This window comes from Halofilum ochraceum (assembly GCF_001614315.2).
In the GTDB taxonomy this organism is placed as follows: Bacteria; Pseudomonadota; Gammaproteobacteria; order XJ16; family Halofilaceae; genus Halofilum; species Halofilum ochraceum.
This window is the reverse complement of record NZ_LVEG02000001.1, coordinates 397367-455037: the sequence shown is the minus strand read 5'-3', so window position 1 is coordinate 455037 and position 57671 is coordinate 397367. Positions and strand designations below refer to the sequence as shown.

Below are 57671 nucleotides of genomic sequence, written 5' to 3'. Positions count from 1 at the left end.
GGTCAGCATAACCGTGGCTTCAGTATTGACCGCAAGGTCATCTACGGCCTTTCCCAGCATCCGCTGGTGATTCTGGTCTAGTTCATTGCCCGCGGTGAGCGCAAGAGCGGGATCGAGGCCGACGAACACCGTATTGCCGAGTCCGTCGATCATCTCGCGCAACTGGTCGTAGCGGCCAGTGCGGTCCAGGGTCCGTCCATCCGGCATATCCAGCAGGCGGAAGTCCTCGCCCGCCAATGGCAATACGTGGAGGTGTTGATTGATCTGCTCAAGCTCCGCCTCGGTAACGCCAAGTGCGCGACACATGGGATACAGTGTCTCGTGGAGGTCGCGTCGCGTGTCCTCGGTCAGTACCAGGATCGATGATCCCGTGGACGCGACGGTCCAGTTCCACGGCAGACGCCCAATGACACCAGCAATCCCAAAGTGGTAGAGAGCGCGGGTCTTGCTCGAGCCACCGAGTCCGTTCAACAGGGCACCACGGCCCAGCTCTACGATTTGGTCGATGAACCACGGACGGCCCGGCGGTTCGTGGGCCAGAATATCCGCCAGGTCAGCCCGCAAGCTCCAGAGATGAGTGGCCGCTCCCCGGTCGGGACTCGATACCGGTGCGCCCGCTCGCCGCTCGCTGCGGTCTGTATTCACGAACTCTTCCATCATCGCGCCTCCCTTGCCGTTGCGTCGTCAATTGCTAGTGTCAGCTCGTCCATCTCGTCGGTCAGACGCCCGATGTGCTCGATATCCCGATCGATCAGCTTCGGTTTGCTGCGGGAGAGACACAGCAGGCCGAAAGCCGACCGGGAATCTCCGTCGGCCGCGATCCGGCGTAGGATCGCTTCACGCGACGAATCGGTATCGTGGAGATCGAGCACTTCGCCGTGCTCTTGTCCGCGCCGGGCGTTGGGGCCGATCTTGTGACTTTTCGGGAAACTCATTGCTTTACACCCCCTGTCGTGTGATCTCGGGATGTATCTTGCTGACGCTACAAACAGGCCGACAGGACAAAAATCGGCACGCCCCGGATTTTTTGTCCGGCGGTGCGTATTGGAAGGGGACCTGAGCTGGTCTAATTTCCGTGGACACCTCGTTAGGTGGGACGATATTCCCCCGGATGAGGAGAACGACCATGACACGCAAGCACCGCCACTTTACGGCGGATTACAAGCACCGGATTGCCCGTATGGTGGTGGACGACGGCCTGAAGGTGGCCGATGTCTGCCGGGACCAGAATCTCGGGGAGACGGCGCACGCCGCTGGGTCGATCAGCTCAAGGCCGAACGCGGCGGCGGGCCGGGCGAAGGCCAGCCGCTGACGGCGGAGGAGCAGCGGATCCGCCAGCTTGAACAGCAGAACCGGCAGCTGAAGGAGGACAAGGAAATCCTAAAAAATGTATGGACCGCCGCCGTGATGCAAGCACCGACCGTCGATCGGAGGGAGCCGGCTACGCCAATGTATTCGGCCTCGAATTGCAGGCGTTTCGCCTCTGGCCAGGATGGAGCATCGCGCACGCCCGGGCCAAATAGCTTAGAGGCTTCCGATGGAGCCGCTTTTTTTTTGCCGGCCTTGGGGTGTGCCGAACCGCCGGTCGCCGCCATCTCGATCAGCGCTTGCGCTCACTCGGTGATGTCACCTCATTGACTTGACTGACGCGGATTGAACGTCGCTTTGCCGGTCGTGACCTCCGGCTTCAGTTCACCAACGCCGCGGCGCGGAACGGCTCTTGGCGATGGAGCAGCACGCAGACCGCCCGCGCGAGTTTGTTGGTGAGCGTGTTACTTGGAACTGTCAAAGTTGGGTCTGGGCCGACGAGTGGAAGCGCTCTATTCGAATCCCGGCTTGCTCCAGGCGATCGAGTGGGAGGGAGTCTGGCTGCGATCGATCGTGAGGCCACACTCGCGGCGCTCGGCCGCGAGATCCAAGGGCGACTGTCGACCGCGGTCGACCTGTCCGCGGCCGCCGGCGAGCCGATCGACCGGGGCGCACTGCATCGCGCGATTGCTGAGCTCGTGCGCTACGTCGCGTACACCCGCGACGATCCACCGCGGCCGGGCGCCGGCCTCGATGTGCTGCGGGCCGCGCCCGAGCGCGAGGGCGTTTTTGGGATACGGCGGCGAAAGCGGCCGCGATGAGTGCTGCCGAGCGGATCATGGGCTCGGACGAGATGGGCCCCCGGCCGGCCTGATCTCAGCGCCAGCGCCGGTTCCGTACTGCCTTTGCGGGGGTCCACTTGAACCCCACAATATCACTCGGTTTCCCTACCAACTCACGCGCTCGGCCTCGTCCCCGGGTTGTTCCAACCGCTTGATCTCCCATTTGCTTAGAGCGCCGCGCGAGCCTCCGGTCGATCCGTCAACTCTAGTCCAGTCTTGTATCGTACCCTGGTCCGGCCGCCCGCCAGATCTCAAGGGTAGTTTCAGGGTATTGGACGATCCGTACATCGCCCGCATCTTAGTTACACCCAATCATTATCGGCCAATTTCGATTCTGGATTAGAAGTCCAACAGAGGCGGAACTGCCGCAGACCCGGGTTCTTGGGGCTCGTCGCGACGTTCGAGATAGCGGGCAACATGTTTGCGAGCCGTTTCTTCGTCAACCTGTTGTTCCGGCGGCAGCTCCAGAGCGACGTTCGTGATCGCGGCGAGAACTCGAAACGGTATTTTGACTCCGAACCTACCCACGTCCTCATAGAGCGTGCAATTGAAGTGCTGCGGCCTTAACGTTCTGAAAGATTGCTGAAATGGCGTACTCGAAGCCAGATTGCGGCCCCAGAAATCATCCTTATGGGTCCATGCGACTACACCATGAAGTTGATTGGTAAGACAGGACTCGGGGTAATCCCAAGGCAGCTCGAAAAGACGGCCATCGCCTCGCGCAAAGTAAGACAGGACAAGATCGTAACCTCGCAACTCGGCAAACCGTGCCGTACCAGTAACGTTATCACCTATACGTTTCTCGATTTCTGGATCGTCGGTGTCTAACTCTGTGCCCTCATCCCAGGAGCAGTCGTAGCGAGTATCCTCTAGTAGTTCCAGCAATTCTTCGGCGTGCCGCCGCACTTTCTGGAGGTACTCATCTCGCTGCTTTTGAGCCATGTTTCCTGGTTTCCAAGGAATCTGCATGGCTCGCTCGCAACGGAGAACAAAATCCATGGGACTGCCGTCTTCCCAGCGCCCCAAATCCGCCTTAATCGTGTCGAACCACTCCCAGACCTCGCGCATTCGTTCATCACTGGCAAGGCGCCGGTAATAGGCGACTTGCTCTTGTGGAAACTTACCTTCTATCGCGTTGAGCCAGGCCGACAACTCGGCTGGGGTCCAGTCAGGAAAGGCGTTGTTGCTCAAGTCTGCGCCTCCTTGGTCGGCGTCACCGTGCCCGTTGCCTTCGGTTCGCGTAGAAACTTCGCCCAATCGGCCATCAGGTTCGTGCGCTGCGCCAGCAATTCGCCGCGGGCATATGCGGCGCGCGTGGCGTCGGAATTGACGTGCGCCAGGGCCAACTCAGGCACCTCATCCGCGTAGGCCGAGCGGTCGCGCGCCCAATCCTTGAAACTCGACCGGAACCCGTACGGCGTGGCATCGATTCCGATGCGCTTGCATACATTGATTAACGCCACATCCGACAGCGGCTCTGCGGTCCCATACGCTACACATGCGGCGCGAGCAGCGGGCCGAGCTACGGGCGAACCTGTTCCGCGGCGCACTGGACCCAACGCGGCACCTCGAAATTCTGATCTGGAATGGCGGCCCCGGGATTGCGGAGAACCTCGGAGCTCGACTTCTCGAGAATCCGGCCGGGTTGGTCGCGCAGCCAGGTGCCGAGGCGATCGACAAGACAATCGGACTACGGAAAGATGACGCTTCCTCGCTGGAGGCTGGCAGCTACACGAGGGCCCACGTTCCGACTCAGAAGAATGTCTCGTAATGGCTGGCGGTAGAGCTGACATGGGATGAACAAGGCGGCCCAGGTCCGATCCGCCAGCGCCTCCCCCTGTGGCTCGGTGGCCGGAATTGCCAGAGGCGGCGGCGGGTTTTGGTAATGTACGCAGGATACCCCTGACCTTGCCACTGCGGCGAGATCGCTGGTCACTGCCCCGCGCACGCCGGGAGACCCTGACGAGAAAACCCCGCCAGTCGGACTGTTCGGCGCTGCACGTTCCCCTGTCGGCTGACCCCGGACTCGCGTCGGGGCTGTGCCATGACGTTCGACGTGACGGATGCAGATACTAGCCGCGCAGCTACCCGGTGCATCCCCTGACGTAGAAAGCCCCGCACGGGCGAACCGTGGCGGGGCTTCGATAACCCCCCGTACGGAACAGGGCGGAAGGGACGATCAATTTCCGTACCCGTTCCGTACGATGGGCTTTTGGGATCAGGGAGTTTCGTAACTCCCTGATTTATATGGCGTCCCCAAGGGGATTCGAACCCCTATTACTGCCGTGAAAGGGCAGTGTCCTAACCGTTAGACGATGGGGACCTGTTTTTTCGTTTCGGGCTGGCGTGGGGCGAAAGGGCTCGACCCCGGCCTTGCGCGAACCGCGCGAAATGTACGTAAGCCGATCGCGTCTGTCAACGCAACCGCGGTTCAGATTTCGCCGTCCCTGCGCTGGCGGGTCTTTTCCGGGTCGACGAGGCCGTCTTCGTCGATCAGCGCGAAATCATAGGTGTAGCGGATATTTTCCTCGAGATACTGGCCCATCGATTTCGCGTTCATCAGGCCATCGACGACCTCCTGCGGCACCGGCGAATACACGGTCCTCAGCCCCGGCAGGGAGTCGTAGAACTGGATCACGAGCTGCTGCGTCTCGGGGTTGTAGCCGAGGCGGCGGATGCTGCGGGACTTCACGTCCTGCATATGGACTTCGACCTGCTCGGGCCGGGTATGCTTTTCGTGGACGATCGGGCTGTTCATGACGGTTCTATTCCCTGGGATTACCCCTGTGTGGATTGCACGGCGAACGCGGCCCGAAGCTGCCCGGGAACCGGCACGGATATGCGGCGGCATCGGGGCAGGCCAGCCTCAAAGGCGGCCGGAGGATGGTACATGGTGGGCACGCGCCCTCCGGTCAACGGGCGCCGCTTGGACGCCGATCGGATTCCAGTCGATTGTATCACGCGGCCCCGGCCTATACAGGCTTGCCGGCCTCGCTCGCCCTCGATCGCTTTATCGCCCCGCCACGCGCCGGCGGCGCCGTAACGAGCCGTCATCGCGGAGCTTGCGTGCCCGTTTCGGGGCGGCCCGTGGGCGGTATGGTCTGCTAGAATTCCCGGTCGCTTACCGGGCCGCGTCGCCATGGATCCCGATCAGTACTGCCAACAGAAGGCCGCCGCGAGCGGGTCGAGCTTCTACTACAGCTTCCTGTTCCTGCCCGAACAGCGGCGCCGCGCGATTACGGCGCTGTACGCGTTCTGCCGGGAAGTGGATGACGTCGTCGACGAAGTCTCGGAGACCGAGGCGGCGCGCATGAAAATGGCCTGGTGGCGCGCGGAGGTCGAGCGGCTGTTCGCCGGTCAGGCCAACCACCCGGTGGGCCGGGCACTTGCCCCGATGGTCGAAGCGTTCGACCTGCCACGCGAGCACTTCCACGAGATCATCAACGGCATGGAGATGGACATCGACCATGCCGGCTACGCGACCTTCGCCGATCTCGAGACCTACTGCTGGCGCGTGGCCTCGGTGGTCGGCCTGCTCTCGGCCGAGATCTTCGGCTATGAAGACGCGGGCACCCGGGAGTACGCCCGCGACCTCGGCATGGCCTTCCAGCTCACCAACATCCTGCGCGACGTGCGCGAGGACGCGATGCGCGGGCGCATCTACATCCCGGGAGAGGAACTCGACGCCTACGGCGTCAAACCGGGTGAACTGCTGCAGCCATCGACGCCCGAGCACGTTCGCCGACTGTTCGAGGCACAGGCCCAGCGCGCGCGGACGTACTATGACCGGGCGTTCGCGGCCCTGCCCTCCGGTGATCGCCACGCCCAGCGCAGCGGGATCATCATGGCGCGTATCTACCTGACGCTGCTGGACGAGATCGAACGTGACGGCTACCGGGTTCTGGAACACCGCGTCGCTCTGACACCGCTGCGCAAGCTCTGGATCGCCTGGCGGACCGCGCGCGCGGAAGCGCGCCATCGGCGACGGAATAAGCGCGCGGCATGAGTGCAGGTGGCCGGCGGGTCGCCATCATCGGCGGCGGCTGGTCCGGTCTGACCACCGCCGTGGATCTGACCCGGCACGGATTTACGGTCAGCCTCTTCGAGGCCGGTGCGGAACCGGGCGGACGCGCGCGGCGCCTCGCGCTCGACGGGCACACGCTCGACAACGGCCAGCACCTCCTGCTTGGCGCGTATCACGCGACACTCGACGCGATGCGGACCGTAGGCGTGGATCCCGAGCGTGTACTGCGGCGCGAGCCGCTTGCACTGCGGCTCGAGGCCGCGGACGCGGTGTTCGAGGTGCGGACTCCGCGGCATGGCGGACGCGCCGCGCTGGCCTGGGCGCTGGCGACCATGCGGGGCGTGCGCGCAGCCGACCGGCTGCGGGCCCTGGCCTGCGCGCCCGCGCTGCGTCGCCTCCCGGTCCAGGACCAGCCGGCAGCGGAGTGGCTGGCCGCCTGCGGTCAACCGCGCGCCGTGATCGAACGCCTCTGGGGGCCGCTGTGCCTGGCGGCCCTGAATGCCGCGCCCGAACACGCGTCGGCACGGCTGCTCGCGCGCGTCCTGCAGGAGGCGTTCCAGAGCCGGCCCGCCAGCGATCTGCTGTTCCCGACCGTCGACCTGGGCGCCCTCTTCCCGCGTCCCGCCCGGGACTGGCTGATCGAACGGGGCCAACGGGTGCATACGGGCACCCGGGTCCGCGCGCTGGTGCCCGAGACGCACGGCTGGCGGCTCGACTGCGCGAACACGATTTTCGACGACGTAGTGCTGGCGACGGACCCGACGGCGGCAGCGCGACTGCTGCCCGGGGACGCCGAAAGCGCGGACCATGCCCGCCGCCTGCAGGCGCTCGGTGCTGCGCCGATCGCCACCGTGTACCTCGACTACGGCCCCGACCCTGCCCGTGGTCGACTACCCGGCCTGCCCATGACCGGGCGTCTGGACGCGCCGGGTCAATGGTTGTTCGACCGACGCCTTACGGGCTCGCCCGGTGTGCTGGCGGTGGTGGTCAGTGGCCAGGGACCGCATGAGCGGATGAGCCGGGACGAACTGGCCCGTGCCGTGATCGAGCAACTGGCAGCGGATGCCGATGCGCATACGGGGCCGGCACCGCGCATACTCGGAGTGGTCCGCGATAAACGCGCCACTTTTGATCCCCGACCCGGGATCGAGTCGCTGCGGGTCGACACCACCGGGCCCCGACCGGGTCTGTGGTATGCCGGCGACCACGTGGACACGGGCCTGCCGGCCACCATCGAGGGCGCGGTCCGGGCCGGCCGGCTTTGCGCCGAGGCCATCAACGACGGGAGCGACAGACAGTGAGCGACGCCATGACACCGCAGACGCCCGACCTGCAGGGGCGCACCATCCTTATCACCGGTGCGGGTGACGGCCTCGGCGCCGCCCTCGCCCGGACAGCCGGGAGGGCCGGAGCGGAGGTCATTCTGCTCGGGCGCACCGTCCACAAGCTCGAGACCGTATACGACGCGATCGTCGCCGACGGTGGCCCGCAGCCGGCGATCTACCCGCTTGATCTCGAGGGCGCGACGCCCGCCGACTACGCGGAACTCGCGGACCGGGTCGGTGAGCAATGCGGGCATCTCGACGCGGTCATCCACAATGCCGCGATGCTCGGCTCACAGACGCCGCTGGAACACTACGAGCCCCTCGAATGGGCCCGCGTGCTGCAGGTGAATCTGACCGCGCCGATGCTGCTGACCCAGGCCGTCATACCGCTGCTGCGGAAAAGCCTGGATCCGATCGTGCTGTTCCTCGGCGAACAGCGCCAGAGCGCCTATTGGGGCGCCTACGGCGTATCCAAGGCCGGCGTGAACGCGCTCGCGGACATCTTCCGCGATGAACTCGAAGGCAATGCGCGCATCCGGGTCGAATACTGCGATCCCGGCCCCATGCGCACGCCGATGCGCCGCCAGGCGTTTCCGGGCGCGCTGCCCGAGGAGATGCCGGTGCCCGAAGCCGCCGTGCCGGGAATCCTGTCCCGGCTTGTCAGCGACTGATGCGGAATTGATACGGGAGCGGATTCATGGTGTGCGGGTGTAGGCCGAGGCAAGGAGGTCCCCCACGCGCACTTCGCAGCCGCCGAAATACACCCGCTCGTGCGGTTCGACGTAGCCCTCGGAGAACCGCTCGGTACGTCCGTCCCGTTGACGCCAGGTGCCGTTCCGCGACCCCAGATCGGTCAGATAATAGGTGCCGGACAGCACCAGCAACTCGGCATGGCGCTGGCTGACCGTGGGATGATCGAGTGCCAGGAAGTTGGTGCCCGCGGAGGCGGTCCCCGTCGCGCGCCCGATCAGCCACGTTCCATCCAGTTTCATGCCCGCCTCCATGTCATGACAATGGTCGCCATTCCAGCACAGATCGCCCTGAAGGTCATGCTGTTCACCCCGTCAGCCGCTGCGTCCGTCCGCGCTGAAATCGTGACCGCGCAGTGCGTCGGCCTCGATCACGAACACACCCTCGCCACCATGATCGAATTCCAGCCAGGTCAACGGCAACCGGGGCCAGCGTGCGGTCAGTGCCGCGCCGGCACGACCCGTTTCCACGACGAGGAGCCCGTCCTCGACCAGCCAGTCACCAGCGGCCATCAACAGGGGGGCGATCACGTCCAGCCCATCCTCCCCCGCGCCCAGTGCGGATCCGGGTTCATGGCGGTATTCGGCCGGCAGGGCGGCCATCGCGGCACGGTCCACATAAGGCGGATTGCTCACGATGAGGTCGTAACGCCTCCGTGGAAGGCCATCGAAAAGATCCGCCCTGTGCAGAGCGACTCGATCATCCAGCCCGAGTTCGGCCAGATTCGTCGCGGCCAGGGCGAGGGCCCCGTCGTCGATATCGGTTGCGTCCACGCGGGCCTCCGGAAATGCGTGTGCGCAGGCGGCGGCGATACATCCGCAGCCGGTCCCGATCTCGAGGATCCGTTCCAGCGGCCGCTCGCCGATCCACGGAGCGAACCGCTCAGCGATCGGCTCCGCCAGTGGCGAACGCGGTACGAGGACATGCTCGTTGACCCGGAACGGCAACCCGGCGAACCATGCACGCCCGGTCAGGTACGCGGTCGGCAAGCGTTCTTCGATCCTTCGCTGAACCCACCCTCCGATCGTCTCAACCGCGGCGGCATCGACGGCGGTGTCAGGATCGATCGCCGGATCATCCGGTGCGAAGCCGGCCCCCGCGAGCACCAGCCACGCCGCTTCATCGCGGGGATTATCGGTCCCGTGACCGTAGGCCAAAGGCGCCGTCGCGAGGCGTTGCTCGGCCCAGTCGACCAGTTCGAGCAACGTCGCCGGCGGCTGCGGTATCTTCATGGGCTTGCCTGCAATCGGGTCAGAGGGAATGATGTCGGTTCCGTGCGCGTGGACCGGAGGCGGGTCCGGCGCGCATGGGGATTATACGGCCCGTGCGATCCGGGACTCACTCCCCCTCGTCAGCCACCCCGACTGGAGACACAGAACGTGCCCTGCAATGCGCTCCTCAGGCCCGCGTCCTTCATCGAATCGCGCCGACTGCAATGATATGACGAACGGATCGCGCCCATCTCTGTCGCTCCTCGATCGCCTCCGGGTGCTGCTGCTCGGCTGCCTGCCGCAGCATGCGGTATCGCGGCTCACCCTGCGTCTCACGCGTCTGAGGACCCGCCTCAAGGATCCCGTCGTACGTTGGTTCATACGGGCTTTCGGCGCCGATATGGACGAGGCCGCCGACCCCGACCCCGCCGCGTACCCGTCGTTCAACGCGTTCTTCACGCGCCCGCTGCGGCCCGGAGCCCGCCCCATCGGCGGCGATGAGGGCATGCCGGTCAGTCCCGTGGACGGCCGCGTCTCGCAGGCCGGCAGGATCGAGGCGGGCCGGCTCTACCAGGCGAAGGGTATCGACTACGGCCTCGTCGACCTCCTGGGCGGCGATCCGCGCGACGCGGAACCGTTCACGGATGGCAGCTTCGCGACCCTGTACCTGGCGCCTGGCGACTATCACCGGATCCACATGCCGCTCACCGGAACGCTGCGCCGGATGTGCCATGTCCCTGGACGTCTCTGGTCCGTCGCCCCGTGGACCGTACGCAGCATCCCCGGCCTGTTCGCCCGCAACGAGCGCGTGGTGGCACTGTTCGACACGGACCATGGCCCGCTCGGTCTCGTCCTCGTCGGAGCAATCAACGTGGCCGCCATCGAGACCGTCTGGTCCGGGTTGGTGACGCCGCCGCGCGGGCGCAGCGTGATCCACACCGAATATGGCGACCACGGACCAACGATCAAACGCGGGAGCGAAATGGGCCGGTTCAACATGGGATCGACGGTGATCGTGCTCACGCCGCCGGCTCTGCCGCTCGATAATGTGCCGCCGCCCGGGGAGCGCGTACGGGTCGGCATGGAATTGGCCCGGACAAGCCGCACGGGCGCGGAGCCACGGTCGATGGCATAGTGTCATCCGGGGACGGTCGTGGGCTGCATCGCCGGGCACCACCACGGGCTGTCGGGGGGATATAGGGAATGAGCCGAGTCGAATCAAACACCCCGCCTCGCCGCAAAGCCGGGACGGACCTCACCGTGGCGGACGTCATGTCGGCCGACATGCTGGCATGCACGCCGGACACCCCTGTCGCCGAGGCCGCACGGCGCATGAGCGCGGCCCGCTGTTCCTCCATCATCGTTCGCGAGGGCGACGATGTCCTTGGCATCTGGACCGAACGCGATGCCCTGTCCGAAGACTGCGTAACCGCCGACGGCACCGCGATACCGATCCGGGATGTCATGAACGCCCCCGTGCTGACGCTGCCCGGGGGCACCACGATCGGCGACGCCGCCACCCGTTTCAAGCAGCGTGGCATCCGGCATTTCCTCGTCGTCGACGCCCGCAAGCGGCCGATCGGCATCATTTCCCAGAGCGACGTGGTGCTGAACCACGGCGTTGAATGGTTCATGCGCCTGCAGCGGGTATCGAGTGTGCTGGGCGACCCGCCCCCCATGGTTGCCCCGCACGATCCGCTGTCCGCCGCAACGGCCGTGATGCGCCGCGACGGCCGGGACGCCGTCGCCATGGAAACCGGTGCCGGCGACTTCGCGATCCTGACCGAGCGCGACGTCCTGCGCCAGGTCGCCACTGCCGGGATGGACGCCTCCTGCCTCCACGCGGCCACCCGGCCCATGCAGACGGTGAGCGAGGAGGACAGCCTCTTCAACGCTCGCAACCATATGCTGGCCGGATCGTTCCGCCACATCGGGGTGGTCGACCGGGCCGGGCGGCTGACCGGCCTGATCGGGTTCGGCGAGATCATGCAGACGATCGAGCACGGCTATGTCGAGGAGCTGGAAGTCGCCCTGCGTGAGCGCGACTCCGCCCTGCGGGCGAGCGAGGAACGCTATCGATCGCTGGTGGAGGCGTCGCCGGACGCGATCGCGGTCCATCGCGACCGGAGAATCCTGTTCATCAATCCCGCCGGCGCGCGGCTGCTCGGCGCCGAGTCGGCCAGCGAAGTGCTGGGCGCCTCATTCGACGATTTCCTGGCCGACGCGGACATGGACACCGCGAGCGAACGCCTCATCGTCCTGGAGCGCGAGGTGCGCAGCCAGCCGACGGAGGAACGATTCGTGCGCCTGGACGGCCTCGGGATGGACGTCGAACTGCGGGCGATGCCGATCACATACAACGATGAGCCGGCCTGGCAGATCGTGATGAGCGACATTACCCGTCGCAAGGAGATCGAGGCCGAACTGCGGCGACTGGCCAGCACCGACCAATTGACCGGCATCCACAACCGCCCCCATTTCGAGCAGCATCTCGACCACGAACTGCGTGAAGCCTCGCGTTTCGATCAGCCGGTCAGCCTGATCATGTTCGATCTCAACGGTTTCAAGCGGATCAACGACTCCCTCGGGCATGATGCCGGTGACCGCGCCCTGCAGACCGTGGCCAACACGATCGCGTCCTATCTCCGCGACACTGACCTGTTCGCGCGCTGGGGCGGCGACGAATTCATGATCCTGGCGCCACGGACCGATCCCGAAGGTGCCTGGCGGCTGTGCACGAAACTGGCCCACGGCCTTGCGACCACCATGGCATCACCGCTCGGCCCGGTCGGGGCCGCGTTCGCATTGACCGGTTTTGAACCGGACGAGCAGCGTCGCTCCCTGCTCAAACGGCTCGATCTCGGCGTCTATCGGGCCAAGGAACTGGATCACGACGGTCTGAATGGGATCGCGCGGGTGTGATACGGCCCACTGCCCGGTCGTCCCGGCGGCGCCGTTCGACCGATCAGTCCGCTGCCGGCTCCGCTCCCTGGTAGCCGTCGAGATACGCCGGCCAGTGCCCACCGAGCGCACGTACGCGCTCCAGGTCTTCCGGCTCATCGACATCCCATACCACCGGACGTTCATCGACGCGCCAGCCGAGCGTCCGCAGCCGCGCATGCGTTGCCGCCAATACGCGATCCGTCCCCCAGTCGATGCCGGTGAACAGCTCGGCCGGCGCCGCGTGCGCGCCGAGCAGGACATAGCCACCATCAAGTGCCGGCACAAGGACCGCATCGTGGCGCGCGAGGCTCTCACCCGCCTGCTCGATGCGCGCGGGCGTCAGTCCGGGCGCATCGGTGCCGATCACCAGGGCCGGCGTGCCGTCGGCGGTCGCGCAGGCCAGCGCATGCTGCATGCGCGCGCCGAGATCGCCGTCGCACTGGTCTCGAAGCGATGCACCGTGCCGGGCCGCGGCGGCCGGCAAGCAACCCTGCGGGTCGTCTCCGGTGCCCCAGAGCTCGAGTCCAGCGGGCCCGGCGGCCCGGGCGCGCTGGAGGGCATCCTCCAGCAGCGCGGCCTGCAGCCGCGCCGCGCCCTCAGGGCCGAGCGCCGGTATCAGGCGGGTCTTGGCCCGTCCCGGCACCGGCGCCTTCGCGAACACGACGATGCGCACGTTCACGCCGGGTCCCCGCCGCGGTAGCGCTGCGCCAGCGATGCCGGGTCGGTCCCGCGCCAATAGGCAAAACGAAGCGACCACATCAACCAGATCGTGCGCCAGGCGCCACGCTGTTCCCAGCGCCGGCTGGACGTGGTGATCCGTACCGGCAGGCATGCGGGCCGCGTGTGTGAGCGCAGCAGCCGCGAAAGCGCGATGTCTTCCATCAGCGGCTGCTCAGGATAGCCCCCGACCGACTCGAACAGGGCGCGTTCCATGGCGATCCCCTGGTCCCCCGTGGCGATCCCCGTCAGGCAGGAGCGCGCATTCATGAAGAACGCGATGGTACGGAACAGGAAACGATCCCCCGAGAGGCGGACGCCGAAGCGCGCCCAGCGGCGTCGCGACCGTTCGGCGGTGGCCTCGAGGTCCGTGACGGCGGCCGCATCGATGCGGGAATCGGCATGCACGAACCAGAGCCAGTCGCCGCGGGACGCGGCCGCACCGGCATTCATCTGTACCGCTCGTCCCGGGGTGGAGTCGATCACGCGATCCACGAATGGCCGCGCCTGCGCGACGGTGTCATCGACGCTGCCGCCATCAACGAGGATGATCTCGCCACCCCGCGCGCGCACCGGCGCGAGCGTGCGCAGGGCCGCGGCGATCCCGGCGCCCTCATCCAGGGCCGGCACGATGACGGACAGCTGCATGGCAGGCCCGGGGTTCCGCCCGCTCAGGCGAGCGCGCCGCCGCAGGAGGACCCCTGTCCGGCGGTGCAGCCATAGCAGTGACCGCAGACGCTGATCGGTTCGCCGGCCAGCGCCTCGGCATTGAGATCGGTGATATGGCGTTTCGGCTGATCGTGGCCGCCCAGCGGCAGATCCAGCATCTGATTGAAATCGCAGTCGTAGACGTAACCGCGCCAGTCCACGCTGATCAGATCGCGGCACATGACCTGGTCCAGATTTTCGTCCTTGTGGGCGGATTTGAGCAGTTCCATATAGTCGTCGAACTGACGCCGCGAGATCAGCGTGCTGCCGAAGCGGTGGATGGGCAGATTGGCCATGCAGAACAGGTCGGTGAATTCGATCCCGAAATCCGCCCACAGGCGCTCGCGGTAGTCCGCGCACAGCGCCTCCTGATCCGGCGGCAGGGCCGGGCCGATCGGATTGAACACCAGATGCAGCGGCAGCGTGCCATCGGCTTTTCCGTAGCCGAGCGCATTCAGGCGCTGCAGGCCCTGGATCGAGGCGTCGAAAACGCCGCTGCCGCGCTGCTTGTCGACATTCTCGCTCGAGTAGCACGGCAGCGAGGCCACAATCTCCACTTGGTTCTCCGCGAGGAACTCGGCCAGCCCTTTCATCTCCGGAAGCTCGAGCACGGTCAGGTTACAGCGATCCATCACGTGGATCCCGCGGCGGCGCGCCTCCGTGACCAGGAACCGGAACTCGCCGTGGAGTTCGGGCGCGCCCCCGGTGATGTCGAGGGTGCCCACATCGCTCGCATCGAGGAAGTCCACCACCTGGCACGCGGTCTCGTGATCCATCATCTCCTTGCGCGTGGGCCCCGCGTTCACGTGGCAGTGGAGGCAGGCCTGATTGCAGTAGTAGCCGATGTTCACCTGCAGCGTGCTGACCGAACGCCGGGTCAGCGCCGGGAAGTGATGCGTATTCAGATGCGGGAGCGTTGCATGCATTGATCGTTCTCCGTAACCACGCCCCCCGGCCTCGAGGACCCGGACGACGGGGGCTGCTTGTTCACCCATGCCGGCGATCGCGGGCGCTTAAGCGCCACGGATGCCCGGGGCGGTGGATCGATTGGATGGCTGAGCACGGTTACCGCACGTAACCGGCCACACGATGTATTGCGCGGTCAGTGGCCCAGTGCCAGCGACCGCCGTACGCTGCGTTCGATCGCGGAATCGCGCATGAGTTCCCGTAACGATCGCATCCGTGTATCGTCCCGGCGCCGGCCGCTACAATAACGGCCGGCGCCGCAGCCGGAGACTCTCGACGGGATGCCCCATGCAATGTTTCGTGTACCGTAGCACACGGCGTGACGACACCTACCTGCTCACCGACCGCGGTGAGACCTTCGAGCACATCCCGGGCGAGCTGCTGCAGCATCTGGGGCGCCTCGAGTTCGCATTCGAGTTCGCGCTGACCCCGGAGCGCAGCCTCGCGCGCACCGACGGGCGCACCGTAATCGACCACATCGAGCGCAACGGTTACTACCTGCAGATGCCCGACCGGGACTACGAGTCCACGTGAGCCCTGCGGCCCGCCTCTGGTCGGCGGTCACGGCGCTCCTGCTGCTGTCGGCCCTGCTGCAGGTCAGTGGTCTGACACCACTGCTGCGCTATTCCCGCGACGCCATTGCCGCCGGCGAGTTATGGCGCGTCATAACCGGTCACCTGCTGCATCTCGGAGCGGCCCATTTCGTACTCAACGCCATCGGCACCGCGCTTGCGGCCGCGTTGGTGGGCACGCAGCTGCGGCCGCTCGCATGGGGCGGGGTATGGCTCGCCTGCGCGCTCAGCGTGAGTGGCGGCCTCTGGTTCCTGCAGCCGGGTATCGGGTGGTATGTCGGGCTGTCGGGTGTGCTGCATGGACTCATCGTGGCCGGGGCCATCGCCGGGCTCGGCGATTACCGGGAGCGGCTCTTTGCCGCGGCGGTACTGGTGGCGATCGCCGCCAAACTCGGCTGGGAATACTGGAGCGGCGCCATGCCCGGCACCGCCGCGCTCGCGGGCGGGTCGGTCGTCACCGAAGCCCATCTGTACGGCGCGATCGGCGGGCTGCTTGCGGGTCTCGCCGTGCTCGCCTCGCGTCGGCTGCACGGCGCGCGGAGCCATGATCAGGATGGCCGCGATCTGAAGTGATGCCGGACGCCATCCGCGCGGCGTCCACTCGGAGTCGATGATCGCGAGCAAGCTCGCTCCTACATGAATCCTGCAATCCGGTGCGAGTACACCTGTAGGAGCGAGCTTGCTCGCGATCGCCTGACGATCCCCTGCGCCCGGTTCCGGGCACAAAAAAACCCGCGAGGACGGGACTTCTCGTCCCGCCCTCACGGGCGTCTTCATCGACGGCGATCCGCTGTCAGGCGGTGCCAGTCCGCTGGTCGCCCTCGTCCTCGGCGCTGGCCTCGGAACCGCTCTCGGGGTCAGCCGCGGCCGCCGCTTCCGGCCACGACACGAGCAGATCGTTCAGGCGATTGACGAAGGCCGCCGGGTCGCCCAGCTGACCACCCTCGGCAAGGACCGCCTGGTCGAACAGCACCCGGCTCCACTCCCCGAACCGCTCGCCGTCCTCGAGACCGGCCATGCGCTTGAGCAGCGGATGGCCCGGATTGATCTCCAGTGTCGGCTGACTGTCCGGGACGTGATGGCCCGCCTGACGCAGGAGATGCTGCATATGCAGCGCCAGATCGCCCTCGCCCAGCACGAGACAGGCGGGCGAACTGGTCAGGCGCCGCGACACGCGCACCTCGCCGACCTGATCGCCGAGGGCCTTGCCGATCCGCCCGGCCAGATCATCGGCACCCTCCGTTTCGGTCTCGTCTTCCGTTTCGGGCTCGAAATCCAGCTCGCCCTTGGCAACGGAGGCGAACTTCATGCCTTTGTACTCGGCCACCTGCGACATCAGCCACTCATCGACGCGGTCGTGCAGCAGCAGCACCTCGATGCCCTTCTTGCGGAAGACCTCGAGATGCGGGCTCTTCTGCGCCGCCGCGAAGCTGTCGGCCGTGACATACCAGATCTTCTCCTGGCCCTCGGCCATGCGTTCGATGTACTGGTCGAGGCTGACCTTCTGCTCCGGCGTGTCTTCATGCGTGGAGGCGAAACGCAGCAGCCCGAGCAGGCGCTCGCGGTTGGCGAAGTCCTCGACCGGGCCTTCCTTGAGTACCTGGCCGAACTCGCTCCAGAACTGGGCGTAGAGCTCCGGATCGTTCTGCGCCTTGTCCTCGAGCAGGTCGAGGATTTTCTTCACGGAGGCGCTGCGGATGTGGTCGATCACCCGGTTCGACTGCAGGATCTCGCGCGAGACGTTGAGCGGCAGGTCGTTGGAATCGACCAGCCCGCGCACGAAGCGCAGATAGTTCGGCATCAGGTGCTCGGCGTCATCCATGATGAACACGCGCTGGACATAGAGCTTGATGCCCTGCTTCGCCCGCTCACGATCGAACAGATCGAACGGTGCCCGCTTCGGGATATAGAACAGCGTCGTGTATTCGTACTTGCCCTCGGTCTGGGAGTGCGTCCAGGCGAGCGGATCCTCGAAGTCGTGCGCGATGTGCTTGTAGAACTCCTTGTACTCCTCTTCGGAGATATCCTTGCGGGCCCGCTTCCACAGGGCCGAGGCGCTGTTGACCGTCTCGAAATCTTCCGTGCGATTGCCCTCTTCGTCCTGCTTGGGCATCCGGATCGGGAACGAGATGTGATCGGAATACTTGCGGATGATCGAGCGCAGCCGCCCCTGATCGGCGAACTCGGCGCAGTCCTCGTTGAGGTGCAGGATGACGTCCGTTCCGGGTTCATCACGGGTCGTCGACTCGAGGGTGAACGTGCCGCTGCCGTCCGACGACCAGCGTACCGCCGCCTCGGCACCCTCACGGGCATGGCGGCTTACCAGATCCACCCGATCGGCGACCACGAACGAGGAGTAGAAACCGACGCCGAACTGACCGATCAACTGGGCGTCTTTCTTCTGGTCGCCCGTGAGCTGGTCGAGGAACTGCTGCGTGCCGGACTTCGCGATCGTACCGATGTTGTTGATCACATCGTCACGGGTCATCCCGATGCCATTGTCACTGACGGTGACGGTCCGGGCATCGGCGTCGTAATCGACCGTGATGTTCAGGTCGGCGCTGTGCTCCGAAATCGAGTCGTCGGTGAGCGCCTCGAAGCGCAGCTTGTCCAGCGCGTCAGAGGCGTTGGACACCAGTTCGCGCAGGAAAATGTCGCGGTTCGAATACAGCGAATGGATCACCAGCTTAAGGAGCTGATTGACCTCCGCCTGGAATTGATACGTCTCGGTCTGGGCTTCGCCGGTGGACATGCGGTCCCTCTCCCTTGTGGTTGATCGACGGCCCTCATGTGGGGCCGGCCCGGCGATTTTCAACCCCCCCGGTGTCGGTATCCGCCTGGCCCGGAACGTCAAAGGCGGCCTCACGCAGAGCCGCAGAGGGCGCCAAGGAAAGTCAAAATCCTTAAAGAGTGGCTTGCGCGGTCATGCACAACTGATGCGGCGGTGTATGGGTCCCTGACTGTCCTGTCGCTCCCGCGATAAGCGCCATGCAGGCCATACCTGCATTCTTTATGGCCCTTCCTGCAGACTCCGTATCCTGATAAATCTCGCCTTTGACTTCCCTTGGCGTGCTCTGCGGCTCTGCGTGAGGCCGCCTTTGACTTTCCCGACGATTCAACCTCCCCCGCCGACCATTTCCCGTTCCCGGTCCAGCAGCCAGCGTTTGAACTCGACCGCGGAACCACCCTCGGGATCGCGGCCGTAGCCGCCGATGCCATTGGCGGCGACCACCCGGTGGCAGGGCACCACGATCGCGATCGGGTTCGCCCCACAGGCATTGCCGACCGCCCGGGGCGCGGATGCGAGCTGGCGCGCGAGTTCGCCGTAGGTGACGACCGCGCCTACCGGGACGGCGCAAAGAGCCGCACGGAAACGCCGCTGGAAAGGGGTCGGTGCGGGCGCCAGCGGCAGGTCGAAGCGATGTCGGGGGTCATCGCTCCAGGCACTCAGCTGGCGGACGGTCTCGGCGGCAAGCGGGTGTTCCGGCGGGCGTTCCGGCCCCGGTTCGAGGCGATCGATCCGGGTAATGAAATCATCCCCGATCGCGATGCCGAAACGGCCGAGCGCGCCCGACCAGATCGCATCGTGCTCAACCATCGATATCCCCCGGCAACGGCAGATCGTCCGTCCCCGGCTCGCGCAGGCCGAGCTTCTGCAGCCGTCGGCGCAGGGTCGAGCGCCGATCGGCGTCGCTGGTTGCGCGCAGCAGCTGCGTGTAGATCCGACGGGCATCGCTGACGAGGCCGGCCTCGGCCAGCATGCCGGCGGCCTGGTAGCGCGCGGTCTGGCCCCAGGGATCACCGCCGCGGCCATCGAGCAGCGTGGCGGAGCGCAGATAGAGTTCGGCCGCCCGGCGCGGGTTTCCGAGCGCGTCCTGCGATTCCGCGCGCCAATACAGCATTTCCCTTCGACGTTGCCCGGGCAGTTCGCGCTCGCCGAGCCGCCGCAGCAGGCCGAGGGCGATGTCGTGGGCCTGGGCACTCTGCAGATCGAATACCACCTGGAGGAAACGGTCGATGCCCCTCTCGCCGAGATCCGGGTAATCCTCCAGAATCGCGTGCAGTGCCTCGACACCGGCGTCGCGACGACCACCGAGCACGAGGACACGGGCCCGCAACAGGCGCCAGGCATACTCCCTGACATCGGCCGGCGCCGCGGGCAGTTTCTCCAGCAGGCGCGTGGCGAGATCCAGATCATCGCGTGCGAGGGCGTCATCGACCAGCCGATAGCGGACGATCTCGGGCACCTGTTCCAGGGAGGGGAAGCGGCTGCTGTGCAGGTACGCCTGGCGGGCAACGACAAGCCCGGGACCGTCGTCGGCCAGCAGATCCAGCAGCCGCCGATGCGCTGCCCGGGCCGCCTCATCGGCGCCGCGGAGTGCCACGACCGCAAGCAGACTGCGCGCGCGCACCGGATAATCCGGCAACGACTCGGCGGCCGCCCGGAACCACGCCTCATCGTCGCCGATCAGGAGTTGCCGCTCGTTGCCCCAGGTGAGGGCGCGATCGAGCCATGCCCCCCACAGCGCATCGCCCCGGACCCGGAACACGGTATCGCTGCGCGGAAGTGCCCCGGCGCGCGCCGCCGCCTGTTCCATCGCGAGGGCGCGTACGCCCTGTGCCGATCGTCCCGCCGCGGCCTCCGCCACCACATACCAGAAGCGGGCTGCATCGGCCGGCCCGGTCGAGTCGGCGGTCGCCGTTTCGCGAGCGCGCTCGCCGACGGCGACAGGCTCCATGGTTTCCGCGCGAAGATTCGCCAGCAGGCCCAGTGCGTCCAATTCACCGTCGGGGTCTTCCGGGAGGCGGTCTACGGCCTCTCCGGCCCTTCCGGAACGCAACAGAACACGGGTCCGGAGGATGGCCCAGGCAGTCGAATCGTCGTCGTAGTCCTGGTCGAACCGGCGCAGCGCGGTCACCGCGTCATCGACCCGGCCACCGACCAGATAGGAACGGACCACCAGCCGGCGCCAGGCGCGGAGTTCGTCCGTCGTTGCCCCGGCTCCGGCACTCCACAGCAGTTCCCGTGCGAGTGCACGGGACTGCTCGGCCTCGCCGAGATCGAGGTGGAGGTCACTGCGTCGGGCGAGCGCCCAGCGCCGGAACGGTTCCGGTGCGGCCGCCGGGAGGTCCTTGAGGCGGGCGATGGCGTGGCGCCGTGCACCAGCATCCACCAGGATATCGATACGCGAACGCTCCCAGCGCGCCCAGATCTCCGGAACCTGAGCGGCATCGGGCTGGGCCGCGTCGAGACGCACGAGCGCGAGCCCGGGGGCTCCGGCAGCCGCCATTTCCCGCAGGGCACCCAGTCGATAGCCGGGTTCCTCGGCGGCATGAACGCCTTGCCCGAGCACACTCGCAAGAAACAGGCACAAACACGCGAACAGGCGGCGTGCACACGCACGCCCCCTGTTCGCATAGTCCCCGGTACGACCGAACCCTGCCAGTGGCCGGCCCGAGCGCCGACCGGAATCCGTCCACCGAGCCTGGCTCATGAAGAACCCGCCGCTTACTTCTTGGCGAGCTTTTCCTTGATTCGAGCCGCCTTGCCGGTCAGACCGCGCAGGTGGTACAGCTTGGCCTGATGCACCTTGCCGCGACGCTTGACCTTGATCTCGGCGATCTGCGGGCTGTAGGTCTGGAAGACACGCTCAACGCCTTCGCCGTGCGTCGTCTTGCGCACGGTGAACGACGAGTTGATGCCCCGGTTCCGTTTACCGATGACAACACCCTCGAACGCCTGGAGGCGCTCGCGGTTGCCCTCTTTCACACGGACCGAAACGTTGACGGTATCGCCGGAGCCGAATTCCGGCACCGTCCTGGTCATCTGTTCGGTTTCAATCTCTTTGATGATGTCGCTCATTGCCCGCTCCGGTTACATCTCTCGTTTCGCCGCGTCCGGGCTACCCGCCCGCCAGTCGGCGATAAACTGTTCCAGCAATCGACGGTCTTCCGGGCCCAGCGCCCGCCCTTCCAGCAGGTCGGGTCGCCGCAGCCAGGTCCTTCCCAGCGCCTGCCGCCGGCGCCACTCGGCGATCGCGCGATGGTCGCCCGAGCGCAAAACCGCCGGCACGCGGCGCCCGGAAATCTCTTCCGGGCGCGTATATTGCGGCCCTTCCAGCAGACCGTCGCTGAAAGAGTCCGCCGCGGCCGAATCGCAGCCGCCGAGGGCGCCCGGCAACTGCCGGACCACGCCGTCGATCACCGCCATCGCGGCGACCTCGCCGCCGGAGAGGACGAAGTCGCCGAGCGACCACTCCTCATCCGTGAATTCTTCCAGTAACCGCTCGTCGATACCCTCGTAACGCCCGGCGAGCAGTATCAGGCCGGGCAGCGCCGCGAAGCGCGCGAGTGCGCGTTGCGTCAGTGGCCGGCCCTGCGGTCCCAGATGGACCCGCAGTGCGCCGCGCGGCGCCGCCGCGGTCGCCCGCGCCAGCGCATCGCGCAGGGGCTGGACCTTCATCAGCATGCCCGGCCCACCGCCGAACGGGCGATCGTCGACCGTTCGATGCGGATCGTTCGTTTCGTCGCGCGGGTTCCAGGTATGCAGCGAGTACAGCCCGCGTTCCCGCGCCCGCGCAACGACCCCGTAGTCGGCCACCGACTCGACCAACCCGGGGAACAGCGTCACGACATCGAAGCGCATGCAATGCCCCCCCGGTGCGGCCTCAGAACGTCGGATCCCAGTCCACGATCATGCGGCCTTTCGGGAGGTCCACGCTCTGCACGACCTGCCCCTGTATCCACGGGATCAGCCGTTCGCGATCGCCGTGCACGACCAGTACGTCGTTGGCGCCGGTCTCGAGCAGATGATCGACGCGCCCGAGTTCTTCGCCCTCGGTCGTCGCCACCGACAGACCGATCAGGTCGTGCCAGTAGTATTCACCCGGAGCCGGCTCGGGCAGTGCCGCTCGCGGCACGGCCACCGCGGCATGGCGTAGGGCCGCCGCGGATTCCCGGTCCCTGCAGCCCTCCAGGGCGACCACGATTCCGTTCGACTGGATCCGGCTGGATTCGACGGCTCGCTCCTCCCAACCTTCGCCGGTCTCCACCCACCAATTCGGGAAATCGAGTATGGATTCGGGCGGGCGGGCGAACGACTGGACGCGAACCTCCCCGCGCACACCACGCGGGGTACCGATGCGACCGATCGTGACCGGTTCTGGGCGCGACAACGGACCGGACCGCGGTCGTACAGTCCGCCGCCTCAGGCGGACTTCTGGTCGGCGCGCCGCTGCTCCTTCGCGAGGCTGACGACGCGGTCGCTCATCTGCGCGCCATCCGCCACCCACTTGTCCAGGCGTTCGAGATCGAGACGCAGACGCGGCGACTGGCCACGCGCCACCGGGTTGAACAGGCCCAGCCGCTCGATGATACGGCCCGAACGGGGGCTCCGGCTGTCGGCGACGACAATTTCGTAAAACGGACGCTTCTTGGCGCCCCCGCGGCTGAGTCGAATCGAAACCATCGAACTGGCTACCTCCGTACGCGATTCGGATGCGGCGGGCCATCGACCCGCCAGACGTAAACGCGTGATTGTACCGGAAATTCAGGGAATGTGAAGGAGCGCGGACGCCGCCCGGGCGCCACGGCCAACCGCCGGCCCGGGCTCAGGAGCCGCCCATGCCCGGCGGCATCTGGCCACCACCGCCCATGCCGCGCATCATTTTCTCCATACCGCCCTTCTTCGAGGCCTTCTTCATCATCTTCGCCATCTGGGTATGCTGCTTGAGCAGGCGATTGACATCCTGCACGCGGGTGCCGGAGCCGTTGGCGATGCGTCGCTTGCGCGAGCCGTTGATGCTGTCGGGCCGGCGCCGCTCGGTCGGCGTCATGGAATCGATGATCGCGATCATATGGGTGGTCTGGCCGGCGGCGCCCGCGGCCTGCTGCATCTGGGCCTTCGACATGCCGCCCATCCCGGGCAGCTTGTCCATCATGGCACTCACGCCGCCCATCTGGTTCATCTGATCAAGCTGCTCGCGCAGATCCGACAGATCGAAGCCCTTGCCCTTTTTCAGCTTCTTCGCGAGTTTGTCGGCCTTGTCGGTATCGACATTCTGCTGCGCCTCCTCGACCAGGCTGACGACGTCGCCCTTGCCGAGGATCCGGGACGCGATGCGATCCGGATGGAAGACCTCCAGGGCATCGGTCTTCTCACCGGCCCCGAGGAACTTGATCGGCTTGCCGGTGACCATACGCACCGACAGCGCGGCGCCACCCCGGGCGTCGCCATCGGTCTTGGTGAGGACCACGCCCGTCAGCGGCAACGCCTCGTCGAACGCCTTTGCGGTCTGGGCCGCATCCTGACCGCTGAGGCTGTCGACCACGAACAGGGTCTCTGCGGGTTCAAGCGCCGCGTGGACGTCCCGGACCTCGGCCATCATCGCCTCGTCGATCGCGAGGCGTCCCGCCGTATCGATGATCAGGACATCGTGCGCCGAGCGCCGAGCCTCTTCGAGCGCGCCGCGCGCGATACCGACGGCGTCGTTCGCGCCCGCGACGCCCAGGTACTGGACGCCAACCTCACCCGCCAGCGTCTCGAGCTGATCGCGGGCCGCCGGGCGGTGAATATCCGCGCTGGCCACGGCGACACGTTTGCGGTCACGTTCACTCAGGCGCCGCGCGAGCTTCGCGACGGTCGTGGTCTTGCCGGCGCCCTGCAGCCCGGCCACGAGGATGACAGCCGGCGGGCGGGTCCGCAGATTGAGCTCGGTCTGCTCCCCACCCATGACGGCCACGAGCTCGTCGTTGACGACCTTTACCAGCGCCTGGCCGGGCGACACGCTGCGCACGACCTCGCGGCCAAGGGCCCGCTGACGTGCCCGTTCGACAAACTGCTTGACGACCGGCAGTGCGACATCCGCTTCGAGCAGGGCCATGCGGATCTCGCGCATGGTGTCGCGGATATTGTCCTCGGTCAGGCGCCCCTGACCACGGACGTTCTTGAGGGTTTTGCCGAGGCGTTCTGTGAGACTGTCAAACAAGGCGATATCCTGCCCGATCACGGGACCTGGTCGATGAGCGCGCGATTATAGCGTGAACGCGTCGTCGCCCTGAAGCCGATGGATGTCATATCCGGGCAGCGCTGCCTCCAGTTCATCCATGATCAGGTCCTCGTCGCCGGGCTTGATGTGGGTCACGGCGATGCGCGGGCGGCGATCGAGTTTGGCCAGATCCGCCGCCAGCGACTGCGGGCTGTAATGCCGCGAGAGGTGAGCGAGTTCGGCCTGCCGGTCCGGGAAGCCGACCTCCACGATGAGGAGATCGAGATGCTCGGACCGGTTGAGCGCCGGCCAGAGCGTGTCGTTGGTCGTGGTATCGCCGGAAAAACAGAACGCCGAAGTGCCGTTCGAGCACAGGTAGCCGACAGCCGGAACCGTATGCGCGACCTCGATGGCCTCGAATGTGCGCGCCCCGACGCGGTGGGTCTCCCCGGCCTCGATCGGCTCAAACCGCATAACCGGTCGTTCGGGATTGGGCAGACGGGTGAAATCCGGCCAGATTTCCCAGTTGAAGATATGCCGGCGCAACGCGTCGATCGTGACCTGCTGCGCATGCACGACCAGCGGTTCGGTCAGCTCATCAAACAGCGAATCGACCAGCAGCGGGATACTGGCCACGTGATCGAGATGCGAATGCGTGACGAAGACATGGCGGATATCCTTCATGTCCTCATACGACAGATCGCCGACGCCCGTGCCAGCGTCGATCAGGACATCGTCATCAACGAGGAACGCGGTCGTCAGCAGTCCGGCACCGATTCCTCCGCTGCACCCCAATACCCGCACCTGCATCGATCGGTCCCTCCTTCGTCCCTGATCCCGTGTCAAGCGTACGCGCCCCCACGCGCCGCACCACGAAATCCCCCGCTAGCGCGCTCCGGCGGGGAACCGGCATCCTAGCACGGGAGCGCCAGCGGCAAGGACGGGCGGCTGTGACGCCGGTCACATCCCTGACGCCGCGTCCACCTCCCCAAGGGCATCCTGGAGGGCCATCAGCGGATCGGCTGCGCCCGTGATCGGGCGGCCCATGACCAGATAATCGGCACCCGCGGTGACCGCCTCCTCCGGCGTGAGCGTGCGGCGCTGATCGTCAGGCCGCGCCCCCACCGGCCGGATCCCTGGCGTCACGAGGCGGAAGTCCGCGCCATGCGCGCTCCGCATCGCCCCGGCCTCGCGTGCGGAGCACACGACGCCATCACAGCCACTGTCGTCCGCGAGCACCGCCAACCGCGAAGCGAGTCGGCCCGGCTCGGTATCGAAACCGATCTCGCCCAGGTCACGGCTTTCGAGGCTGGTGAGTACGGTAACCGCGATCAGCAACGGTGGGCTGGCATACGCATCCAGCGCGGTGCGTGCCGCCTCGAGCATCCGGCGCCCGCCCAGCGCATGCACGTTCACCATCCACACGCCGAGATCCGCGGCGGCCTGACAGGCTGCGGCCACCGTATTCGGGATGTCGTGGTACTTGAGGTCGAGAAAGACGTCGAAGCCGCGCGCCTGGAGCCGCTCGATGAAAGCAGGCCCCGCCCGGGTAAAGAGTTCATTACCCACTTTCAGCCGACACAGCGAAGGATCCAGCCTGGCGACAATGCCCTCGGCGGATTCCACATCGGCATAATCGAGGGCAACAATGATCCTGCGCCGATCAATCCCCGCCTTCCCCATCACTCACCCTCGATGCCGATAATCGGTTTGACGGTGTTCCATTCGCGGCAACTGGGACACTGCCAGTGGAGAATCTTGCCCTCGTGCCCGCACTGCTGGCAGTTATAGATGGGTTTCGTCTCCAGCAGCTGGTCAAGCATATCCAGTACCACCTGTGTGCCCGGCCGGCTGCGGTCGCTGGCATTGTCCAGTTCGCATGCGACCCACTCGCGCAACCCCCGTAACGAGGGTCGGCGAACGACCTGCTCGCGCAGAAACTCACGCGCGGCGGACTCGCCCTCACGTTCGCGGATCAGCCGCGTCGCCGCCTGAATCACCGAGAAACCATTATAGCGCCCGCGCAGCTGATCGATGTAGGCCGCCAGCGCGGCCGGGTTCTCGGCGCGCTCGAGCGCATCGAGAAGGCGGTCGATCACCTCGGGTAGGAACGCCGGATCCTGGGATTCCACGCGCCGGTACGCCCGCAGCGCCTGCCGGTAGCGCCCCTCTTCCATGGCGAGATCGCCTTCGAGAATACTGGCGCGGACGCTCTGTGGGTCAGCGCTGAGCGCCCGCGTCGCGAAATTGCGCGCAGCCTTCGGGTTGCCTGCTCGGCGCTCGGCGTCGGCGAGTTCACACCAGTAATGGGCGATCACGTTGCCCATCGATTGACCGCCGCGACGCTGGAGCTTGCGCGCGGTCTCGATGGCGGCGTGCCATTCGCGTTCGCGTTCGTAAATACGCAGGAGTTGCCGCGACGCCTCGACCACATGCGTGCGGTTGCGCAGGAGTTCGGTGAACAGCCCTTCGGCCCGATCGAGCACGCCGGCGCGCATGTAATCACGCGCGAGTTCGAGCAGAGCGAACGAACGATTGTTCTTGGACAGATTGGGGCGGGCAATCAGGTTCTGATGCAGCCGGATCGCCCGATCGACCTCGCCGCGGCGCCGGAACAGGCTCCCGAGGGCGAGATGGGTCTCGATCGTATCCGAGTCGACCTCGACCAGCCGGATAAAGACCTCGATGGCCTCGTCCTGCTGCTCATTCAGGAGGTAGTTCAGCCCGCGGAAATACTCGCTTGGCGGGCGGTTCGATCCCCCAGCCCCCCGCTCGGGCTTCCTCGCGGTACGCCGCCCGGCCCACCACCCGCTGGCGGCCGCTACGGGCAACAGAAGCCAGAGCAGTTCAAGCACGATCGGACACCCCGGCACCGTGCCAGTCCGCATACGCATACGGGCGCACCAGGCCCTGCCGCCAAAGCCTCCCGTGAGACTGCGGCCCTTGCAGCAACAAATCAGGATTCATGGTATGGAACAAGCGCCCCCGCCGGATTGCATCGGCGCCTTACGGATCGAGTCCGGGCCAGCACCCAGGCAGTCTGGAGTATACCGGCAGATCGTATGGGAGTCGGGCGACAACGAAAAGTGGCGACCACCATCAAGGATGCCGTTCCGTGGGAACGGCCTCCGCGCGGACGGCCCCGATCAAGGGCGCGTCGAGGCAGTCAGCCGGTACGGCTCTGCCGTTCGTCGCTTTCCAGCGGGAGCGTATTGACCCGTTCCCGCAACGCCTTGCCCGGTTTGAAATGGGGCACGTATTTGCCGCGCAGAACCACTGCGTCACCCGATTTCGGGTTACGCCCCATCCGCGGCGGTCGGAAATGAAGGCTGAAACTGCCAAATCCGCGAATCTCGATGCGTTCACCATCGGAGAGCGACTGGCTCATTGTCTCGAGCAGGCTCTTTACCGCCAGCTCGACATCCTTGTAGGCGAGATGGCTTTGTTTGCGCGCAAGCGCATCGATCAATTCGGACTTGGTCATCAGACAACTCCGGCGGATCATCCGGAAGGAACGGCAACGGCCCGGCATCCCCCATGCCAGGCCGAGCCGGCAATACTACTCCTTGTCATCCCCCGCGCCGATCTGCTCCTTCAGCAGATCGCCGAGGGTGGTACCACCGCCGCTCTCGCCACGCTGGTAGTCGTTGACCACGGCCCGCTCTTCCGCTTCGTCCTTGGCCTTGATCGAGAGATTGACCGTGCGGCTCTTGCGGTCGAGACCGATGAACTTGCACTCGACCTCATCGCCCATCGACAGCACGGAACGGGCATCCTCGACCCGGTCGCGCGAGAGCTCGGTGGCGCGCAACACACCTTCGATACCGTCACCCAGATCGACCGTCGCGGCCTTCGGTTCCACATCGACGACCGTGCCCTTGACGATGCTGCCCTTGGGATTGTCCGCGACGAAGTTGGCGAACGGGTCTTTGTCGAGCTGCTTGATGCCGAGCGAGATACGCTCGCGCTCGGGGTCAACCGAGAGCACGACCGCCTCGACCTCTTCGCCCTTGCGGTACTTGTGCACCGCTTCCTCGCCCGCCTCGTTCCAGGAGAGGTCGGACAGATGGATGAGGCCATCGATGCCGCCGTCCAGGCCGATGAACACGCCGAAGTCGGTAATGGACTTGATCCGTCCGACGACGCGGTCGCCCTTGTTATGCGTGGCCGCGAACTCATCCCACGGATTCGGCTGGCACTGCTTGATGCCGAGCGAGATCCGGCGACGCTCTTCGTCGATATCCAGGATCATGACCTCGACCTCGTCGCCGATCGCGACGACCTTCGAAGGGCTCACGTTGCGGTTGGTCCAGTCCATCTCGGACACGTGGACCAGGCCCTCCACGCCTTCCTCGATCTCCACGAAACAGCCGTAATCGGCGATGTTGGTGACCTTGCCGAACAGGCGCGTACCAACCGGGTAGCGGCGCGCGATATCGACCCACGGATCCTCGCCCAGCTGCTTGAGGCCGAGCGACACACGGTTGCGCTCGCGGTCGAACTTGAGAACCTTGACCTCGAGCTCCTGACCCACTTCCACGACCTCGGACGGATGCTTGACCCGCTTCCAGGCCATGTCGGTGATGTGCAGCAGGCCGTCGATGCCGCCCAGGTCGAGGAACGCACCATAATCGGTGAGATTCTTGACGACGCCCTTGACGGTCTGGCCTTCCTGCAGATTCTTGAGGAGTTCTTCGCGCTCGGCGCTGTATTCGCTTTCCACCACGGCGCGGCGGGAAACGACCACGTTGTTGCGGCGCTGATCGAGCTTGATGACCTTGAATTCGAGTTCCTTGCCCTCGAGATAGCTGGTGTCGCGCACGGGGCGGACATCGACCAGCGAACCCGGGAGGAACGCGCGGATACCGTTGAGGTCGACGGTGAAGCCGCCCTTGACCTTGCCGGTGATGTGACCCTTGACGGTCTCGCTCGCCTCGAAGGCCGATTCCAGTTCCGCCCAGGCGCGCACGCGCCGCGCTTTCTCGCGCGAGACGCGGGTCTCGCCGAAGCCGTCCTCGACCGCATCGAGCGCGACTTCCACCGTATCGCCGACGCCGATGTGCAGATCACCGTTCTCGTCGGTGAACTGGTTCGCCGGGATTACGCCTTCCGACTTCAGGCCGGCGTTGACGATGACCAGGTCGTCACGTACGTCAACCACGGTCGCCATGAGCAGCGAGCCGGGCCGCATATTCGTTTTTGCCAGGCTCTCCTCGAACAGTTCCGCGAAACTTTCAGACATTCAGTCAAGTACCTTGAATTAACCACGCTCGCGCGCTTTCCCGTCGCCCATCCCCTGGACCCACGGGTCGGTTCAGAAAATGCCGCTCCACACTCCCGTGGAGCCGGCGCCTGCCGGCCGTACCGGCGAATGATTTACTCCGCCTGCAGGCAATCGCGCGCACGCGCGAGAACCTGCTGCGTCACTTCCTCGATCGCGAGACTCGTGGAATCGATCACGATGGCGTCGTCGGCGGGCACCATTGGGGAAGCCGCCCGTTGCGCATCCTGCTCGTCGCGCGCCTCGATGTCATTCAGAAGGGCGGCGAGGTTAGCACCAATCCCCTTGTCGTTCAACTGCTTATAACGTCTCCGCGCGCGCTCCTCGGCCGAAGCGGTCAGGAAAATCTTGAGTTGCGCGTCCGGGAACACGACGCTGCCCATGTCACGGCCGTCCGCGACCAGCCCCGGGGGCTGCCGGAACCCGCGCTGCAACGCGAGCAATGCCTCGCGTACCGCGGGCAGCGCGGCGACGCGGGAGGCGTTCATGCCGACCTCTTCCGCGCGGATTTCCCGGGTGACATGATCGCCATCCAGCCAGGTGCGCGTCCAGCCGTCCCCCGTGGGCTCGAACCGGGGCTGCATGGTCGCCGCCACCTCGGCCACGGCCGCCTCGTCGTCCAGATCCACACCGCGGCGCACGGCGGCCAGTGCGGTCAGCCGATACAGGGCACCGGAGTCCAGCAGGTAAAAACCCAGTTCCTCGGCCACGCGGCGGGCGAGCGTGCCCTTGCCCGAACCGCTCGGCCCGTCGATACAGACCACCGGGACGCCGCCACCCGCCCGCTCAGTCATCGCCGGACACCTCGTGCAGATCGAGCCCCAGCCCGCGGGCCAACTCGGCGAAACCGGGGAATGAGGTATTCACGTTGCGACAGTCGTCGATCCGGATCGCGGACCGCGCGCGCAGTCCGGCCACGGCGAAACTCATGGCGATGCGGTGGTCTCCGTGACTGTCGACCCGTCCACCATCGACCGGGCCACCCTCGATGACGATGCCGTCGTCGGTCGGCTGCGCGTCGACGCCCAGCGCCGCCAGCCCGTCCGCCATGACCTGGATGCGGTCGGATTCCTTGACCCGGAGTTCTGCCGCACCCGTCAGCCGCGTCCGCCCCTGCGCACAGGCAGCCGCCACGAACAGCACCGGGAATTCGTCGATCGCCCGCGGCACGAGCGCTTCGGGGATATCGATGCCGTGCAGCGGCGCGCTGCGCACGCGCAGATCGGCCACCGGCTCCCCACCGACCTCACGCTCGGCAAGCACCTCGATATCGGCGCCCATGAGGCGCAGGATCTCGACGACCCCCGTCCGCGTTGGATTCCAGCCGACGTGCTCCAGCACCAGATCGGAATCCGCGGCGATCGTGGCGCCGACCAGGAAGAATGCCGCCGAGGAGATATCGGCCGGGACATCGATCGCCCGCGCCTTGAGCCGACCACCGCCCTCGACACAGCTGGTCAGCCCGGTCCGCGCCACGGGCCAGCCGAAACCGGTGAGCATGCGTTCCGTGTGATCGCGACTCTCTGCGGGCTCCTTCACGCAGGTCCGGCCACTGGCGTACAGCCCGGCCAGCAGGATCGCCGATTTCACCTGCGCGCTGGCCACCGGCGACTCGTATTCAATAGCGTGCAGGGTCTGCCCGCCGCGGATCACGAGCGGCGGCGTGCCGCCCTCCGCGGTCTCGATCAGCGCCCCCATGCGGCCGAGCGGCTCGGTCACGCGGCGCATCGGTCGCCCGGAGAGCGATGCGTCGCCCGTCAGCGTGGTGTCGAAGGCCTGTGCGGCCAGCAGCCCGGCCAGCAGCCGCATGGAGGTCCCCGAGTTGCCGAGATCGAGCGGGCCATCCGGGGCACTCAGACCATCGAGCCCCACCCCGTGGATAACCACACGCCCAGCGGCCGGGCCATCGATCCACACGCCCATGGCGCGGAAGGCATAGAGCGTCCCGAGCGCATCCGCCCCCTCGAGAAAACCGTCGATCTCGGTCACGCCATCGGCGAGCGCCCCCAGCATGATCGCGCGATGGGAGATCGATTTGTCGCCGGGCACCCGGGCGCGGCCCTGCAGGGCGCCGCCGGGTTCGACGTGGAAAACGAGTGATCTCATCCGCAGAACCGGTCCCGTGCCGTCTTGGCCCGCCGGAATCGCGACAGCAGGCCGTCGCCGTCGCCATCGCGTACCTCGGCGGTCAGTTGTTCAAGGTCATCCCGGTACGCCTCCAGCGCTTCCAGCAGCGCATCCCGGTTGGCGAGGCAGATATCCCGCCACATCACCGGATCGCTCGAAGCGATACGCGTGAAATCCCGGAAACCGCCGGCCGCGTAGCGAAACACCGCGTCGGGATCGTCGCCCCGGGCGAGCGCATCGACCAGACCAAAGGCGAGCATATGCGGCAGATGGCTGGTCGCCGCCAGCAGGCGATCATGCGCCTCGACCGGCAGGCGCTCGACATTGGCCCCGGTCAGTGACCAAAGCCGTTCGACGGTTTCGGTCGCTTCGGGTTCGGTCTCCTCCGTCGGCGTCAGGATGACACGACGGCCCCGATACAGTTCGGCGAACGCGGCATCGACCCCGGAGCGCTCGGTCCCGGCGATCGGATGACCAGGGACCACCCGCGCAAGGGAACCGAGGATCCTGTGGGCATCGGTGACAAAACTGCCTTTGACGCTGCCGGCATCGGTCACGATGGTCCGCGGCTCGAGTGCCGGCGCGATCGCGGCCAGCACGGAGGCCATCGCGCCCATCGGCACCGCCAGCAGGATCACATCGGCGTCCGCGGTCGCCGCGGCCGCTTCGGTCTCCGCGCGGTCGATCGCGCCGCACTCCAGCGCCGCATCGAGCCGGGCCGGATCGCGCCCCAGCCCGACCAGCTCCCCGTCGAAACCGGCCGCGCGCAGTGCCAGCCCGAACGATCCGCCGATCAGGCCGACACCGGCGATGACGACCCGTTCCGTCATGCGCGCAACACCCGCCGCAGCGCATCGAGAAGGCGCTCGTTCTCGCTGTCGATACCGACGCTGATGCGCAGGTGCCGCGGCATCTCGTAGCCACCCACCGGACGCACGATTACCCCCTCGCGCAGCAGGGCCTCATACACCCCGGCGGCATCACGGCCGACATCGACCGCAACGAAGTTCGCCGCCGAAGGAATGACACCGAGTCCGAGCTCCCGCAGGCCATCGGTCAGGCGCTCACGGCCGCGCGTGTTGTTGGCGACGCTCTCGGCGAGAAACGTCTCATCATCCAGTGCCGCGGTCGCCGCCGCCAGTGCCGCCGAATTCACGTTGAACGGATGGCGCACGCGATTGAGCAGATCCGCGATCTCCGGGGATGACAGGCAATAGCCGCAGCGCAGACCGGAAAGGCCGTGCACCTTGGAAAACGTGCGCGTGACGATCAGATTCGGGAAGTCGTCGAGCCAGCGCGTCGCATCGGGATACCCGGGGACATCAGCGCATTCGAAATAGGCCTCGTCGACCACGGCGACCAGGTGGTCCGGTAAATCGCGCAGGAAGGCGTGGAGGGTGTCACCATCGATCCAGGTCCCGGTGGGGTTGTTCGGGTTCGCCACGAACACGACCCGGGTGTCCGCATCGACCGCGGCCGCCATGGCCTCGAGATCGTGCCCGTAGGGTGCCTCGGCATCGTCCGCCGGACGCGCCGGCGCCACGTTCGCCGCCGCCCCGGCCGCGCGCGTGGCGATGGGGTACACGGCGAAGGCATGGCGCGAGAACACCGCATTGGCGCCCGGCCCGAGGAACACGCGCGCGATCATGTCGAGCACGTCGTTGGAGCCATTGCCGGCCGTGATCGCCGACGCGCTCACGCCATGGCGATCGGCCAGCCGCGCCCGCAGGTCCGTCGCCGCCCCGTCCGGATACCGGTGCACCGATTCGAGCGCGACGCGCGCCGCCTCGACCGCGCGCGGACTCGGGCCCCGGGGATTCTCGTTCGAGGCGAGCTTGATGATGTCCGACAGCCCGTATTCCCGGGCCAGCGCCTCGATCGGCTTCCCGGGCTCATACGGCGCCAGCCCCCGCACACCCGGAACAGCCAACTCGACGGGATCAAAAGACATTACCTGGACGGACTCCGTGCAGAGAAACCTGAACCACAAATGGTACTTCGGGAAGCGCTCAGTGTTTGAGGAGCTTCGCTGGAAGCTTCACCGCGGGGTAGAGCTTCTTTTTGAACCACGAATGAACACGAATGAACACGAATATTGCTTTGAGGGTATCTGAGCGATACGGGAGCTTCGCTGAGCGTCTTCGATATCAGCAAAGCTCCCGGGAGGGTAGCGTCCTCCCCTGAAACATATTCGTGTTCATTCGTGTTCATTCGTGTTCATTCGTGGTTCTTAACGCCCTTCAAAGCGTCAGGAAACGGCTCTCGGGTACGAGCCGAGTACCCGGCAGAGGGCTGCTTCGTCTTTCAGGGCTTCGAGGGCCGGGCGGACTTCGTCGCTGTCGGCGTGGCCGACGATGTCGACGAAGAACATGTATTCCCACAGGCGGCCGCGCGTGGGGCGCGATTCCAGCCGGGTCATGTCGATGCCGTGGTCGGACAGCGGCTTGATCAGGTGGAACAGCGCGCCCGGGCGGTTGCGGGCCGAGAGCAGCAGTGAGGTCTTGTCGTCGCCCGACGGCGGCACGTCGTGGTCGCCGATGACCAGGAAGCGCGTGGTGTTGTCGGGCTCGTCCTCGATACGCTCGACCAGCAGATCGAGTTCATAGATCTCGGCGGCCATGCGCGGTCCGATCGCGGCCGTGCCCAGTTCCTCCGCGGAGCGCCGCGCCGCCTCGCCGTTGCTCGTGACCGAGATGCGCCGTGCATTGGGCAGATTCGCATCGAGCCACTCGCGGCACTGCGCCAGCGACTGCTGGTGCGAGTACACGGTGTGGATGTCGACCAGTTCCTGTTCGCGCGTGATCAGGTGCTGATGCACCGGCAGCAGGATCTCGCCGCAGATCCGCAGGCTCGAGTTCACGAACACATCGAGCGTATGCGTGACCATGCCCTCGGTCGAGTTCTCGACCGGCACCACACCGAAGTGCGCGGCCCCCGCGGCGACCTCGCGGAAGACCTCATCGATCGCCGCCAGCGGCCGGGTATCGATGGAGCGCCCGAAGTGCTTGTAGGCGGCGGCCTCGGTGAACGTCCCGGATGGCCCCAGATAGGCGATCGACAGCGGCTGTTCCAGTGCCAGGCACGCGGAAATGATCTCGCGGAACACCCGGGTGACGGCCTCGCTATCCAACGGGCCGCCGTTGCCCTGGGCCAGCGCGCGCAGGACCTGGGCCTCGCGTTCCGGGCGCGAGAAATTGAGCGCCTCGCCGGCGGCGCGCTTGATGTCGGCCACCTCGAGCGCACAGCCCGCGCGCTCGTTGATGAGCGCGAGGATCCGGTGATCGAGATCGTCGATACGGTCACGGATCGTCTCGAGCCGGTCGCGGGATACTTCGGAATCGCTCATGGGTCGCCGTTCACCGGTCAGTGGGCCAGCCACGATGGCCCGCGTTCACGTCTCGTCGTCTCCAGCGGGCGCCTCCCCGCCTTCCGCCTCGGCCGGGCCGGCCGCGTCTGCCGCGGCGTCGTCCCCGGCATCGGATTCTTCCTCGCTCGCGAGCTTCTCGATCCGTGCGAGCTGGACGAGGCGTTCGCCCTCGCCGAGCCGGATCAGGCGCACGCCCTGGGCATCGCGGCCGACAATGGACACCTCCGCCGCCGGCGTGCGAACCAGGGTGCCGCCGTCGGAGATCAGCATGAGTTCGTCGTCGTCGCCCACCTGCACGGCGCCGACCACGGAACCGTTGCGCTCGGTGGTCTGGATCGACCGTACGCCCTGGCCGCCCCGGCCGGTCTTGCGGTACTGGTCGACCGGCGTGCGCTTGCCGTAGCCATTGGTCGTGGCGGTAAGGATATTGCCCTCGCCCACGATGATCAGGGCGATCAGGTGATCCCCTTCCGGCAGCCGCATGCCGCGGACGCCCGTCGACACGCGCCCCATCGGCCGGACTTCCGGCTCATTGAAACGGATCGCCTTGCCGCCGGACGAGAACAGCATGATCTCGCGATCCCCATCGGTGAGCTTCACGTCGATAAGCCAGTCGTCGATACGCAGATCGACGGCGATGATGCCGCTGCTGCGCGGACGCGAGAAGTGTGACAGCGGTGTTTTCTTGACGATGCCGGAACGGGTCGCCATGAACACGTACTGGTCTTCCGGGAACTCGCGCACCGGCAGCACGGCATTGATCCGCTCATCCGGTTCCAGCGGCAGGAGATTCACGATCGGCTTGCCGCGCGCGCCGCGCCCGGCCGCCGGCAGTTCCCAGACCTTCTTCCAGTAGACCTTGCCGTGACTGGAGAAGCACAGCAGGGTGTCGTGGGTGGAGGCGACGAACATGCGATCGATGAAGTCTTCGTCCTTCATCCGGGTCGCCGCCTTGCCGCGCCCACCGCGCCGCTGGGTGCTGTAGTCACCGAGCGGCTGCGCCTTGGCATAGCCGGCGTGCGAGATCGTTACGACGACATCCTCGTCCGAGATCAGGTCCTCGACGGTGAGCTCGTCCTGGCGCTCCTGGATCTCGGTCAGGCGATCGTCGCCGTACTCGTCCCGAATCGCTTCCAGTTCTTCGCGGATGACCTCCATCAGGCGGTCGGGATTCTCGAGGATCTCGATCAGTTCCGCGATCCGGTCGAGGATGCCGCTGTACTCCTCGACCACCTTGTCCTGCTCGAGACCGGTCAGGCGGTGCAGCCGCAGGTCGAGGATCGCCTGCGCCTGCTCCGGCGTCAGCCGGTAGCCCTGCTCGCCAAGGCCATATCCGGGGTCCAGGTTCTCCGGCCGCGATGCATGGGCGCCGGCGCGCTCGAGCATGTCCGATACGACACCGGGCTCCCACACGCGCTCGACCAGCCCCTGTTTCGCCTCGGCCGGATTGGGCGAGGCCTTGATCAGCTCGATGACCGGATCGATATTGGCCAGCGCCACGGCGAGGCCTTCGAGGACGTGGGCGCGGTCGCGGGCCTTGCGCAGTTCGTACACCGAGCGCCGGGTCACGACCTCGCGCCGGTGCCGGACGAACGCCTCCAGCACCTCCTTGAGCGTCATCTGGCGGGGCTGACCCTCGGTCAGCGCCACCATGTTGATCCCGAACACGGTCGCCAGCTGCGTGTGCTTGAACAGGTTGTTCAGGATGACGTCGGTATATTCGCCGCGCTTGAGCTCGATGACGACCCGCAGACCGTCCTTGTCCGACTCGTCGCGCAGTTCGGAAATCCCCTCGACGCGCTTTTCCTTGACCAGCGCCGCGATCTTCTCGAGCAGCCGGGCCTTGTTGACCTGATACGGCAGTTGCGTGACGACGATCTGCTCGCGCTTGCCGCGGTCGATCTCCTCGATGTGGGTACGCGCCCGCATCTCGATCCGGCCGCGGCCGGTCCGGTAGGCCTCGCGGATTCCGCGCGAGCCGTTGATCAGGCCCGCCGTCGGGAAATCCGGACCCGGCACGTATTCCATCAACTGATTGATGTCGATGGTCGGATCGTCGATCAGGGCGATGCAGGCGTTCACGATCTCGCGCAGATTGTGCGGCGGGATGTTCGTCGCCATGCCGACCGCGATCCCCGAGGAACCGTTGACCAGCAGGTTCGGCACCCGCGTCGGCAGCACGGCCGGTTCACGCTCGGTCTCATCGTAGTTGAGGATGAAGTCGACCGTTTCCTTGTCGATATCCGCGAGCAGCTCATGGGCGACCTTGGCCATGCGGACCTCGGTATACCGCATGGCCGCGGCGGCGTCGCCGTCAATGGAACCGAAGTTGCCCTGCCCGTCCACGAGCGGATAGCGCATCGAGAAATCCTGCGCCATGCGCACGATCGCGTCGTAGACCGCCGAATCGCCATGCGGGTGATACTTACCGATGACGTCACCAACGATACGGGCGGATTTCTTGTAGGCCTTGTTCCAGTCGACGCCCAGTTCGTGCATCGCGAAAAGCACGCGCCGGTGCACCGGCTTGAGGCCATCGCGTGCATCCGGGAGCGCGCGGCCGACGATCACGCTCATCGCGTAATCGAGGTACGACTGGCGCATCTCTTCTTCGAGATTGACCGGGAAGATCTCGCGGGCGAACTCGGTCATGGGCGGTTGCCATCCTCGATGCGGGCGGAAGCGATCAAACCGCGCATTCTAGCACGGGAATCGCTGTAGTCCCCGGCGCCGACGGCACGTACCAACCCCCGATCCGGTCGGGGGCCGGCGCACTCGACGCGCGGAGCGGGAACGGCCATGCGGGCGCTGCCCGGCCCCTCGACCGAGAGGCACGCGCCAGTCCGCACGACCGCACCGGGGCGCATGGGCGGCGCCCGCCTCAGGCGACTTCCCGGTGGTCGAAGTGATGCACGTCCCGCTGCGGGAACGGGATCGTGATACCGGCTTCGTCGAGCGCCTTCTTGGCGGCCTTGCGAAGCTCGAAACTGGCCGGCCAGAAGTCGTCGCCCGTGGTCCAGAAGCGCATCCCGAGGTTGACCGAGGAATCCGCGAGTTCGCGGACCAGCACCTGCGGTTCCGCCGGCTCCGACAGCACCCGCGGGTCGTTGCGGATCACGCCGAGCAGGATCTCCTGAGCCCGGTCGATATCGTCGCGGTAGGAGATGCCGACCACGATGTCGTGCCGCCGATTCGGGTTACGTGAGTAATTGAGGATCCGCCCGCCCCAGATGCCCGAATTCGGCACCGAGACATACAGGCCGTCGTAGGTCGTGAATTCCGTCGAAAACAGTCCGACCTCCTCCACCGTGCCCTCGTTGCCATTGGCGTTGACGTAATCGCCGATCCGGAACGGCCGCAGCACGAGCAGCATGACGCCGGCGGCAATGTTGGCGAGCGTCCCCTGCAGCGCGAGCCCGACGGCCAGACCGGCGGCGCCGAGGGCCGCGAGGATGGATGCCGTCTGCACGCCGAACCGGCCCAGCACCATGACCAGCAGCGTGATCAGGATGAAATAGCGCGTGACGCCGGCCACGACACTGATCAGGGTCCGGTCCATATCCTTGAAGCGGCCCAGACCGCGGCGGACGGCGCGATGCGCCCAACCGGCGATACTCCAGCCGACGATGATCAGGACCAGGGCGCTGATCACGTTGATGGACAGATCCGTAATAATCGGGCCGAATTCGGCCCAGAGTTGTTCAGGCGACGTATTCATTGCTTCGACTCCCTCAGCATGACCGGTTCAGTCCCGGTCCATCTCCGGCGGCGGGCCGGATCGATTCATTGACGGGGGCCGCCGGCACGCAACGCGGGCAGCCCTGGCGATTGTTGTCAGCGGCCAATAGCCTCAGCGACTCTTCCAGCGCACCGAATACAGATCGAAACGGCGGTCATTCAGGTTCTGCACCGTGCCCTGGTTCCGGGCCGTGGTCAGCGCTTCGAGCCGCAGGTCGGCGATCGCCACCATCTCGGTATTCGGGGTCGTATCAGCGGCGATCCCGTCACGATCGAAACCGAAATCGCAGGGCGTCAGGATACAGCTCTGGGCGTACTGGATATCCAGGTTCTCGACCCCGGGCAGGTTCCCGCAGTTGCCCGATACCACGACGTAAGACTGGTTTTCGACCGCCCGCGCCTGGCAGCAGTAGCGCACGCGCAGGAAGCTCTGGCGCTCATCGGTGCAGGAGGGCACGAACAGGATCTGCGCCCCCTGGTTGGTCAGATGGCGCGCCATCTCCGGGAATTCCGCGTCGTAGCAGATCATCACGCCGATCACGCCGCAGTCGGTCATGATGCTGGTCACCTCCGAGCCCCCGGAGATGTTCCACCAGTAGCGCTCATTGGGCGTCGGGTGGATCTTCGACTGCTCGTGAATCGCGCCGTCGCGGAGAAAAACATAGCAGATGTTCTGCGTATCACCGGAGGGCAGCTTGGTCGGATGCGAGCCGCCGATGATATTCACGTTGTAGCGCACCGCGAGGTGCGACATGAATTCCTTGAAGCGCTCGGTGTAGCCGGTCAGGTAATCGATCGACTCGGCCGGACCCAACGGGTGTTCTTCCAGCGACAGCAGCTGCAGCGTGAACATTTCGGGGAAGGTGACGAAATCCGCGCCGTAGTCGGCCACGACATCGACGAAGTACTCGATGTACTGCTGGAACTGCTCGAACGAGTTCACTCTGCGCAGTTCGTACTGGACCGTCGCGACCCGGACGGCATCCGGCAGGCGCCCGCTGCCTTCGCCCTGCTCCTGGTCGTCGGTCTGCGGCACCTGCGGATTGCGCCAGACGAGGTGGGCGGCATGGCCGAGCGACGCGGTGTCGTCGGGGAGGTAATCGTGCAGGATGCCGATGAACTCGAACCCGTTGCGCAGCTGGAAAGACAGGACCGGATCGCGGATCTTCTTGTTCTGCACCTGCTCGACGTATTCCTCGGGGGTACCGACGCGACGGCGCCGTTTCGCCAGCCCCGGCAGGCGCCCACCGAAGACCACGCCCTTGAGGCGCAGGTACTGACACAGCTTCTTCCGCTCGTTGTACAGGCGCTGACCGATCCGCAGATTGCGGAACTCCGGATCGATGAAGACCTCCATGCCGTACAGCCAGTCGCCTTTCGGGTCATGGCGGGAGGCAAAACCGTGCCCCGTGATCTCGTCCCACCGATGCGGCGCCAGCGCCAGTGCCTCACGGGTCAGGAAGGTGGCGCAGTAGCCGACGATCTGCCCTTCGTACTCGGCCACGAACTGCCCATCCGGGAAGCTCGTGACCTGTCCGCGGATCATCGCCGGCGAATAGGCCTCTTCCTCCGAGTAGACCTTGCCCGACAGGCGCGCGATCTCCGCGGCGTCGGCAGGGCGCGCGTTGCGGATAACCAGCGAGGGACGCTGCTCTTTCTTCGTGGCCGCCATCGGGATCCGGAGCCCATTTGTCGCAAAAGAGCGCGCATTGTAGCGAAGCGGGACCGGATTGTCGGCCATGCGCGCGCTTTCGGTCGCCCATGGAATGCCGATGGACGGATCCGGCGCTGGTCGTGTGGCGTCGCGGTGTCACGCTAAGCTTCCATGCAGTATTGTTCGGCCTCAGAGCCATTGCGCTGTTGGCTGGCAAGGCGCGGGAGCGAAAGCGTGCTGCCGGCACGTTGAGCGAGCGCAACGCCGTCAGCCGGCAGCGCAATGGCTCCCTACGGGCGCGTGCCCGGGCCGCCGTGCCGGCGTTACTCGTCGGTCATGTGGTGGCGCCACACTCCCTCCTCGTGCCTTGTCACGACGACCCGGGCACGCGCTGAGACCGGACAATACTGCATGGAAACTTAGTAAACCCGCGCCATGTCTGCCCGCTTGCTGCTACCGACCCTCGCCCTGCTGGCGCTCGCGAGCCTCGTATTCGCCCTTATGGCGGGCGCGGTCGAGGTCCCCGCGGCCGCCGTGTGGAGCGCGCTGACCGGCCCGCCGGAGGACACGGCCACACGGATCGTCGCCGAACTGCGGCTTCCCCGGGCCCTGTCTGCGTTCGTCGTCGGTGGCCTGCTGGCGCTCGCTGGCGCGCTCATGCAGGTGCTGCTGCGTAACCCGCTGGCCGACCCGTACGTACTCGGCATCTCCGGCGGTGCCGCCGTGGCCGCGCTGGCGACGATGATGGCCGGCTTCGGCGCATTCTGGGTATCGGTCGACGCCTTCGCCGGGGCGCTCGTATCCATGCTGCTGGTATTCGCGCTGGCCCACGGGCGCGGCGGCTGGACACCGACCCGGCTGCTGCTGACCGGCGTGGTGCTGGCCGCGGGCTGGGGCGCGCTGATCAGTTTCATGCTCGCGGTCAGCCCCGAGCGCGATCTGCGCGGCATGCTGTTCTGGCTGATGGGCGATCTCGCGCATGCCGGGGCCCCGATCTGGAGCGCGCTGGCCCTGGCCGCGGGGCTGCTCGCGGCCATGGCGCTCGCCCGACCACTCAACCTGATGGCGCGTGGGGACCTGCAGGCGCGGGCGCTCGGGGTCTCGGTGGGACCGCTGCGCCTCGGGATCTACTTCATCGGCTCACTGCTGACCGCCGCGGCCGTCACCGTCGGCGGCACCATCGGCTTCGTCGGCCTCATCATCCCGCACGCGGTGCGCCTGATCGCCGGCGCCGACCACCGAACGCTGCTGCCGGCGGCCGTGCTCGCCGGCGGGACCCTGCTGGTGTTCGCGGACGCGCTGGCACGCATCGTGATCGCCCCCCAGCAGTTGCCGGTGGGCGTGTTGACGGCAATGATCGGGGTCCCGGTGTTCCTGTTCCTCCTGCACCGCGGTCCGCGCCGAGGGTTGCCATGAGCCTGCTCGCTACCGAAGACCTCGCCATCGAGATCGGGGGCAAGCGCATCGGCGGCGAGCTCGATCTCGCGTTCAGGCCGGGCGAGAGCTGGGCGGTACTCGGCGCGAACGGCGCCGGCAAGACCACCCTGCTCCACACGCTCGCCGGGCTGCGACCGCCCACGGAAGGCCGCGTGCTGCTCGACGGGCAGATGCTCGCCGGCATGCGGCGCCGTGCCATCGCCAATCGACTGGGCATTCTGCTGCAGGCAAGCGAGGACCCGTTCCCGGCCACGGTACTGGAGACCGCCCTGATCGGGCGCCACCCGCACATCGGCCCGTGGCGCCAGGAAGGCCCGGAAGACTATCGGCGGGCCCGTGAGGCCCTCATGGAAGTGGAGATGGACGCACTGGCCGACCGCCCGATCGACACGCTCTCCGGCGGCGAACGGCGGCGGCTCGCCCTGGCGACCCTGCTCACCCAGGACCCGTCGGTCTATCTGCTGGACGAACCGAGCAACCACCTGGATCTGCATCACCAGATCCGGCTGCTGGGCCACCTGCGCGGCCGCGCCCAGCGCGACGGCGGGACACTCGTTATGGCCCTGCACGACGTCAATCTCGCGGCCCGCTTCTGCGATCACGTCGTGTTGATCTTCCACGACGGCCAGGTCCGCCACGGCCCGGCCCCGGAACTGCTCCAGCCAGGCCATCTGACCTGCCTCTACCACCACCCCATCGAGGCGGTCGAGGTAGCCGGTCACCGGGCGTTCGTGCCGACCTGAAGTACCCCGCTCCACCGGGCCGCCTCCCCCATCGACCGGGCCCCGGGCGGACCGGGGCCGGCGCTTGACCCCCGATCCGCGAGTGCGTAATTTCCGCCGATTCGTTCCAGGTGACCCGGCTTTCAGGCTCGGGTTGAAACGGGAAGCCGGTGAGAGTCCGGCACTGCCCCCGCAACGGTAAACGGGTGGGGTCGCCAGAAAAGCCACTGCGCACGGCGCGGGAAGGCGGCGACCTCGGGTACGCGACACGTGCCACCCCGTGAGTCCGGAGACCGGCCTGGGATACGTACGGAACCCGCGGCGGGCGGGGCACCGGCGGCCGGTACTTCTGCCCTCCGCCAGCCTCTCCGCCGTCTGTCATCCCCGGGGAGGCTCACCGAATGTCCCGTTATCCGTGCATGGCGGCGGTCGCCGCGCTGGCCATCCTGTTCCCACCGACCGCCAGCGCGGCCCAACTCGTCGGTATCGTCTCCGACCGCTCCGCCCCTGCCATGGCGGCGGCCGCAGAGGCGTTCGACGACGCGCATCCGGGGCACGAACTGGTGCTGCGCACACCGGAGCAGCTGGCCGAGCGCACCGATGCCGCCGTGGCGCAGCTCTGGGCCGACGCGGACGCCGTGCTGTTCGGAGCGGTCTTCGGTGAAGCCGCCCCGCGCTTCGTACGGCTGCTCGATTCCAACCCTCCTCCCGCCACGGCGACCGTTTTCGCGGTCTCGAGCGACCGGCGCCTGACCACCGCCAGCCGGATCGACGGCGAGCGCCCACTGGCCAGGCTCGACGCGGCAACCCTCGACAAACTTACGTCCCAGCCCGACGCCGACGAAACGCTGACCGAGCATTTCACGGCCCTCGCCGACCCCCATGAAAAACAGGCCCATTGGCTTCGCGGCCGGCATTACTGGCAGGCCCGCGGGCGCGACAACCTGCGCGCCCTGATCGGCTGGCTGCTGGCCCCGCACACCGAAGGCATCGACCCGGCCGCACCGGGCGATCGCCCCGCCGTACGCTGGCTGCACGACGGCGACATGGTCGATCCGGATACCGCCGGATTCGATGACGAGGGTGGCGTCGTGGTCGTTCTGGACTACGACACCGGCGACCGCGTGGGCCATCGTGCGGTCCACGACACCCTCTGCGACAGAATTCGCGAGCGCGGCCTTCAGTGCGTATCGGTGCTCGCCCAGTGGGGTGAGACCAGCGTCGAAGCGCTTGATGATCTGCGCGAGCATCTCACCCCCGCACCGCTGGCCGGAATCGTGACGATTCAGGATTTTGTCGTGGGCGGCGGCGAGGGTCGCGAACAGGCGGTCGAGGCATTCCGCGATCTCGATGTACCCGTCCTCAAGGCCGTGCGCCTGACGGAGCGCACCGAGGCACAATGGCGCCTGTCGCCGGAGGGGCTCCCGTTCGAGAGCGTGCACTACCGGGTGGCCATGCCCGAGGTCCAGGGCCAGAGCCAGCCCAGCGTCATCGCTGCTGCGGAACCACCACGGATCGACGAACTGACCGGCGTGCGCCTGCGACTGGTTCACCCCATCGCCACCGAAATCGAAGCGGTCGCCGAGCGGCTGGACAACTGGCGCTCGCTCCGCACGACCGACAATGCCGACAAAAAACTGGGTGTGGTCTTCTATAACCACCCACCGGGGCGCCACAACATCGGCGCCGACAACCTCGACGTGGTCGATTCCCTGTACGACCTGCTGCATGAATTGAAGGACCGGGGCTATACCGTCGGTGAGCTGCCCGGCTCTCCCGAGGCCCTGCTCGATATGCTGCAGGAACGCGCCGTCAATCTGCCGGAGAATCGCAAGGCGCTCGATGCGATGAGCGAACGCGTACACACGGTGCCCGGAGATGAGTACCAGCAATGGTTCCGGACACTCCCCGAGGCCGTACAGCGCGAAATGACCGGCGGCCCGCTGGCACGGCTGATCCCGGAGGTCCGTGCCGCGCTCAACGCCGAGGCGATCGACATCGCGCGCGATCTGATCGAACGCACGCTTGGCGACACGGAGCACATGATCGAGGGCGTCGATCACGAGGCCAGGGAACGAGCGCTCGATCTGCTCGATCAGCTGCATGCCGCCTATGACGCCCTCGTCGACGGCAAGGACCGGCTCGACCGGATCGAGCGCCTCACCGCGGCGCTGCAGCGCACCGGCATCGAGGCGCTCGGCGGCTGGGGCGAGGCGCCCGGTTATGTCATGGCGCACGAAGGTGAACTGCTGCTGCCGGGGATCCGATTCGGCAATGTATTCGTCGGGCCGCAGCCTCCGCGGGGCTGGGAACTCGATGAAGAACTGCTGCACGCCAATACGACCTTCCCGCCACCGCATCAGTATCTGGCGTTCTACGAGTGGCTGCGCAACGATTTCAACGCGGACGCGCTGGTCCACTTCGGGCGCCACTCGACCTACGAGTTCCTGCCCGGCAACCGCGTCGGCATGCGGGCCGAGGACTATTCACGGCTCGCGCCGGGCAACCTGCCCGGCGTCTACCCCTATATCGTCGATGGCGTCGGAGAGGGCATCCAGGCAAAACGCCGCGGCCTCGCCGTCATCGTGGATCACCTGACACCGCCGCTGGCGACCACGCCACTCTACGATCGCCTGCTCGAACTCCGCCAGCTCGTCGAGAGCTACGAGTCCGCGGAGGGCGGCGAGCAGGACACACCGGCCCAGACACGGGCCCTCAAGGAAATCCGCCGCCTGATCGACGAGCTCGACATGAAGCAGGCACTGGCCAAGAGCATGCAGGATATCCTCGACAAGCGGGATATCGCTTTCGAGGACGTCGAGGGGCATCTGTTCGTGCACGAGGTCGGTCACTACCTGACCAAAATGCAGGAAGACTTCATGCCCCAGGGCCTGCATATCTTCGGACGTCCGTGGCAGGAAGACGCCATCGACACCATGATGGAATCGATCGGCGATTCGGCCAAGCCGGAAACACGCGAACAGCTCACCATCTCGCCGAAGCGCGAGATGGATGCCCTGTTCGCCGGGCTGGACGGTCGCTTCATCGCCCCCGGCAAGGGCAACGATCCCGTACGTTCGCCGGAAGTCCTGCCGACCGGCCGCAACTTCCACGCCCTCAATGGCAGCCTGCTCCCGACCCGGCTGGCCTGGAAGCTCGGCTCCGATATGGCGCGGCGCGCGCGCGAAGACACACCCCACAAGGGCAGCGAGGCGGTCGTACTCTGGGCCTCGGATACGGTGCGCGATGACGGCGCCGTGGTCGCCTTCGGTCTGAACATGCTCGGCATCAAACCGGTCTGGAACAGCCGCGGCATTCTCCAGGGCATCGAGCGCATGGAGTTGCCGGAAGACCGCGTCCGGCGCGATGTCCTGTTCACCACCTCCGGTCTGTTCCGTGACCTGTACCAGAATCTGCTGGTGTGGCTGGACCGGGCCGTCCTGCTCGCGCTGGACGCCTCGACCGAGACCATCCGCGAGCGACACCCGGACCTCCGCCCGGCGCTCGCGAACGCGCTTGAACCGCTCGGGGAGCTGCGCAATCCGGGCAGCGAACCCATTGAGACGAACCGCATCGCCCAGCACTGGATCGCCGCGGCGCGCAGCGCCGTCGACGACGGGACCGACCCGGCCGCCGCCGGTCGCGAGGCGGCCCTGCGGGTCTTCGGCGACGCCCCGGGTGGCTACGGCGCCGGCGTCAATCGCCTGACCGAGCGTTCCGGTGCCTGGGACAAGCGCGCCGAGATCGCGGACGCGTATATACAGCGTATGGGCCATGCCTATGGCGACGGCGTCAGCGGCCGGTCGGCCCATGCGGCATTCCGGCAGGCCCTGTACGGCGTCGAGCGCACCTATCTGGGCCGCGCGACCAATGTCTACGGGCTGCTCGATAACAACGACGCGTTCGACTACCTCGGTGGTCTCAACCTGGCGGTCGAGAGCGTCAGCGGTACCGCACCACGCAACCGCGTCGTCGACCACTCGGATCCGGACAATCCCAGCGTCGAAGCGCTGGAGAGTGCCGTGCTGGCCGAGCTGCAGGGACGTTACCTGAACCCCGCCTGGATCAAACCGCTGATGAGCCACGGCTATTCCGGTGCCCGCACGATGGGCTCGAAGTTCCTCGAAAATTTCTGGGGCTGGCAGGTCACCAACCCGGACATGATCACCGACGGCATGTGGCGAGAGATCAAGTCGGTCTATCTGGACGATCGCCATGACCTCGGCCTCGACAAGTTCCTGGAGGAAGGCCAGAGCGCCCACGTGAAGGCGAACATGCTCGCGGTGATGCTGGTCGCGATGCAGAAGGACTTCTGGAACGCCGACGCCGAAACGGCCGAACGGATCGCGCGCGACTTCGCCCGACTCGTCATCGACAACGGCCTCCCCGGCAGCGGCCACACGCGCCCGGACCATCCCATGCTCGACTGGATCGAACCGAAACTGACCGAGCAGCAGCGCAAGGCCATGCGGGAGATCCGCGCGGACGCGAAGGTCACGACACCGGAATCCGAGCAGGACCCGAGTTCCGTGCGCCAGATCGAGACGCGTGAACAGGCGCAAAAGAAGCAACAGAAACAACCGCCGCAGGAAGTCCAGGAAAAGCAGCCGCAGCAGCGCGACACCCAGGCCGACCAGCCCTGGGACTGGACCGTACTCAGCGCCGCTCTCATCGGCCTCCTGTTCCTCACTGGCGGACTGGCGGCCGGGCTCAGGGGCGGGACGGTTCGCTGACATCAGGACTGCTTTAAGAACCACGAATGAACACGAATGAACACGAATGGGCTCCTGGGATAGCTGCTGTTTCGGGAGCTTCGCTGATCCTCCTCGGAGCACGATCGGATATCGGAACCACAGATGGACACAGATAAAAGGACGTCGATCTAATGAGCAACTGGATCGGAACTGGCAAATCAGCACTCATCCACTCCTATCGCCACAATTCCGGTTTTGACTTTTATCTGTGTCCATCTGTGTCTATCCGTGGTTCTTCATTCGCATCTCCGCTTCCGCGCGGCCACAGCGAAGCTCCCGAGTGATCGACTCACCCAGGAGCCCATTCGTGTTCATTCGTGTTCATTCGTGGTTCCAGAATTTTTAAGCCCTTATAGCCCTTGATTAACCGAACCGGGAGAACCCCATGTTCGACTCCGCTTTGATTCCGCTGGCGCACGAGTTCGTGCGCTGGTTGCTTGTACCCACGATCGGCCTGCTGCTGGCGCTGGTCGCGCTGGCGTTGTGGGAGGTCGGCCAGGTGATCGGCGAGCGCCTTGCCGGACTGCGGCGGCTGCGTGAGCGCGGCAGCCTGGATGCGGTCGAGGCCTACGGGCGCCGACGGATCGAACGGGCCGACGTGCTGGCGCGAGTCGCGCCGATGCTCGGGCTGATGGGAACGCTGATCCCGCTCGGCCCGGGCATCGCCGCACTCTCCCGCGGCGAGTTCGAGATCCTGGCGCGCGCCGTCAGCGTCGCCTTCGACACCACCGTGATCGGCCTCGCCGTGGGCATTGTCGGCTTCATCATCGGCCGGCTCCGGCGGCGCTGGTACGACCGGGTCATGGGCGAGATCGAAGCGGCCAATGGAGACCACCATGCGGCGGCGTGACTGGCGCCGTTCCCGCTTTGATGATCCGGACGACGAGCCGCTCGGCCCGCTGTCCAATCTGGTCGATATCATGCTGGTGTTCGCCTGCGGCCTGATCGCCGCCCTCGCCGCGCAGCAGGCATCCGAATCGCGCAGCGGTGGCCGCGAGATCAGCGAGGGGCGGGAACTGCCCGACGTGCCCGAGGGGGTCGGTGAGGCGGGCAGCGGCTACGAGGCGGTCGGTCAGGTCTACCGCGATCCGGAGACCGGCAAGATGGTCCTCATCGACGAAAACCGAAGAGATCGACCGTAGGCGCGTCTTCGCCGAAGGCGAATGCGCGCAGCCAGTTCCATACCGGGCATCCGTGGCCAGCGACCGCGCGCGTCGGCTTCGCCAAAACGCGCCTACGCGGCCCGTCGCGTGAATCCGGCCTCGATTCCCGACGCCATTCTCCCCGTGCCGCACACGGAACAACGGCCGTCGCCCGCATCGGTTGAGTCGCGGGTGAACAACGCGTAATGTGAACGTTCTGTTTCAGGTGTTTCGGCGCGCAGCCGCGCGACGGATGAAACGGGAAGCCGGTGCGTGAACGTTTTCGACGCTCACAAGTCCGGCGCTGCCCCCGCAACGGTAGGCGAGTTGCGGTTCGATCACACGCCACTGGGTTGCTGACCCGGGAAGGCATCGAACCGCGGGCCAACGGCCCACTCGCGAGCCCGGAGACCGGCCTGGAACAGTACGCAGGATGGCGCGGGGGGCGTCATGCGCGTGCCGCCGTCCCGGTCGCACCGTTTCGTTCTCCCGTTCCATCCGTCCCTCGAATCAAGAGGCGCGGGTGAGCGCCTGGAGAACAATCCCGATGTATCGACATTGCCTGATCGGCGGCATCGCCGCCGCGTTTTCGGCCGTTTCCGTATCCGCACTGGCCGCCGACACGATCGCACCCGTCACCGTGACCGCAACCCGCTCGGCGGAGAGCGCCAATGAGTCGCTTTCATCCGTCACGGTGGTCGACCGTGAGGAGATCGAGCGCAGTCAGACCTCCAGCATGGGCGAACTGCTCAGCCGTCAACCGGGCGTGGAATTCACCCGCAACGGCGGCCGTGGCACCAACTCGAGCATTTTCCTCCGGGGCACCGAGAGCGACCATGTGCTGGTACTCGTCGATGGTGTCGAGGTCGGGTCGGCAACGACCGGTACGGCCTCCTTCGAGGACCTGCCGCTCGCCAACGTCGAACGCATCGAAATCGTGCGCGGCCCGCGCTCGAGCCTCTACGGCTCCCGCGCCATCGGTGGCGTGATCCAGATTTTCACCCGTGAAGGCGAAGGCGGTCATGCCACGGTCGGCGCCGGCACCCACGACCGCAGGCAGGGTTCCGCCGGTTACGGCAGCAAGAGCGACGGCACGAGCTTCAGTGTCAATGTCTCCGCGGAAGAGACCGACGGGATCGACGCCAGACAAAACAATTATGTACGCAATGGTCAAACCTGTGGATCGGCTTTCGTGTCCAATTGCAATGAACCTGACGATGACGGTTACGAAAACCAGAGCGTGAACGCCCGTATCAGTCAGGACATCGGCGAGGCGGTTACGGTCTCGGGCCGAATCCTTGCCACCGATTCGGAGGTCGAGTACGACGGCAGCTCCCAGAACCGAACCGAGAGCCAACAGCGTATATACAGCGGCCGGGTCGATGCGCGTCTCACCGGCAACTGGAATACCCGCGTCCAGTTGAGCCGTTCGACCGACGAGAGCGACAACTTCCTCAACCGTCAGCCCGCCAACACGTTCGATACCATCCGCGATTCGTTCGGCTGGCAGAACGAAATCACGCTCGGGACTTCCCAGATCGTGACGCTGGGCCTCGACGCCGAATCCGTGGAGGTCGACAGTAATCTCACATTCGCCGAGGACGAGCGCGATGTCACGGGCGTCTATGCACAACACCAGTGGACCGGGCACGCCTGGAGCAGCGAAGTCAGCCTCCGGGGGGAGGACTACGACAACTTCGACGATCCGGCCACCGGCAGCCTCGCCCTCGGGTACCGGTTCAGCGACTCGGTTCAGGCATTCGCCTCCTACGGCACCGCATTCCGTGCACCGACGTTCAACGAACTCTACTTTCCCGGGTTCGGGAACGACGATCTGGAGCCCGAAGAATCCCGCACGATCGAAGCGGGCCTCCGCGGCCGCTACCAGGCGATGCGCTGGCAGGCCACGGCCTACAGGACGGAAATCGATGAACTCATCGATACGGTATTCTCCGGTGGCCAGTTTGCCCCCGAGAACGTCGACGAAGCGCGTATCCAGGGGCTCGAGTTCACGGTCACAGCGACGACCGATGAGTGGGACGGCAACGTGAGCCTGGATCTCAAGGACGCGGAGAACACGGAAACGGGGCAGGAGCTTTCCCGACGCGCCGAGATCGGCCTCAAGGGCGGCCTCACCCGCGACTTCGGCGAGTGGTCCATCGGAACCGATGTGGCGTTCCAGGGTGACCGCTTCGACGATGCCGCCAACACGGTGCCGCTCGACGCGTACGCCCTGATCGATCTGCGTGCGAGCTGGGATTTCGCGCGCGACTGGAGCGCCCGGGTGAAGATCGCGAACGTCGGCGATACCGAGTACACGCTCGCCGATACCTACAACACGCTCGGGCGCACCGCCCTGCTCGAGGTCGCCTGGCGCCCCGGCTCAGCGGACTGATGCCATGCCCGCCGGCGTCACGCGCATCCTGCCTTTCGCGGCCATCTCGGCGGTCCTGCACGCGGCCGTCCTGATGAATGCGCCCGATCGGCTGGAGATCGCGGTGACACCCGGCGGCGATACGGGCCCGGTTGCCGTCCGGCTGGTCCCGTCCGGCGCGACCCGACCCGACCCGGCAGCGCAATCAGGCGTTGCCGGGGCCATTCCGGAACCGGTCCGCGATCGGAGCCGGCAACCGCAAGCGGCCAGGCGCGTGGACGAAGCCACGCCGGACGGGGCATCGAAACCGTCGGTACAGGAGGTCGTGGAACCGGATCATGTACAGGCGTCATTGGCTGAGCGGAGTACGGGCGAAGCGGCCCCGAAACCCTCCGGACAACAAAGAGCCAATACCGGCGCGGCCCAGGAGGCCGAGCAACGCAACCAATCCCGGTCGGCGCCGGCCGCGGAAGAGAAGCCCGTCAAAGCAACAGCGGACGAGAAGACCCGGACAAACGACGCTCCCGATACCCCACAAGCATCCGACGCCTCTGAAACGGTCGCCAGGTCCGATCAGTCGAAGCCGACCGAAAAGGACACAGCGGGCGCGACCGGTGCTGAGACCCGCCAGGCCCAGGCAACCAATCAAACCGCTGGCGCGGAGAGCGGCGAAGCACCGGAGCGAGATCAAAAGGCCGACACGCAATCCGGCGCGGAGGGTGCGAATGACCGTGCCCAGCTCGCGACTCGCGCCCGGCAGCAGGTGGAGATTCACTTCCGCGACCGCTTTCGCTACCCGCGGATCGCACGCCAGCGCGGCTGGGAAGGCCGCGTCGTTCTCACGTTCCGGCTCCAGCCCGATGGCCGGATCACGGATGTGGAAGTGGCCGAGAGTTCCGGGCGCTCGATCCTCGACGAAAACGCCCGCCAGACCCTGATCCATATCCAGCGTGTGCCGGAAATCGCCGACCGGCTGCGGGGGGAACCGCTGGAACTCGAGGTGCCGGTCACGTACCGTCTGCAACCCGCCTGATTGAACCGCGGCATCGTAGCCCGGATGAAGTGAAACGGAATCCGGGGACGCCTTCAGAAACACGGTCCGGATTCCGCTGCGCTTCATCCGGGCTACCCGACAGGAGTACGGCAATGGCCGAGCATGAGGAAACCGACGCGGAATACCGCGCACGGATGGAAAAGAAAAAGGCGGCCGTGGACGAGAAGGTCGCGCAGGCGAAGGAGAACCGTGGCATCTTCATCGTGCTCACCGGCGACGGCAAGGGGAAGTCTTCCTCGGCCTTCGGCACCCTCACCCGCGCCATCGGCCACGGCTTCAGGGGCGGCGTCGTCCAGTTCATCAAGGGCACCTGGGACTCCGGCGATCACCGCTTCTTCGGCGAGCACCCGTCCGTCGAATACCACGTGATGGGAACCGGCTTTACCTGGGAGACCCGCGACCGCGAGAAGGACCGGCAGGCCGCCGTGGCCGCGTGGGAGCACGCCGAGAAGCTGCTCGAGGACGAGCACCTGAAGCTGATCGTGCTCGACGAGCTGACCTATGTGATCAAGTACGGCCATATCCCGGTCGAACGCGTGGTCGAAGCACTGCAGTTCCGTCCACGGCACCAGACCGTCATCGTGACCGGCCGCAATGCGCAGGACGAACTGATCGAACTCGCCGACACCGTGAGTGAGGTGCGCAAGGTCAAACACGCCTTCGAACAGGGCATCAAGGCGCAGCCCGGTGTCGAATTCTGAATCCTCGCCGGCGATGCCGGAGCAGCGCTATAGCCAGCCGGAGATCGATGCGCTGTACCGCGTCATCGCCGAACGTCGCGATATGCGTCACTTCCGGCCGGATCCGGTCGAACCGGCGACGCTGACGCGGCTGCTCCAGGCGGCCCATCTCGGACCGAGCGTCGGGTACATGCAGCCCTGGCGTTTCATCCGGATCACCTCCACCGCACTGCGGAACGAACTGCACGCGCTGGTGGAGGGGGAACGCGAACGCACGGCGGATGCGCTTGGCGAAAGACGGAACGAATTCATGCGGCTCAAGGTCGAAGGCATGCGCGATTGCGGCGAACTGCTCGTCGTCGCACTCTGCGACGGTCGCGAACGCCACGTATTCGGTCGCCGGACGATGCCGGAGATGGACCTGGCCTCGGCGGCCTGCGCCATCCAGAACCTGTGGCTGGCCGCACGTGCGGAAGGCCTGGGGATGGGCTGGGTCTCGCTGTTCGATCCGAGCGCCGTGGCTGAGCTGCTCGCGATGCCGCCCGGGGCGAAGCCGATCGCGATCCTGTGCCTCGGTCATGTGGACGGGTTCTACGACCGCCCCATGCTGGAGCGCGAGGACTGGGCCCAGCGGATCCCGCTGGATAACCTCGTCGGCGAGGACGGCTGGCCGAAGGCCGGCGACTGATCCGGATCAACGCCGGGGCGGCGGTCTGTTGTAAAATCGGCGGCCGCTGTGCCGGGACGACCGGGCCGGCAACCAAACGTACATCCAGAGCGGGTTCGCGCCCGACTCCGCAATCCAGCAGACAGACACACGGACTACACCGCTTCCGGTCTATCGCCGATGACCGGAGCAATGTAGCGGAGGCCTAGACGAGCAATGGCAGCGAATTACGCAGCGGAAACCGTCACCAGCGTATATCACTGGAACGACAAGCTGTTCAGCTTCCGCACCACACGCGACCCCGGTTTCCGGTTCCGCAACGGCGAATTCGTCATGCTGGGCCTCGAGGGCGAGCGCAAACCGGTCGTCCGGGCCTACAGCATCGCCAGCACGAACTACGAAGAGGAACTCGAATTCCTCAGCATCAAGGTGCCGGACGGGCAGTTGACCTCGCGCCTGCAGCGCGTGCAGCCGGGCGATCAGGTTCTCGTCAGCCGCAAGCCGACCGGCACGCTCGTCCTCGACGACCTGCGCCCGGGGCGGCGTCTGTTCCTGATCGCGACGGGTACCGGGCTCGCACCGTTCCTCAGCCTGATCAAGGATTTCGATACCTACGAGCAGTTCGACGAGGTGATCCTGTTCCACGGTGTCCGTCACGTGAGTGAGCTCGCCTATCGCGAATACATCACCGAAACGCTCCCGAACGACGAGATCTTCGGCGAGATGGTGCGCGGACAGCTGCGCTACTACCCCACCGTGACGCGCGAGGAATTCCCCCATCGCGGCCGGGTGACCGACCTCATCCGCAGCGGCCGGCTGTTCGAGGACCTCGGTATCGACCCGCTGGATCCGGCCACCGACCGGGCAATGGTCTGCGGCAATCCGGCCATGCTCAGCGACACCTGCAGCCTGCTCGATGCCAACGGCATGAGCATCAGCCCACGCCGCGGCGAGCAGGGGGATTATGTGATTGAGCGGGCGTTTGTGGAGCGGTAGAGAAAGGACTTAGGGTCAAAGGCCAAGGGCCAAGGGCCAAGGGCCAAGGAGTACAGGCTCGGCTGGACGCCGGCGATACGCAACAGGTCGAGGCGGATTCCATCGGCAACGTTCGATGCTGTCGCGAGCGGGTCGCTCGACATGTTGGGTTTCCTTCGTCAACCCAACCTACGTGCTATGCGCACCGGAGCGCTTGTTCCACTGCGCACATTCGAATAGCGCTCAACCGAGCCGATCGAATACGCGCATCCAATACGCCCTTGGCCCTCGTCCCTCGTCCCTCGTCCCTCATCAATTCAGCAATGCAAACCCGATCCCGATTCGCGTTCGGTTCTCACGGAACGTCTCCAGACTCTCCCCGTAACCGCTGAACAACTGCAGATACCAGTAGCCGCTACCCGCGCCGGTCGGCCAGGCGTAGTCCAGGCGCAGCGCCCCGTGGTGGTCCGAGAACGAGTACCGGCTGGTCGCGGACAGCCGCTCCCCGTCTTCGAACGTGTACTCGAGCTGCAGCTGGTGATGGCCATAGTAGTCGACGATATCGGGGTTATCGTCGCCATCCGGATCGTCCTGCGTCGACGGATCGCCTTCCGGTACCCGCGACCAAAGCTTGAGGGACCCCTTCCACGCCTGCTGATCAAACCATGCGCGCAGGTAGGTCCGATCCCAGCTCCGCGACTCGGGCAGGTCCTCGCCGTTGGACTCGTGCTCGTAGCCGATGTCGAGCCCGAGCCAGTCCGGCCGCAGGCGCCCGGGTCGGAAGCGGTACCATACTTCCGGGTTGTAGTTGGTCTCGCGGAACGGACGTGAGTTCTCGTCATCCAGCCAGCGCAGATAGGCCGTCTGGGTATAGGCCACGTAGACCGGTGTCTGCGCCACCTGATACTGAAAACTCAGCTGGAACTTGAACTCCGCATCCGCGGACTCATCCGCGTCATCGCTCCAGGTCAACGGCAGGGCATAGTTCGGCTTGTACAGCGACAGCCCCCTGGGCAGCGTAAGCGTCTCCAGTTCCGGGTCCGCACTCGCGGCCTCGCGTTCGTCTTCCGCAGCCGCCGCCGGGCCTGGGGGCGTGACGAGGATCGCGCATGCGAGGAGACCGATAAGTCCCGGCAGGCTGAACCCTGAGCGCGCTCCTACCCGCGCGCCTCGACCAATTGTTCGCACAAGCGCTCCATACCGATGAGGATGCGTGGGGTGTGTCGCTGGAGATACTGCGGCGGAATGAAATAGAGATTCCCGTTGGCCACCGCGCGCAACTCCGACCACTGCTTCCAGTTGTCGAGCCATTCCGGGCGTTCCTCACCCATACCGCTGGCAACAATGACCTGCGGATCGCGCATGACCACAGCCTCCGTACTGACGCGGGGCGCGATCTTCGGCAGGTCGCGGAACACGTTGGTCCCCCCGCAGCCGCGGATGACGTCGCTGATCAGGTGGTCGTCATTGATCGTCATCAGCGGGTTGTTCCAGATCTGGTAGAACACCTCAATGGGTTCGCGGTCGGCATACCGTGCGCGCAGCCCCGCCAGACGCTCGCGATACGCGCGTGCCGCTTCGCGGGCCGTATCGGCGGTTCCGGCGAGCGTACCGAATCGCTCCAGGCTCCCGGCGATCGTGGAGAGCTCCCGCGGCTCACTGATGTACAGCGTCAGTCCGAGGTCCTGGAGGCGCTGGATCTGCGCCTGGGCATTGCCGCTCTCCCAGCCGATGACCAGATCCGGATCGAGATCGAGAATCCGCTCGATGTTGATTCGATCGTAGCCACCAATCCGCGGTATGTCTTCCGCCGCCGGCGGATAATCGCTGTGATTGACGGTCGCGACGATGCGGTCGCCGGCACCCGCCTCGAACAGCGTCTCGGTGACGTGCGGCGCGAGGCTCACGATCCGCTCGGCCGGATCATCGAGGCGCACGGTGCGACCGGTATCGTCCGTCACCTCGATACCGGCCATGGCCGGGCTTGCCACGGCGATCAGCAGCGCGCCAAACAGGGTGCGTAGCGTCATGCGCGACTCGTGACCTCGGCCATGACATCGGCGAGTACGGTTTCCAGACGTCGCCAGTCCGCCTCATCCGCGGGCAGACCGAAACGCAGACCGTCCTGCCGATCAAGCAGTCGCACGAGGATCCCCTGTTGCGCCAACGCTTCGTGGATGGCCGCGGCATGCGGCGTAAGCACCGTCCGGAACAGCGGCGTACCGACCACGCGCCGCCCGAAATGACGCGCAAGCAGTTCGCCGAGGCGCTCGCCCTCGCCCTGCAACCGGCTACGCATGGCGGACTGCCAGGCACGGTCGCCGAGGGCGTTGCGGGTGAGCCAGCGGGCGGGCCCGTTGACCGACCACGGTCCGAGCGCCTCTTCCAGGGGCTGCAGCAGGTCATCCGGGCCCAGCGCAAAGCCGATCCGCATGCCGGCCAGGCCAAAGAACTTGCCGATGGAGCGCAGAATCAACAGGCCGGGTAACGGTGCCTGCGGCGCCAGGCTGTATTGGGGGGTGGTGTCGACAAAGGCCTCGTCGACGATCATCCAGCCGCCCCGGCTCGCGATCCGGGTGCGCCACTCGAGCAGCGTCTCCGGCTCGAAGTACGTGCCATCCGGATTATTCGGGTTGATCACCACGAGCACGTCGAACGCCGTGCCGGCGCCGCCGGAGAGCTGCGGCGAAGACAGTGGTACGACATCGTGACCGGCACGCGCCCACGCGGCGGCATGCTCGGAATAACCAGGATCGATCACCGCCACGCGTGAGCGGCCACGCAGCCACGGCAGCATCGCGAGCGCGGATTGCGAACCCGGTACCGGCAGGGTGGCATCGCTGCCGTAATAGGCCGCGGCGTTTTCCACCAGGCCGTCATGCGGGTCGGGGAGTTGGTACCAGGTCGCCGGCGGCGGTGTCGGTGCCTCCCAGGGGTGAGGATTGATCCCGGTCGACAGATCAAGCCAGTCCTGCTCCGGGCGGCCCATCGCCCGGACCATCTCGCCGAGATTGCCGCCATGTCTACGCCGCATTACTCACTACCTCAGTCACCGCGCGACGGCCCGACGCCGCGCGAATACGCGCTCTGCCTCTGACGACACGCGCCCGGGCGGACGGAGCCGCACCCCGCATCTACGAAAACCACCAGCCGACGATACAGGCAATGCCCGTCCAGACCAGCGCGCCGTTGATGACAAGACCGGTGGCCCGTCCGATCGCGGCCACATCCGGGCGCCGACCGACTCCGAACCGGGGCCGCCATGTCCGCCGGCCATGATATACGCCCGGACCGCCGACACGCACGCCCAACGCCCCGGCGCCCGCGGCCATCACGACACCGGCAT

At 66.3% G+C, this 57671-nt stretch carries 53 protein-coding genes, 1 tRNA gene, 1 pseudogene and 2 riboswitches (2 of these 57 running past the window's edge); of the genes and pseudogenes, 19 read left to right on the top strand and 36 right to left on the bottom strand.

Annotated features, from left to right (window positions below; all coding sequences use genetic code 11):
- Positions 1–660, bottom strand: the 5' portion of a protein-coding gene (locus A0W70_RS02095; protein WP_070987858.1) for an AAA family ATPase. Its footprint begins 555 nt before the window's first position; 660 of the gene's 1215 nt are visible here — the first part of the coding sequence; it begins with the start codon at positions 658–660; the stop codon falls past the left edge of the window.
- Positions 657–935 carry a hypothetical protein gene (locus tag A0W70_RS02090; protein WP_070987856.1) on the bottom strand — a complete coding sequence of 93 codons (279 nt, stop codon included), beginning with the start codon at positions 933–935 and terminating at the stop codon, positions 657–659. The genes A0W70_RS02095 and A0W70_RS02090 overlap by 4 nt, the downstream gene beginning before the upstream one ends.
- Before the next feature lie 191 nt (positions 936–1126).
- On the opposite strand from A0W70_RS02090, the gene A0W70_RS16915 reads away from it, so the two are divergent.
- Complete coding sequence (locus A0W70_RS16915) at positions 1127–1312, top strand: hypothetical protein (RefSeq protein ID WP_070987854.1); 186 nt, start codon at positions 1127–1129, stop codon at positions 1310–1312.
- Positions 1313–1853: 541 nt separating this feature from the next.
- On the top strand, positions 1854–2129 hold the full coding sequence (locus A0W70_RS02080; protein WP_070987852.1) for a hypothetical protein: 276 nt from the start codon (positions 1854–1856) through the stop codon (positions 2127–2129).
- A 360-nt stretch (positions 2130–2489) separates the two neighbouring features.
- Here the strand turns inward: A0W70_RS02080 and A0W70_RS02075 are convergent, their stop codons facing one another.
- The 4 genes and pseudogenes from A0W70_RS02075 to A0W70_RS16560 all read right to left on the bottom strand — a co-directional run bounded on the left by A0W70_RS02075 (position 2490) and on the right by A0W70_RS16560 (position 4908).
- Positions 2490–3341, bottom strand: coding sequence for a hypothetical protein (locus A0W70_RS02075; RefSeq protein ID WP_139150665.1), 852 nt, complete (start codon positions 3339–3341; stop codon positions 2490–2492).
- Positions 3338–3622: pseudogene (locus A0W70_RS02070) on the bottom strand (integrase); the annotation flags it as partial. The gene A0W70_RS02075 and the pseudogene A0W70_RS02070, both read right to left, overlap by 4 nt.
- 776 nt (positions 3623–4398) lie before the next feature.
- A tRNA-Glu gene (locus tag A0W70_RS02060) sits at positions 4399–4473 on the bottom strand.
- A 108-nt stretch (positions 4474–4581) separates the two neighbouring features.
- The gene (locus tag A0W70_RS16560; RefSeq protein WP_070987844.1) at positions 4582–4908 is read right to left on the bottom strand and encodes a KTSC domain-containing protein; all 327 of its coding nucleotides are present in this window, start codon (positions 4906–4908) and stop codon (positions 4582–4584) included.
- 381 nt (positions 4909–5289) lie between these two features.
- Here A0W70_RS16560 and hpnD point away from each other — a divergent pair, with 381 nt between their 5' ends.
- The 3 genes from hpnD to A0W70_RS02040 are packed head-to-tail and all read left to right on the top strand — an operon-like array spanning position 5290 to position 8170.
- Positions 5290–6156: a presqualene diphosphate synthase HpnD gene (hpnD, locus tag A0W70_RS02050; RefSeq protein ID WP_070987842.1), complete on the top strand. Its 867-nt coding sequence runs from the start codon at positions 5290–5292 to the stop codon at positions 6154–6156.
- Positions 6153–7475: a hydroxysqualene dehydroxylase HpnE gene (gene hpnE / locus A0W70_RS02045; RefSeq protein ID WP_070987840.1), complete on the top strand. Its 1323-nt coding sequence runs from the start codon at positions 6153–6155 to the stop codon at positions 7473–7475. Before hpnD ends, hpnE begins: the two co-directional genes overlap by 4 nt.
- Positions 7472–8170, top strand: coding sequence for an SDR family NAD(P)-dependent oxidoreductase (locus A0W70_RS02040; protein ID WP_139150664.1), 699 nt, complete (start codon positions 7472–7474; stop codon positions 8168–8170). The genes hpnE and A0W70_RS02040 overlap by 4 nt, the downstream gene beginning before the upstream one ends.
- Positions 8171–8194: 24 nt before the next feature.
- Here A0W70_RS02040 and A0W70_RS02035 read toward each other — a convergent pair whose 3' ends face one another.
- Both A0W70_RS02035 and prmB read right to left on the bottom strand, forming a co-directional pair.
- Complete coding sequence (locus A0W70_RS02035; RefSeq protein WP_217495358.1) at positions 8195–8491, bottom strand: FHA domain-containing protein; 297 nt, start codon at positions 8489–8491, stop codon at positions 8195–8197.
- A 72-nt stretch (positions 8492–8563) separates the two neighbouring features.
- On the bottom strand, positions 8564–9481 hold the full coding sequence (prmB, locus tag A0W70_RS02030; protein ID WP_070987834.1) for a 50S ribosomal protein L3 N(5)-glutamine methyltransferase: 918 nt from the start codon (positions 9479–9481) through the stop codon (positions 8564–8566).
- 232 nt (positions 9482–9713) lie between these two features.
- On the opposite strand from prmB, the gene asd reads away from it, so the two are divergent.
- Positions 9714–10595, top strand: coding sequence for an archaetidylserine decarboxylase (asd, locus tag A0W70_RS02025; protein WP_425402592.1), 882 nt, complete (start codon positions 9714–9716; stop codon positions 10593–10595).
- A 68-nt stretch (positions 10596–10663) separates the two neighbouring features.
- Complete coding sequence (locus A0W70_RS02020) at positions 10664–12382, top strand: diguanylate cyclase (protein ID WP_070987829.1); 1719 nt, start codon at positions 10664–10666, stop codon at positions 12380–12382.
- Positions 12383–12425: 43 nt separating this feature from the next.
- On the opposite strand, the gene A0W70_RS02015 is transcribed toward A0W70_RS02020, so the two are convergent.
- From A0W70_RS02015 to arsS, 3 genes are read right to left on the bottom strand one after another with little or no spacing between them, the layout of a single operon-like run.
- Positions 12426–13082 carry a TIGR04282 family arsenosugar biosynthesis glycosyltransferase gene (locus tag A0W70_RS02015; protein ID WP_070987827.1) on the bottom strand — a complete coding sequence of 219 codons (657 nt, stop codon included), beginning with the start codon at positions 13080–13082 and terminating at the stop codon, positions 12426–12428.
- On the bottom strand, positions 13079–13768 hold the full coding sequence (locus A0W70_RS02010; protein ID WP_070987825.1) for a TIGR04283 family arsenosugar biosynthesis glycosyltransferase: 690 nt from the start codon (positions 13766–13768) through the stop codon (positions 13079–13081). The genes A0W70_RS02015 and A0W70_RS02010 overlap by 4 nt, the downstream gene beginning before the upstream one ends.
- Positions 13769–13791: 23 nt before the next feature.
- Positions 13792–14754, bottom strand: a complete 963-nt coding sequence (gene arsS / locus A0W70_RS02005; RefSeq protein WP_070987823.1) for an arsenosugar biosynthesis radical SAM (seleno)protein ArsS — start codon at positions 14752–14754, stop codon at positions 13792–13794.
- 328 nt (positions 14755–15082) lie between these two features.
- Between arsS and A0W70_RS02000 the strand changes: the two genes are divergently transcribed.
- The gene (locus A0W70_RS02000) at positions 15083–15328 is read left to right on the top strand and encodes a YcgL domain-containing protein (RefSeq protein ID WP_070987821.1); all 246 of its coding nucleotides are present in this window, start codon (positions 15083–15085) and stop codon (positions 15326–15328) included.
- Positions 15325–15939 (top strand): rhombosortase, encoded by a 615-nt coding sequence (gene rrtA / locus A0W70_RS01995; RefSeq protein WP_070987819.1) that lies wholly within the window; start codon positions 15325–15327, stop codon positions 15937–15939. The genes A0W70_RS02000 and rrtA overlap by 4 nt, the downstream gene beginning before the upstream one ends.
- 220 nt (positions 15940–16159) lie before the next feature.
- On the opposite strand, the gene htpG is transcribed toward rrtA, so the two are convergent.
- The 21 genes from htpG to A0W70_RS01890 all read right to left on the bottom strand — a co-directional run bounded on the left by htpG (position 16160) and on the right by A0W70_RS01890 (position 40538).
- Entirely contained in the window at positions 16160–18118 is a 1959-nt protein-coding gene (gene htpG / locus A0W70_RS01990; protein ID WP_070987817.1) for a molecular chaperone HtpG, read from the bottom strand.
- A 363-nt stretch (positions 18119–18481) separates the two neighbouring features.
- Positions 18482–18964, bottom strand: a complete 483-nt coding sequence (locus A0W70_RS01985) for a methylated-DNA--[protein]-cysteine S-methyltransferase (protein WP_070987815.1) — start codon at positions 18962–18964, stop codon at positions 18482–18484.
- Entirely contained in the window at positions 18957–20861 is a 1905-nt protein-coding gene (locus A0W70_RS01980; protein WP_139150662.1) for a hypothetical protein, read from the bottom strand. The genes A0W70_RS01985 and A0W70_RS01980 overlap by 8 nt, the downstream gene beginning before the upstream one ends.
- A 14-nt stretch (positions 20862–20875) precedes the next feature.
- A complete protein-coding gene (gene rplS / locus A0W70_RS01975; RefSeq protein ID WP_070987811.1) occupies positions 20876–21229 on the bottom strand; it encodes a 50S ribosomal protein L19 in 354 nt (117 codons plus the stop codon).
- A gap of 12 nt (positions 21230–21241) precedes the next feature.
- Positions 21242–22012, bottom strand: a complete 771-nt coding sequence (gene trmD, locus A0W70_RS01970) for a tRNA (guanosine(37)-N1)-methyltransferase TrmD (RefSeq protein ID WP_070987809.1) — start codon at positions 22010–22012, stop codon at positions 21242–21244.
- A gap of 22 nt (positions 22013–22034) precedes the next feature.
- Entirely contained in the window at positions 22035–22541 is a 507-nt protein-coding gene (gene rimM, locus A0W70_RS01965; RefSeq protein ID WP_070987807.1) for a ribosome maturation factor RimM, read from the bottom strand.
- A 32-nt stretch (positions 22542–22573) separates the two neighbouring features.
- Complete coding sequence (rpsP, locus tag A0W70_RS01960) at positions 22574–22834, bottom strand: 30S ribosomal protein S16 (protein ID WP_070987805.1); 261 nt, start codon at positions 22832–22834, stop codon at positions 22574–22576.
- A 142-nt stretch (positions 22835–22976) separates the two neighbouring features.
- Positions 22977–24353: a signal recognition particle protein gene (gene ffh, locus A0W70_RS01955; RefSeq protein WP_070988266.1), complete on the bottom strand. Its 1377-nt coding sequence runs from the start codon at positions 24351–24353 to the stop codon at positions 22977–22979.
- A gap of 45 nt (positions 24354–24398) precedes the next feature.
- Positions 24399–25163, bottom strand: a complete 765-nt coding sequence (locus A0W70_RS01950) for an MBL fold metallo-hydrolase (RefSeq protein WP_070987803.1) — start codon at positions 25161–25163, stop codon at positions 24399–24401.
- A 150-nt stretch (positions 25164–25313) separates the two neighbouring features.
- Positions 25314–26036: an orotidine-5'-phosphate decarboxylase gene (gene pyrF, locus A0W70_RS01945; RefSeq protein ID WP_175443037.1), complete on the bottom strand. Its 723-nt coding sequence runs from the start codon at positions 26034–26036 to the stop codon at positions 25314–25316.
- Positions 26036–27247 carry a lipopolysaccharide assembly protein LapB gene (gene lapB, locus A0W70_RS01940; protein WP_245675785.1) on the bottom strand — a complete coding sequence of 404 codons (1212 nt, stop codon included), beginning with the start codon at positions 27245–27247 and terminating at the stop codon, positions 26036–26038. The genes pyrF and lapB overlap by 1 nt, the downstream gene beginning before the upstream one ends.
- Before the next feature lie 272 nt (positions 27248–27519).
- On the bottom strand, positions 27520–27837 hold the full coding sequence (locus A0W70_RS01935) for an integration host factor subunit beta (RefSeq protein ID WP_070987801.1): 318 nt from the start codon (positions 27835–27837) through the stop codon (positions 27520–27522).
- A gap of 75 nt (positions 27838–27912) precedes the next feature.
- Complete coding sequence (gene rpsA, locus A0W70_RS01930; RefSeq protein ID WP_070987799.1) at positions 27913–29595, bottom strand: 30S ribosomal protein S1; 1683 nt, start codon at positions 29593–29595, stop codon at positions 27913–27915.
- A gap of 134 nt (positions 29596–29729) precedes the next feature.
- Positions 29730–30428 (bottom strand): (d)CMP kinase, encoded by a 699-nt coding sequence (gene cmk, locus A0W70_RS01925; protein WP_070987797.1) that lies wholly within the window; start codon positions 30426–30428, stop codon positions 29730–29732.
- A complete protein-coding gene (gene aroA / locus A0W70_RS01920) occupies positions 30421–31740 on the bottom strand; it encodes a 3-phosphoshikimate 1-carboxyvinyltransferase (RefSeq protein WP_070987795.1) in 1320 nt (439 codons plus the stop codon). Before aroA ends, cmk begins: the two co-directional genes overlap by 8 nt.
- Entirely contained in the window at positions 31737–32591 is an 855-nt protein-coding gene (locus A0W70_RS01915; RefSeq protein WP_070987793.1) for a prephenate dehydrogenase, read from the bottom strand. Before A0W70_RS01915 ends, aroA begins: the two co-directional genes overlap by 4 nt.
- Entirely contained in the window at positions 32588–33712 is a 1125-nt protein-coding gene (gene hisC / locus A0W70_RS01910) for a histidinol-phosphate transaminase (protein WP_070987791.1), read from the bottom strand. The genes A0W70_RS01915 and hisC overlap by 4 nt, the downstream gene beginning before the upstream one ends.
- Before the next feature lie 297 nt (positions 33713–34009).
- The gene (gene pheA / locus A0W70_RS01905; RefSeq protein WP_070987789.1) at positions 34010–35107 is read right to left on the bottom strand and encodes a prephenate dehydratase; all 1098 of its coding nucleotides are present in this window, start codon (positions 35105–35107) and stop codon (positions 34010–34012) included.
- A 45-nt stretch (positions 35108–35152) separates the two neighbouring features.
- Entirely contained in the window at positions 35153–37780 is a 2628-nt protein-coding gene (gene gyrA / locus A0W70_RS01900) for a DNA gyrase subunit A (protein WP_070987786.1), read from the bottom strand.
- A gap of 229 nt (positions 37781–38009) precedes the next feature.
- A complete protein-coding gene (locus tag A0W70_RS01895) occupies positions 38010–38846 on the bottom strand; it encodes a mechanosensitive ion channel family protein (RefSeq protein WP_070987784.1) in 837 nt (278 codons plus the stop codon).
- A gap of 132 nt (positions 38847–38978) precedes the next feature.
- Complete coding sequence (locus A0W70_RS01890; RefSeq protein WP_070988263.1) at positions 38979–40538, bottom strand: GNAT family N-acetyltransferase; 1560 nt, start codon at positions 40536–40538, stop codon at positions 38979–38981.
- 417 nt (positions 40539–40955) lie between these two features.
- Between A0W70_RS01890 and A0W70_RS01885 the strand changes: the two genes are divergently transcribed.
- From A0W70_RS01885 to A0W70_RS01840, 10 genes are all read left to right on the top strand, one after another.
- Positions 40956–41936 (top strand): FecCD family ABC transporter permease, encoded by a 981-nt coding sequence (locus A0W70_RS01885; protein ID WP_070987782.1) that lies wholly within the window; start codon positions 40956–40958, stop codon positions 41934–41936.
- Positions 41933–42700, top strand: a complete 768-nt coding sequence (locus tag A0W70_RS01880) for an ABC transporter ATP-binding protein (protein WP_070987780.1) — start codon at positions 41933–41935, stop codon at positions 42698–42700. Before A0W70_RS01885 ends, A0W70_RS01880 begins: the two co-directional genes overlap by 4 nt.
- A gap of 91 nt (positions 42701–42791) precedes the next feature.
- A riboswitch (cobalamin riboswitch) is annotated at positions 42792–42995 on the top strand.
- A gap of 85 nt (positions 42996–43080) precedes the next feature.
- Positions 43081–47412 (top strand): cobaltochelatase subunit CobN, encoded by a 4332-nt coding sequence (locus A0W70_RS01875; RefSeq protein WP_070987778.1) that lies wholly within the window; start codon positions 43081–43083, stop codon positions 47410–47412.
- 406 nt (positions 47413–47818) lie between these two features.
- The gene (locus A0W70_RS01870; protein ID WP_070987776.1) at positions 47819–48283 is read left to right on the top strand and encodes a MotA/TolQ/ExbB proton channel family protein; all 465 of its coding nucleotides are present in this window, start codon (positions 47819–47821) and stop codon (positions 48281–48283) included.
- Positions 48270–48575: a hypothetical protein gene (locus A0W70_RS01865; protein WP_070988262.1), complete on the top strand. Its 306-nt coding sequence runs from the start codon at positions 48270–48272 to the stop codon at positions 48573–48575. Before A0W70_RS01870 ends, A0W70_RS01865 begins: the two co-directional genes overlap by 14 nt.
- 207 nt (positions 48576–48782) lie before the next feature.
- A riboswitch (cobalamin riboswitch) is annotated at positions 48783–49009 on the top strand.
- A 113-nt stretch (positions 49010–49122) separates the two neighbouring features.
- Positions 49123–50970 (top strand): TonB-dependent receptor domain-containing protein, encoded by a 1848-nt coding sequence (locus A0W70_RS01860; RefSeq protein WP_070987775.1) that lies wholly within the window; start codon positions 49123–49125, stop codon positions 50968–50970.
- Between the two features lie 4 nt (positions 50971–50974).
- Entirely contained in the window at positions 50975–51982 is a 1008-nt protein-coding gene (locus tag A0W70_RS01855; RefSeq protein ID WP_070987774.1) for an energy transducer TonB, read from the top strand.
- Between the two features lie 113 nt (positions 51983–52095).
- Complete coding sequence (cobO, locus tag A0W70_RS01850) at positions 52096–52704, top strand: cob(I)yrinic acid a,c-diamide adenosyltransferase (RefSeq protein WP_070987773.1); 609 nt, start codon at positions 52096–52098, stop codon at positions 52702–52704.
- Between the two features lie 13 nt (positions 52705–52717).
- Complete coding sequence (gene bluB, locus A0W70_RS01845) at positions 52718–53371, top strand: 5,6-dimethylbenzimidazole synthase (RefSeq protein ID WP_070987772.1); 654 nt, start codon at positions 52718–52720, stop codon at positions 53369–53371.
- A gap of 195 nt (positions 53372–53566) precedes the next feature.
- Complete coding sequence (locus A0W70_RS01840) at positions 53567–54346, top strand: ferredoxin--NADP reductase (RefSeq protein WP_070987771.1); 780 nt, start codon at positions 53567–53569, stop codon at positions 54344–54346.
- A 291-nt stretch (positions 54347–54637) separates the two neighbouring features.
- On the opposite strand, the gene A0W70_RS01835 is transcribed toward A0W70_RS01840, so the two are convergent.
- The 4 genes from A0W70_RS01835 to cbiB form a co-directional block, all read right to left on the bottom strand.
- Positions 54638–55513 (bottom strand): phospholipase A, encoded by an 876-nt coding sequence (locus A0W70_RS01835; protein WP_070987770.1) that lies wholly within the window; start codon positions 55511–55513, stop codon positions 54638–54640.
- Positions 55483–56355: a cobalamin-binding protein gene (locus A0W70_RS01830; RefSeq protein WP_070987769.1), complete on the bottom strand. Its 873-nt coding sequence runs from the start codon at positions 56353–56355 to the stop codon at positions 55483–55485. The genes A0W70_RS01835 and A0W70_RS01830 overlap by 31 nt, the downstream gene beginning before the upstream one ends.
- A complete protein-coding gene (gene cobD / locus A0W70_RS01825) occupies positions 56352–57359 on the bottom strand; it encodes a threonine-phosphate decarboxylase CobD (protein WP_070987767.1) in 1008 nt (335 codons plus the stop codon). Before cobD ends, A0W70_RS01830 begins: the two co-directional genes overlap by 4 nt.
- A 100-nt stretch (positions 57360–57459) precedes the next feature.
- On the bottom strand, positions 57460–57671 hold the 3' end of the coding sequence (gene cbiB / locus A0W70_RS01820) for an adenosylcobinamide-phosphate synthase CbiB (RefSeq protein WP_070987765.1). The gene runs 706 nt beyond the window's last position; 212 of the gene's 918 nt are visible here — the last part of the coding sequence; the start codon falls outside the window, past its right edge; it ends in the stop codon at positions 57460–57462.

Bases quoted from the DNA above. Each gene is read 5' to 3' on its own strand.
- cobD (WP_070987767.1), bottom strand. From the start codon at position 57,359: ATGCGGCGTAGACATGGCGGCAATCTCGGCGAGATGGTCCGGGCGATG.
- rpsA (WP_070987799.1), bottom strand. From the start codon at position 29,595: ATGTCTGAAAGTTTCGCGGAACTGTTCGAGGAGAGCCTGGCAAAAACG.
- A0W70_RS02035 (WP_217495358.1), bottom strand. From the start codon at position 8,491: ATGAAACTGGATGGAACGTGGCTGATCGGGCGCGCGACGGGGACCGCC.
- A0W70_RS02020 (WP_070987829.1), top strand. From the start codon at position 10,664: ATGAGCCGAGTCGAATCAAACACCCCGCCTCGCCGCAAAGCCGGGACG.
- rpsP (WP_070987805.1), bottom strand. From the start codon at position 22,834: ATGGTTTCGATTCGACTCAGCCGCGGGGGCGCCAAGAAGCGTCCGTTT.
- A0W70_RS01980 (WP_139150662.1), bottom strand. From the start codon at position 20,861: ATGAGCCAGGCTCGGTGGACGGATTCCGGTCGGCGCTCGGGCCGGCCA.
- A0W70_RS02000 (WP_070987821.1), top strand. From the start codon at position 15,083: ATGCAATGTTTCGTGTACCGTAGCACACGGCGTGACGACACCTACCTG.
- A0W70_RS01860 (WP_070987775.1), top strand. From the start codon at position 49,123: ATGTATCGACATTGCCTGATCGGCGGCATCGCCGCCGCGTTTTCGGCC.
- A0W70_RS02090 (WP_070987856.1), bottom strand. From the start codon at position 935: ATGAGTTTCCCGAAAAGTCACAAGATCGGCCCCAACGCCCGGCGCGGA.
- A0W70_RS01915 (WP_070987793.1), bottom strand. From the start codon at position 32,591: ATGACGGAACGGGTCGTCATCGCCGGTGTCGGCCTGATCGGCGGATCG.
- A0W70_RS01855 (WP_070987774.1), top strand. From the start codon at position 50,975: ATGCCCGCCGGCGTCACGCGCATCCTGCCTTTCGCGGCCATCTCGGCG.
- A0W70_RS01950 (WP_070987803.1), bottom strand. From the start codon at position 25,163: ATGCAGGTGCGGGTATTGGGGTGCAGCGGAGGAATCGGTGCCGGACTG.
- hpnD (WP_070987842.1), top strand. From the start codon at position 5,290: ATGGATCCCGATCAGTACTGCCAACAGAAGGCCGCCGCGAGCGGGTCG.
- gyrA (WP_070987786.1), bottom strand. From the start codon at position 37,780: ATGACCGAGTTCGCCCGCGAGATCTTCCCGGTCAATCTCGAAGAAGAG.
- A0W70_RS01880 (WP_070987780.1), top strand. From the start codon at position 41,933: ATGAGCCTGCTCGCTACCGAAGACCTCGCCATCGAGATCGGGGGCAAG.
- A0W70_RS01935 (WP_070987801.1), bottom strand. From the start codon at position 27,837: ATGACCAAGTCCGAATTGATCGATGCGCTTGCGCGCAAACAAAGCCAT.
- pyrF (WP_175443037.1), bottom strand. From the start codon at position 26,036: ATGGGGAAGGCGGGGATTGATCGGCGCAGGATCATTGTTGCCCTCGAT.
- bluB (WP_070987772.1), top strand. From the start codon at position 52,718: ATGCCGGAGCAGCGCTATAGCCAGCCGGAGATCGATGCGCTGTACCGC.
- A0W70_RS01875 (WP_070987778.1), top strand. From the start codon at position 43,081: ATGTCCCGTTATCCGTGCATGGCGGCGGTCGCCGCGCTGGCCATCCTG.
- trmD (WP_070987809.1), bottom strand. From the start codon at position 22,012: ATGCGCTTCGATGTCGTGACGCTGTTCCCCGGGTTGGTCGAGTCGGTG.
- A0W70_RS01830 (WP_070987769.1), bottom strand. From the start codon at position 56,355: ATGACGCTACGCACCCTGTTTGGCGCGCTGCTGATCGCCGTGGCAAGC.
- A0W70_RS01870 (WP_070987776.1), top strand. From the start codon at position 47,819: ATGTTCGACTCCGCTTTGATTCCGCTGGCGCACGAGTTCGTGCGCTGG.
- cmk (WP_070987797.1), bottom strand. From the start codon at position 30,428: ATGACTGAGCGGGCGGGTGGCGGCGTCCCGGTGGTCTGTATCGACGGG.
- htpG (WP_070987817.1), bottom strand. From the start codon at position 18,118: ATGTCCACCGGCGAAGCCCAGACCGAGACGTATCAATTCCAGGCGGAG.
- A0W70_RS01890 (WP_070988263.1), bottom strand. From the start codon at position 40,538: ATGGCGGCCACGAAGAAAGAGCAGCGTCCCTCGCTGGTTATCCGCAAC.
- A0W70_RS01885 (WP_070987782.1), top strand. From the start codon at position 40,956: ATGTCTGCCCGCTTGCTGCTACCGACCCTCGCCCTGCTGGCGCTCGCG.
- A0W70_RS01840 (WP_070987771.1), top strand. From the start codon at position 53,567: ATGGCAGCGAATTACGCAGCGGAAACCGTCACCAGCGTATATCACTGG.
- A0W70_RS01895 (WP_070987784.1), bottom strand. From the start codon at position 38,846: ATGAATACGTCGCCTGAACAACTCTGGGCCGAATTCGGCCCGATTATT.
- hpnE (WP_070987840.1), top strand. From the start codon at position 6,153: ATGAGTGCAGGTGGCCGGCGGGTCGCCATCATCGGCGGCGGCTGGTCC.
- arsS (WP_070987823.1), bottom strand. From the start codon at position 14,754: ATGCATGCAACGCTCCCGCATCTGAATACGCATCACTTCCCGGCGCTG.
- cobO (WP_070987773.1), top strand. From the start codon at position 52,096: ATGGCCGAGCATGAGGAAACCGACGCGGAATACCGCGCACGGATGGAA.
- prmB (WP_070987834.1), bottom strand. From the start codon at position 9,481: ATGAAGATACCGCAGCCGCCGGCGACGTTGCTCGAACTGGTCGACTGG.
- A0W70_RS02010 (WP_070987825.1), bottom strand. From the start codon at position 13,768: ATGCAGCTGTCCGTCATCGTGCCGGCCCTGGATGAGGGCGCCGGGATC.
- A0W70_RS16560 (WP_070987844.1), bottom strand. From the start codon at position 4,908: ATGAACAGCCCGATCGTCCACGAAAAGCATACCCGGCCCGAGCAGGTC.
- A0W70_RS01865 (WP_070988262.1), top strand. From the start codon at position 48,270: ATGCGGCGGCGTGACTGGCGCCGTTCCCGCTTTGATGATCCGGACGAC.
- pheA (WP_070987789.1), bottom strand. From the start codon at position 35,107: ATGAGCGATTCCGAAGTATCCCGCGACCGGCTCGAGACGATCCGTGAC.
- lapB (WP_245675785.1), bottom strand. From the start codon at position 27,247: ATGCGTATGCGGACTGGCACGGTGCCGGGGTGTCCGATCGTGCTTGAA.
- hisC (WP_070987791.1), bottom strand. From the start codon at position 33,712: ATGTCTTTTGATCCCGTCGAGTTGGCTGTTCCGGGTGTGCGGGGGCTG.
- rplS (WP_070987811.1), bottom strand. From the start codon at position 21,229: ATGAGCGACATCATCAAAGAGATTGAAACCGAACAGATGACCAGGACG.
- A0W70_RS16915 (WP_070987854.1), top strand. From the start codon at position 1,127: ATGACACGCAAGCACCGCCACTTTACGGCGGATTACAAGCACCGGATT.
- aroA (WP_070987795.1), bottom strand. From the start codon at position 31,740: ATGAGATCACTCGTTTTCCACGTCGAACCCGGCGGCGCCCTGCAGGGC.
- A0W70_RS01985 (WP_070987815.1), bottom strand. From the start codon at position 18,964: ATGGTTGAGCACGATGCGATCTGGTCGGGCGCGCTCGGCCGTTTCGGC.